This window comes from Streptomyces sp. NPDC092370, assembly GCF_044755265.1.
In the GTDB taxonomy this organism is placed as follows: domain Bacteria; phylum Actinomycetota; class Actinomycetes; order Streptomycetales; family Streptomycetaceae; genus Streptomyces.
In genome coordinates, this window is the sequence record NZ_JBIVQO010000011.1 from 96,193 (window position 1) to 153,302 (window position 57,110).

Below are 57,110 nucleotides of genomic sequence, written 5' to 3' on the forward strand. Positions count from 1 at the left end.
CCGTCGCGGGCCGGCCCCCCCCCCCCCCCCAATCCTAAATACGCCCCCCCCCCCCCCCCAACCCCCCCCCCCCCCCCCCCCCGGGGGGGGGGCGCCCCCCCCCGGCCGCCCCCCCCCCCCGCCACGTTCGTCTCAGCCGCCCCACGAACGCTCGCCGGGGCCGCCCCGGCATCGTCCGCTCGCGGGTTCCCCGCACGTTCCCTCCTCTTGACGTGTTGATTGCCGTCCTAAAACATTCGGGAAGCTCGATTGATTCTGCGCGGTTCTGTTCGCTCCCGAAGGGAATCCATGTCCAGCAGACATCGCCTCACCCGGACGGCACTGGCGGTCACCGTCCCCTTGGCTCTTGGCGCGAGCCTCGTGACCGTGCCTCCCGCCGCCGCTGCCGCGAACCCGCGGGCGAGCGCGGTCACGGTTCGGATCGACCCGTCCTACCGGCAGCAGGAGTTCGAGGGGTGGGGGACGAGCCTCGTCTGGTTCGCCAACATCACCGGCCGCTACCCCGAACCCATACGGCAGAAGCTCGCCGACATGCTGTTCGGCGAGGACGGCCTCCGCCTCAACATCGCCCGCTACAACATCGGCGGCGGCAACGCCCCCGACGTCCGCAAGAACTACATGAAGACCGGCGCGACGATGGACGGCTTCTGGAAGGCACCCGAGGGCACCACCAGAGAGGACACCGACTGGTGGAACCCGGACGACCCCGCGCACTGGGACTGGTCCGCCGACCCGGGCCAGCGCTGGTGGGTGGACCGCGTCAAGAACAAGGTCACCCGCTGGGAGGCGTTCAGCAACTCGCCGCCCTGGTTCCAGACCGTCAGCGGCTACGTCTCCGGAGGCTTCGACGCCAACACCGACCAGATACGGGCGGACCGCGTCGACGACTTCGCCACCTACCTGGTCAAGGTGGCCGAACACCTGGAGAAGAAGCACCGCATCGACTTCGACACCATCGCCCCGCTCAACGAGCCCAACACCAACTACTGGGGCACCCAGATCGGCCCCGACGGACAGCCCACCGGAGGCCGCCAGGAGGGCGCCCACGCCGGCCCGGAACTCCAGCAGAAGGTCGTCCTCGCGCTGCGACGCGCACTGGAGAAGGCAAGGACCCGCGCCAAGATCTCCGCGATGGACGAAACCAACCCCAGCACCTTCGTCCGCAACTGGAACGCCTACGACAGCTCCGCCCGTGCCGCCGTCGACCAGCTCAACGTGCACACCTACGGCACCGGCATGCGCACCAGCGCCCGGGACAGCGCCAAGGCCGCGGACAAACCGTTCTGGATGAGCGAGGTCGAGGGCACCTGGGGGACCGGCACCGACTTCACCGGCATGGAACCGGGACTCGGCATCGCCACCCGGGTCGTCGAGGACATCCGTGAACTGGAACCGTCCGCTTGGGTGTTGTGGCAGCCGATCGAGGATTCCATCCCCCAGGCACAGGCCGGCAAGAACTGGGGCAGCATCCACATCCCGTTCAACTGCACCGCCCAGGACACCTTGCGGACCTGCCCGATCAAGGCCAACACCAAGTTCCACACCCTGCGCAACTTCACCCACCACATCCGCCCCGGCGACCACTTCGTCACGTCCGACGACCCCTCCAGCGTCGCCGCCGTACGCAAGTCCGGCCGCGGAGCGACAGTGGTGCACGTCAACAACGGCACGACCCCGCGCGCGGTGACCCTGGACCTCACGAAGTTCCGGCGAGTCGCCCGCGGCGCCACCGTGACCCCGGTGGTGACCAGCGACGAAGGAGCGCTCGTCCGCGGCACGCCCGTGCGGGTCCAGGACGGCTCCGCCACCGTCACCGTCCCCGCCAAGTCCGTGACCAGCCTCCTCGTCGACGGTGTGTCCGGAACCGCGAAGGACGCCGCGCTCATCCAGCCCGGCCACGTCTACCGTCTCCAGGGCGCCCAGAGCGGCAAGTCCCTGGCACCGTCCGCCGAGGGCGACGGCGTCGTCGTGCGCACGGCCGACCCGGCCGCCACGTCCCAGCTCTGGTCCGTGAAGCGGCTGACGCGTGGCGACGGCAACCGCGAACGCTACGCCCTCGTCAACGCCGCCGACGGCAGGCGCCTCGCCGTACGCGACAACGAGGCCGTACTCGACGAGAGGGAGGACACCCCGGCGGCACAGTGGATCATGTCCACCACCGGGGACGGCAGCTGGACCTTCGTCAACGCCGCGACGGGCCGTCTTCTCGACGTCCTCGGCCAGTCGACGGCTGACGGCGCCCGGGTCTCGGCCTTCCTCCCGACCTCCAGCGCCAACCAGCGCTGGGGCGTGACCGACGAGACGGTGCTCCGCACGCAGCCGGCCACGGCGTTCACCGTCCCCGGGCGCGCCCCCGAGCTGCCCGGGACCGTGAGGCCCGTCTTCCGTGACGGCGCCAGGGGCGCGCTGCCGGTCGAGTGGACGCTGCCCTCCGCCTCACGCTGGCGCACCCCCGGAACGGTACGGGTGAAGGGCAGGGCCACCGACGCTCTCGGCCGCACCGTGCCGGCCGAGGCGGTGGTCACCGTGGACACCATCGCCTCCACCCTCCCGGCCCGCGCCAAGACCTGGACCGGAGGGCGGCCGGACCTGCCCGCCACCGTCACCGGCGTGGGACGGCACGGCGGAACCGCCGACCTCCCGGTCACCTGGGACCCCGCCGCCGAGGGCGCGTTCGACGACACCGGCGTGGTGACCCTGCGCGGCACCGCCCGGGTCCCCGGCGGGGCCACGGCCGCGGCGAGTGTACGCGTCCAGGTCACCACACCCCGGGAGACCAACTCCGCGCGCGACGAGGGCGTGACGGTCGGCGCGACCTACACCGAGAGCGGGTACTCCGCCGAGGGCCTGCGCAACGGCACCACGTCCGAGAAGGCCTGGTCGAACTGGCGGTCCGGCACGAAGAACCCCTCCGACACCATCACCTTCACCCTGCCGGAGGCACGCGACCTGACCCGGGTCGTCACCCACTTCCACCGCGACGGCACCAACGTCAGCTTCGCGGAGTCCCTCAAGGTGCAGGTGCGCGGCGCCGACGGCACCTGGTCCGACGCGAGCGACCGGGTGGCCGTCGGCAGCGAGGGCACACCCGTGGTCGACGTCCCGGTGCGTGCGACCGGCCCGGCGACGGGTGTGCGCGTGGTCATGACGGCCCGCCCGGGCGGCTACATCACCCTCGGGGAGATCGAGGTGCACGCCAAGGCGCCGGGCGCTTCCGCCGACGCTGCGGCGGCGTCGATCGAGGTGGACGGCACGTCTGTGAGCGGCTTCGACCCGGACCGGACGAGTTACCGGGTGGCGGTCGACCGTCCCGGCCGGGCCGAGATCACCGCCACGCCGCGTGATCCCTACGCGAAGGTGACGGTCGGCAAGGACGCGTCCGGAGGCCGGACGGTCCACATCGTCTCCGTGGCGAGCGAAGACGGTTCCCGCTCACGGGAGTACCGGATCGAACTGACCCGCCGGTGACACACGAAAGCGCGGGGCCCGCACGCCCCGCGCTTTCGTCTTCCGGGGTCAGACCGCCGGGGCCGGGTACGTCGGGTACTCCACGCCGGAGACGTGCTGCACGACGCGGATGACCTGGCACGAGTAGCCGAACTCGTTGTCGTACCACAGGTAGAGGATCGCGTTGTCGCCGTCGACCTTGGTGGCGCCGGCGTCGACGATCGAGGCGTGGCGCGAGCCGATGAAGTCGCTGGAGACCGCGTCGGGAGCCGTGGTGAAGTCGATCTGGCGCTTGAGCGGAGAGGTCAGGGAGACGTCGCGGAGGTGGTCGAGGACCTCCTCCCGGGTCGTCTCACGGCCGAGCCGCAGGCTGAGGATCGCGATGGAGACGTCCGGGACCGGGACGCGGATCGAACTGCCGGTGATCGGCGCCTTGAGGTCGGGCAGCGCCTTGGCGACGGCGGAGGCGGCTCCGGTCTCGGTGATGACCATGTTGAGCGGCGCGGACCGGCCGCGGCGGTCGGCCTTGTGGTAGTTGTCCAGCAGGTTCTGGTCGTTGGTGAACGAGTGGACGGTCTCCACGTGGCCGCGCTGGACTCCGAACTCGTCGTCCATCGCCTTCAGCGGCGGCACGATCGCGTTCGTGGTGCAGGACGCGCAGGACAGGATCTGCTCGTCCGGCTTGATCGTGTCGTGGTTGACACCGTGCACGATGTTGGGGACGTCGCCCTTGCCGGGCGCGGTCAGCACGACCTTGTCGATACCGGGGCGCAGGTGCTGGGACAGGCCCTCGCGGTCGCGCCACTTGCCGGTGTTGTCGATGAGGATGGCGTCCTTGATGCCGTACGCCGTGTAGTCGACCTCGGACGGGTCGTTGGCGTAGATCACCTTGATCGCGTTGCCGTTGGCGACGATCGTGCTGTTCGCCTCGTCGACGGTGATCGTGCCCTGGAACTGGCCGTGGATGGAGTCACGGCGCAGCAGCGAGGCGCGCTTGACGATGTCCTGCTCCCCGCCGCCGCGCACGACGATGGCCCGCAGCCGCAGGCCGTTGCCCGAGCCGGACTTCTCGATGAGCAGCCGGGCGACGAGCCGGCCGATGCGGCCGAAACCGTAGAGGACGACGTCCCGGCCCTCGCGGCGCTCGATCTTGTTGGCGCCCGTGGCACCGGCGACGGCCTCGGCGGTGAACTCCGCGACCGACAGACCGCGGTCATCCTCGCGGTACGTCGCGGCGAGCATGCCGATGTCGATCTGGGACGGCCCGAGGTCCAGCTCGGCGAGCGTCGTCAGGAACGGCAGCGTCTCGGTGACCGAGAGCTCCGCGCCCGCGATCTGCCGGGCGAACCGGTGGGTCTTGAGGATGCTGACCACCGACTTGTTCACCAGGGAGCGGCTGTGCAGCAGGACCGTCACGTCCCGCTCCCGGTGCAGCTTCCCGATGATCGGGATCATCGACTCCGCGATCTCCTCGCGGTTCTTCCAGTTGGTGAACGAGTCGTCGTTGACAGTCACGAGTCCATCTTTCGAGCTAGGCGGCGCTCATATGTTAAACCGTCGATTTCCTGATCTTGAACGGGGTGCCTCCGACGCCTTCCGTGGCCTCTCCGCGCGCCTCTCGGGGCAGGCCCTGAGAGGATCGAAAGCGGATCTTCCGTGCGAAAGGGGTGTTCATGGATTACGACTCCGTCGCCGACCAGCTGTACGCCCTGCGCCCGGAGGAGTTCACCGCCGCACGTGCCTCCGCCATGGCCTCCGCCCGCGGCGCCGGTGACCGGGAACTCGCCGAGCGGATCCGCGCATTGCGCAAGCCCAGTCTCGCCGCCTGGGTGAGCAACCTGCTGGTCCGCAGCAGCCCCGGGGAGGTCGAGCCCCTGCTGCGCCTGGGGGAGGGGCTGCGCCGGGCCCACCAGGACCTGGACGGCGCACAGCTGCGCGAGCTGAGCCGACGGCAGCACGCGCTCATCCGGGCCCTGTCCATGCAGGCCCGGCAGCTCGCCAAGGAGGCCGGACATCCGATCGGCGAGAGCGTGCAGCGCGAGGTCGAGAACACCCTGCACGCCGTCCTGGCCGACCCGGAGGCCGCGCAGGCCTGGGCGGGCGGCCGTCTGGCCAAGCCGCTCAGCGCGGCCGTCGGCTTCCCCGCCGTCGCCGAGGGCGCCCAGCCCGAAGGCCCCTCACCCGCCCCGGCTCCCTCCCGCCCGGGCAAGCAGGCCGGTACGCAGCAGCGGCGCCGGCTCGCCCGGGCCCGCGAGGACGCCGAAGCCGCCGAGCGCGAGCTGGGCAGGCTGCGGGACGAGGCGGCGGCCGTGGGCCAGGAGGCGGCAAAGGCGCACCAGCGGACGGAGGATCTCCAGCGGCGCGTGGAGGAGCTGACCGGGGAGCTGGAACGCGCCAGGAACGAACACCAGCAGGCCCGCTTCGCGGAGCGGACGGCCCGGGAACGGGCGCGCACAGCCGACCGCCGGGTCCGCGAGGCCGGCCGCAACGCCGCCACGGCCGCCGCCCGGCTGGAGCGCCTGACCTCATCCGACGCCTGATCCCGGACCGGCACGGCGATGCGCGACGCCCGGTGCTCGTCACAGCGCGAGCACGACCCCTGTGACCGAACTCACATCGGTCAGGTAAGCCATCCCGCAAGGCCTCACGTGCACGACACCAAAATTGAACCGTTCGTTTTCTTGAACCAATCGTGTTTGTGTGGCTAGGTTGGCCGCATGACCGCATCCGGGACCCCGACCACCGCCGAGGAGCTGCGCGGTGCCGGCCTGAGGGTGACGGCCGCTCGCGTCGCGCTGCTCGAGGCCGTGCGGGACGGTGACCACCTCGGCGCAGAGGCCATCGCCTCCGAGGTGCGCGGCCGCGTGGGCCACATCTCCGTCCAGGCCGTCTACGAGGGGCTGCACGCACTCACCGCGGCGGGACTCATACGCCGCCTCGACCCGCCCGGCAGCCCGGCCCTCTACGAGGGGCGCGTCGGCGACAACCACCACCACCTCGTGTGCCGGTCGTGCGGAGCCGTCGCCGACGTCGACTGCGCGGTCGGCCACGCCCCCTGTCTGACCGCGTCCGACGACCGCGGCTTCGCCGTGGACGAGGCCGAGGTCATCTACTGGGGCCTGTGCCCCACCTGCTCCACCGCCCGCAGTTCCTGAGCACGTGATCCACCCGAGCACCGTGATCCACCCGTCCGGAAGGATTTCCATGACTGAGAACCACGACGCGATCGTCACCGACCCGAAGTCGGAGGAGACGGGAGGCGGTTGCCCCGTGGCCCACGGCCGCGCTCTGCACCCGACCCAAGGGGGCGGCAACCGCCAGTGGTGGCCCGAGCGCCTCAACCTGAAGATCCTCGCCAAGAACCCCGAGGTGGCCAACCCCCTCGGTGAGGACTTCGACTACGCCGAGGCGTTCCAGGCCCTCGACCTCGCGGCCGTGAAACGCGACATCGCCGAGGTGCTCACCACCTCGCAGGACTGGTGGCCGGCCGACTTCGACAACTACGGCCCCCTGATGGTCCGTATGGCCTGGCACAGTGCCGGCACCTACCGCATCAGCGACGGCCGCGGCGGCGCCGGTGCCGGTCAGCAGCGCTTCGCCCCGCTCAACAGCTGGCCGGACAACGGCAACCTCGACAAGGCGCGTCGTCTGCTGTGGCCCGTGAAGAAGAAGTACGGCCAGAGCATCTCCTGGGCCGACCTCATGATCCTCACCGGCAACGTCGCCCTGGAGCAGATGGGCTTCGAGACCTTCGGCTTCGCCGGCGGCCGTGAGGACGTGTGGGAGTCCGAGGAGGACGTCTACTGGGGCCCCGAGACCACCTGGCTCGACGACAAGCGCTACACCGGCGACCGCGAGCTGGAGAACCCGCTCGGCGCCGTCCAGATGGGCCTCATCTACGTCAACCCCGAGGGCCCCAACGGCAACCCGGACCCGATCGCCGCGGCCCGCGACATCCGTGAGACGTTCCGCCGCATGGCGATGAACGACGAGGAGACCGTCGCCCTGATCGCCGGCGGTCACACCTTCGGCAAGACCCACGGGGCGGGTCCCGCCGACCACGTCGGCGCCGACCCCGAGGCCGCCTCCATGGAGGAGCAGGGTCTGGGCTGGCGCAGCACGTACGGCACCGGCAAGGGCGGTGACACCATCACCTCCGGCCTCGAAGTCACCTGGACCAGCACGCCCACCCAGTGGAGCAACGGCTTCTTCAAGAACCTCTTCGAGTTCGAGTACGAGCTGGAGCAGAGCCCGGCCGGCGCCAACCAGTGGGTGGCCAAGGACGCTCCGGAGATCGTGCCCGACGCGCACGACCCGTCGAAGAAGCACCGTCCGAAGATGCTCACCACCGACCTGGCGCTGCGCTTCGACCCGATCTACGAGCCCATCTCCCGCCGGTTCTACGAGAACCCCGACCAGTTCGCGGACGCCTTCGCCCGCGCCTGGTTCAAGCTGACCCACCGTGACATGGGCCCGAAGTCGCTGTACCTCGGCCCGGAGGTCCCGCAGGAGACCCTGCTGTGGCAGGACCCGCTGCCCGAGGCCGAGGGCGAGCCGATCGACGCGGAGGACATCAAGGTCCTCAAGACCAAGCTCCTGGAGTCGGGTCTGAGCGTCTCCCAGCTGGTGTCCACCGCGTGGGCCTCCGCCTCCACCTTCCGCGGCAGCGACAAGCGCGGCGGTGCCAACGGTGCCCGGATCCGTCTTGAGCCGCAGCGCGGCTGGGAGGTCAACGAGCCCGACGAGCTGGCCCAGGTCCTGCGTGTCCTGGAGGGCATCCAGCAGGACTTCAACGCCGGCTCCGGCGCCAAGAAGGTCTCCCTGGCCGACCTGATCGTCCTCGGTGGCTCCGCCGCCGTCGAGAAGGCCGCCAAGGAAGCCGGTTTCCAGGTGGAGGTCCCCTTCGCCGCGGGCCGTGTGGACGCGACGCAGGAGCACACCGACGCCGAGTCGTTCGAGGCGCTCGAGCCGACCGCCGACGGGTTCCGCAACTACCTCGGCAAGGGCAACCGCCTGCCGGCCGAGTACCTGCTGCTCGACAAGGCGAACCTGCTCACCCTGAGCGCCCCTGAGATGACCGTCCTGGTCGGCGGCCTGCGGGTGCTGGGCGCCAACCACCAGCAGAGCCAGCTCGGTGCGCTCACCACGACGCCCGGCTCGCTGACGAACGACTTCTTCGTCAACCTGCTCGACCTGGGCATCACCTGGAAGTCGACCTCCGAGGACCAGACCACGTTCGAGGGCCGCGACGCCGCCACGGGCGAGGTCAAGTGGGCCGGCTCGCGCGCCGACCTGGTCTTCGGCTCGAACTCCGAGCTGCGCGCGCTCGCCGAGGTCTACGCGAGCGACGACGCGAAGGAGAAGTTCGTGAACGACTTCGTCGCCGCGTGGGTCAAGGTCATGAACCTGGACCGGTTCGACCTGGTCTGAACCACCCCCGCATGACAGAACGCCCGGGCCGGAAGGCCCGGGCGTTTTGCCGGTTGCCTGAGAGAGCGTCAAAAAGCCTTCAAGGCAAGAACATCACTTACCCAACTCTCACCATGAAAACGGCAAGGACCGCGACCGTGCCGCGATCCGGGCGTACGTTCGGGCTGTGAACACAGATTCCGCTGCCCACAGAGGCGCCGGCCGTGCACCGCGCCCCTTCGCCGGTCCACGGCCCACCACCGGCGGCACCGGCCGTCGCACCCTTCTGCGCACCGCCCTGACCGGGGCCGCAGCCCTCGGCGCGGGCCTGAGTGTGGCCGGGCCGGCCACGGCCGCCGCCCCGGGCCGGGAAACACACACGCGGCCCGGCACCCCCGACGAAGCCTTGAACGAACTGGCCGCGGGCAACCGTCGCTGGCGCGCCTTCCGGGAACGTCACCCGCACGAGAACCCGGAGATACGACGGGAGTTGGCCACCGGCCAGCATCCCTTCGCGGTCGTGCTGGGCTGCATCGACTCGCGTGTGCCCCCGGAGCTGGTCTTCGACCAGGGCCTGGGGGACCTGATGACCGTGCGCACCGCCGGGGAGGTCCTGGACGAGGCCGTGCTCGGCAGCGTCGCCTACGGCGTCCTGGAACTCGGCATACCGCTGGTCGTCGTCCTCGGTCACCAGTCGTGCGGCGCGGTGCGAGCCGCTGTCGAGGCGGAGCAGTCGGGGGAGCACCTGCCCGCCCATATGCAGTACCTCGTCGATCAGATACGCCCGGCCATAGACCACGATCGGGCAGGCGACGCCCGGATCGACGCGACCGTGAGCGCCAACGTCCGGCTCGTGCGCTCCCGGCTGGCCGCGGAGCCCGAACTCGCCGCGAGGGTCGGCACCGGCAAGCTGGCGATCGTCGGCGCCCGCTACGAACTGACGAGCCAGGCCGTCCACCGCCTGGCCTGAGAGGCCGCCCGGTCCGCTGCACGCGCCGGCGGACCGGGCCGTCCGTCACGCCCGCAGCGGATTGAACCGAGCCGCCGCCATCAGGTACCAGGCAGTCGCCCCGGTGTGCCGGTAAGGGTAGTAGCCGAAGCCGAACCCGGTATCCAGCGGACTGCTCGCGGACACCACACCGGACTGCCCGGGGAGCGCCTTGCCTCCCACGGTCTGACCACCGCCCAGCAGTTCCTGCGCCTGCTCGGTCGAGGTGAGCAGACGCCGGGCACGTACCTCGTCAGCCCGCCCCCCGCGCTCACGCAGGGCGAGGGCGAGATGAGCCGTCCCCTCGAACCAGACGCCGTTGCGGTCGGGCCTGGGCTGGCCCTGTGCGATCGGCGCGTCCTCGTTCGCGAGCAGACTCGCCGAACTGAAGGTGACCCCCTCGTACGACTGCCCGGCGGGCACCGCGCTGTTCGGGCGCCCGGAGTGGTCGCGTACGGCCAGCTCGGCCGCGGCCCAGTCCAGCGAGCGGGAGTGGCCGCGGGCGCGCGGGCCCAGTGCGAGGTACGTCCAGGTCTGGGTGTCCTCGGGGATCGGGGACTTGTTGACCGTCACGCCGTCGTTGGTGCCGGTGTAGAAGAAGCCCCCGGACGGCTCCCACATCCGCTGCACGAAGGCCTGGGCCCGCGCACGCCGCTCCCGCCACACCCAGTCGCCGGTAAGCCTGGCGAGCCGGCCGAAGAGACAGATCAGATCGGTGTTGTGCTCGGTCGAGGTGAACGGCAGCTTCTGATTCGCCCCGTCGACGCCGAACTTGTAACCACCAAGAGGCTCCTCGGTCCGGCCGGTCCGCTCGATCCACTCGCCGATCCGCACGGCACCGGCGAGGAAGCGGCGCGCTCCGGTACGACGGGCCAGGGCGCTGAGCGCGATGCCCGCCCAGGCCATGTCACCGACGGCCGTGCCGGTGAAGCCGAAGTGCGTACCGACGTTGGCGGTGCCGTCCGCCCGCACGAAGCCGTCGGGCTGGAGCGAGCCGTCGTAGAAGGTGTACGGCCCGACGTTGTAGGCCTGCCGGAGCCTGCCGTCGTCGTGGGCCGGGTCGTGGTCCTGGGCGTAGAGCAGCGCGTCGCCCAGCGTCTCGGCCCTGGTCAGGCCGGCGGCGGTCCGGGCCGCGAGGTGGGCGAGGATCGCGAGGGCGTTGTCGTAGGTGAACGCGGTGCTGAACAGACCGGCCTGGTCGGTGTAGCTCTGCGTCAGGCGGATGCTCCCGTGGCCGGGATAGGCGTCCATGGCGGCGGCGAGAAAGGCGTGCCCCCGGGCCGGGCCCGAAGCGGGGCGCGTGCGGGGAGAGCCGGCCGCGAAGGCCTGTCCCGGGCCGGCGGCGACGAGCCCCGCGGCACTGATGCCGAGTCCGGCACCGATGAGCGAACGCCGGCTGAGCGCCGGGCCTTGTCTGCCAGTCATGGATCTCCCTTGAGAGCGCTCTCACCCAGTCGGCGCTCATTGTGCTGGCGCTCCCGGTCCGGGTCAACGCCTCGTTCACGAGGGAAAGTTGCGCAGGGCGGCGAACGAAGGGCGGATCACTCGCAGACGATCTCGTCACGCGGTGCGTAGTGCGTGCGGTACGGCTCCCGCTTCACTTCGCGGCCGTCGTCGTAGAAGACCCGCTCCACGGTGACGTCGAACCCCTCGAGTGGTGTCTGGGGCACGCATTCCTTGTCGTCGCTGACCTTCTTCCGCGGCTTCTTCACCTCGGTCCGCGGGCCCGTCACCGACGTGATCTCGTCGTACGCGCGGGTGCCGAGGAAGGAGACGGTCACGGAGGTGTCCGTGGACTCCGCCTGGATGTAGAGGGCCTTGCCGGAGTCGTTGGTGAACCGCAGGTCCAGGCTGCCCCAGGCGACCGTCGCCTCGCGGCCCTCCGGGTAACGCTCGATGTAGAAGGAGTGCGCTCCGTGCTCCACGGGCTTGACCCCGGCGAAGAACAGCGCGTTGTACACGGTCGTCGCCACGGAGGAGACGCCGCCGCCGGCCGCCTTGGTGAACCTGTCGTCGAGGATGATGATGCCGTCCATGAAGCCGTTGGCCTCGGTGCGCTCCCCGACGGTCCGGTTGAAACTCCACGTCTCGTCGGGCCCGACGACGGACCCGTTGATGAGCTCCACGGCCCGGCCGATGTTCTTGGTGCGGTACTCGGCCGGTTCGAAGTGGACGGTGAACGAGGACATCTTCTCCGTCAGCCCCAGCTCCGCGGCGTTCTCGCGGGTCACCTCCGGCTGAGTCCGGCGCACCTCCACCTCGCCGCTGCGGGCCGCGCCCGACTTGCCGAGCAGCGGTAGCACGGCCCTGCCCAGCGCCTTGTCGGTGACCGACCGGCCCACCGTGGCGTCCTCGGTCACCACGGCCTTGTCGCCCTCCGGTCGCAGTGTCGCGTTCTCGGCGGTCGTGGTGATGTCGTCCAGTGGTCTCGCCACGGAGGGCTCGGCGCGCAGCCCCTTCGCGTCGAGCTCCGGTCGCAGTTCACCGTCCGCGTCCGGCCGCATGGTCAGATGCTCGCCCAGCGTGTCCGGGCCGACCGCGAACCGCCTGCCCGCCGCGGTGAGCGTCACGGGGCCCGACATGGCCGGCTCCGCGAAGGCGCGCACCGCCCGCCGCACCTCGTCGGCCGTGACCTTAGGCCGGGTCTCACGGGTGGGCAGGGGAGTGGGCGCGCGGGTGCCGTCCAGGAAGGAGTCACGCAGCGGCTCGACCGAGGCGTTCACGTCCAGGGTGTATCCCGTGCGCGCCGCGACGGTCTTCACGCGCCCGTCGTCGAAGACGACGCCGCCGTCCCGGACCTTCTGGTCGAGGTCCTTCGCCAGCTGCCCGAGGGCCGACCGGGCCTTGCCCTCGTCGAGGCGGACGGCCGGCTCGATGTCGCCTCCCGAGCGGAAAAGGCCACCGAACACGCTGAGCGGATCGGCGCCGGTGCGCGCCGCCCGGTCGACGGTCTCCTGGACGTCGTAGGAGAGGCCCGCGTCCTCGGGGTCGACCGTGCCCGTGCGGTCGCCGACCGTCACGGGGAGGTCCCGTGCGCCGGCCGCGCGCAGGTCCCGTTCCAGCTTCCGCACCGCCTCCGCGCGGCTGAGCCCCCCGATCTCCACCCCGCGCACGGTCGTACCGGAGTCGACCTCCCCACCCGTGAGGAGGAGCCCTGCGAGATACAGACCGCCGGCCCCCACGGCCAGCGCGCCGCCGGCGAGGGCGAGCGACGAGAGGGAAGCGACGCGCGGGAGGGAGGCTGTGCGGGGGCGCATGGGTCTCCTGAAGATCGATATGAGGGTGCACCCGAAAACGCGAACGATGTGCGGGCAAACACATCAAGCTATCCACACATGGAGGGCAAAGGGGTATGGCCCAGACCACTCAAGTCCGAGATCATTCGGAACCGACCGCACCGGACCGGTCGCCGGGCATGGCCACAGAGTGATAACGACGAGCAACGGACCGGGCGTTGGCACGGTCTAGGCCACCATGAAGATCTCTTTCCTGCTTCACAACGCCTACGGAATCGGAGGCACGATCACCACCACGTTCAACCTGGCCGGGGCCCTGGCCGAGCGGCACGACGTGGAGATCGTCTCCGCGCTACGGCACCGCGAACACCCGAACCTCGTCCTCGATCCCCGGGTGCGGCTGCGGGCACTGGTCGACCTGCGCACGGAGGCGGACCATCCGCTGCATCAGAGACCGGCCAAAGTGTTCCCGGCCGCCGAGTACCGCCACCGCCAGTACAGCGAGCTGACCGACCAGCGCATCGGAGAGTGCCTCGAAGCCCTCGACACGGACGTCGTCATCGGCACCCGCCCGGGGCTCAACGTGCACATCGCCCGGCAGGCCCCACACCACGTCCTGCGCGTCGGCCAGGAGCACCTCACGCTCGACAACCACTCCCCGCGGCTGCGCACGGCCCTGCGCCGCGCCTACCGCCGCCTCGACGTGATCACCACGGTCACGGAAGCGGACGCCGCCGCCTACCGCCGCAAGATGTGGCTGCCCGGTGTCCATGTGGAGGCCCTCCCGAACAGCGTCCCCGACCCCGTCCTGCCGCCCGCCGACAGCACCGCCAAGGTGGTGATCGCCGCGGGCCGCCTGGTCCCCGTCAAGCGCTACGACCTCCTCATCGAGGCGTTCGCCCGTGTCGCCACCGCGCACCCGGACTGGCAGCTGCGCATCTACGGCAAGGGCGAGGAGCAGCCGAGGCTCCGGGAGCTCATCGAGCGGCTCCGGCTGTGGAACAACGTGTTCCTGATGGGCGCCGCCACTCCCATGGAGGCCGAGTGGGCCAAGGGCTCGATCGGCGCGGCCGCGTCCAACTTCGAGCCGTTCGGCATGACCATCGTCGAGGCCATGCGCTGTGGACTGCCCGTCGTCAGCACCGACTGCCCCTACGGCCCCGGCGAGATCATCAAGGACGGAACAGACGGCCGGCTCGTACCGGTCGGGGACCGCGACGCACTCGCCGCGGCCCTGCTCGAACTGGTGGGCGACGACGAGCGCCGCCGCCGCATGAGCCGGGCCGCACTGGACAACGCGCGCCGCTTCGCCCCCGGCCCCGTCGTCGCCCAGGCCGAACGCCTGCTGGAGACCGCCGCCGCGGCCAGGAGCACCGCCCGGACGGCCGCTCCGCGGGGCCACCGCACCCAGAGCGCTCTGGCCGGCCGGGGCCATGCCGCCCGTGACGCAGCCCACGCGGCTGCCACCGGGGTACTGCGCTCGATACGGAAGGGAAGCCGATGAACACGCCGGAAGACCGGACGACCCGCCCGCACGAGGACACCGTGCCGGGCATACCGCGCGAGGGCGCGATGGGGGAATCGCCGAGCCGGGGCGCTGGGCCGGGGACGTCGCCTCACGGCACGACGCCGGACGCGCGGCACGAGGGCGCGATGCGGGAATCGCCGAGCCGGGGCGCTGGGCCGCGTGAGAGCACCACACCGCGTACGCCGAAGAGCACGGCGGCAAGCCCGGCGCCTGACACCCTTGAGACGCAGCTGCGCGCCGACTGCGCGATCGACACGGACGGCCGGATCACCTTCCGCCTGCCGCCGATTCCGGCCGCGCACCCCCGGCTGCTTCTGCGGCTGCGGCCCGGGAAGGGGCGGCCCGAGACGACTCCTCACGTGCTCGACCTGGAACCCGACCGGGCCGACGGCCGTCGGCACGCCGTACTGGAACCGCACCCGGCCCTCGGCGAAGGCCGCTGGGACGTGTACCTCCTGCCCGAGCTGGGAGCCGAACGCCGACGGCTGCGCCCCGGTCTGCGGGATCTGCGCGCCCTCGTCGACGGGCATCTGCGCGACCGCCCCTCGCCGGTCGCGGTCAGGATCCCGTACGCCACGAAGGACGGCTTCCTCGCGATCAGGGTGTGGCGGCGCGCCGCCCACGCGGAGACCCGCACGATCGGCGTCACGGACCGGGCCGTGACGGTCACGGCCCGCCTCCACGGCGCCGATCTCCACGAGGACGCCACCGTGCGCCTGCGTCTGCGAGGCACCGACACGATACGGACCCTCCACCCCCGGATCGACGACGACGGCCGGGGCTTCTCCTTCACCGCCGGCCCCGGGGAGCTGACGGACGAGGGCGGGCCAGGGGCCCGGATCTGGGACGTCTTCGTACGGCCCACCTCCGAGGCGGCGCCGATCAGGGTCGGCCGGCTGCTCGACGACGTGGCGGACCGCAAGCACGTGCACGTCTACCCGGCGCTCGAGACGGACAGATCCAGTCTGCGTCCCTACTACACCGTCGACAACGACCTCGCGATAGAGGTGACCTAAGACCGATTCACCGATATGCCCGAAATGAAAATTCCTGGAGTTCCGGATGGTCGTTTCGGTGATGCGCCGCGACGGCCATGTGTGGATTTTGTGCAAAGCGGCGGGAAAAGAGGTCAGGGGCTCGTTCTCAACTGCCGCAAACCGGAAGGGGACTTGCGGCTATAACCAAAGTCAAGTACCTAGATGAATCATGAACCTGTTCAACCGCGTTGTGCCGTCCCGCCGGCAGGCACCGCTCCCCCCACAGCGCTCCGTCGGCGCATCGGCATCCCCCACCGCCGTGCTGCCGGACCCCAACCTGACGAATCTGTCCGGTGAATGGGTCGTCGACCCCGCGCACAGCAGGATCGGCTTCTCCGTCCGGCATGCCATGGTGACCACCGTGCGCGGTTGTTTCCTGGAGTACGAAAGCCGGCTGTACTTCGACGCGCACGACCCCACACGGTCACGGGCCGACATCACGCTGTTCACCTCCAGTGTCGACACCGGGGTGGAACAACGCGACGCGCACCTGGTCGGCCGTGACTTCCTCGACGCCATGACCTATCCGCGTATGCGCTTCACCAGCACGGCGGTGGAGCAGACGGGCGCCGACCTGTTCAGCATGTCGGGCGAACTGACCATCAAGGGCGTCACGCGGCCCGTCGTACTCGACATGACCTATATCGGAAGTGTCACCGACCCCTTCGGCTATGACCGGGTGGGTTTCGACGGCACCACGACCATCAACCGCTCGGACTGGGGCCTGACGTACAACAGCAGGCTGGCCGAGGGCGGTGCGATGGTGAGTGAGAAGGTACGTCTGCAGCTCGACATCGCTGCCATCCGGACACCCCCGACGGGCGGCTGACCGCTCCGGGGTGCTTCACGGCGCGGCGTCGGCCCCGGCCCCGGCCACGACCCGGAACGTGGCCGGGCCGAGCGTGAGCACCCCGTGGCTCAGGGGCGTGCACCGCACACCGCCCCGGCCGCGCAGGGCGCGCTGTGCGCCGGGGCCGATGGTCACGTCCATCCACGCGCAGGGCCGGGCGGGACACTTCACGGCGAAGAGCACCGGTCCGGTGCCGCAGTCGAGCGAGATCGTCGCACCGACGCAGGCGTCGATGTCGACACCCCTGAGCAGGATGTTCCGGCGGGTGTGCCGCAGGTCGGCGTCCGTGGGGAGGTTCTCCGAGGCCATGATGGTCACCGCCGCGTTCCGGTGGGCGGGGTGTGCGTAGTAGCGGTCGCCGACCAGTCCCAGCTCACGGCGTACCTCCACCCGGGTGACGCGCTCGTCGGGCGGACCGGGGGCCGGCCCGTCGGAAGGCCGCCCGGCCAGGCGGTGCGCGGGTGACACCAGCAGCTGCAGCACCTCCACCTCGGCCATGACGCCCACCCTACGTCCGGGTGGCCGCGCCTCCCGGTCCGTCACTCCTCCTGACGTCGCCCCGGCCCGCCGCCCTCCATGGGGGCCCGGCCGTCCGCGGTCTCGCCCGCGGTGAGGTGCTCCAGGACCTCGACCAGTTCCTGGCAGGCACGCTCCACGGAACGCCGCGTGTAGATCTGCTCGGTGATCACGGCCGACAGGATCAGGGCGGTGAGCGCCATCGCCCCGTTGAAGGCCTGCAGCTTCATCATCACCTCGACCCGGCTGAGCCGTTCGAACGGCCCGGCCTGGTCGGTCGCCGCCACCGTGGTCATGACCGAGGCGAACAGGGCGCACAACAGGCTGCCGGCCAGCTGGAACCGCAGTGCCGCCCAGATCAGCAGGGGGTAGACGAGGAACAGCAGACTGACCGAGCTCTGCGCGGCCAGCGGCACGAGGCAGCAGGCGATGACCGTGAGCCCCGCGGCCTCCTTCCAGCGCGCCAGGGGAAGCGGCAGGCGCACGCGGTACAGCAGGAGCAGGATGGGCGTGACGATCAGCACGCCCATCGCGTCGCCCACCCACCAGGCCAGCCACACCGCCCAGAAGCTCGGCCACTCGATCCTGCCCGTGGCGATCAGGATTCCGGCGCCGGTGGTCGAACTGATCAGCATGGCGGCGAGGGCGCCCAGGAACACCAGCGCGAGATCGTCCCGCAGCCGCGCGAGGTCGGTGCGGAAACCCGCCCGGCGCAGCAACAGGTACCCGGCGACCGGGGCGGCCGTGTTGCCCGCCAGGACGGCGAGAGTCGACGGCGTCGGGGAGGTGAGGGACAGGATGACGAAGAAGGCGCCCAGGGCGATCCCGGGCCAGCAGCGCAGCCCGAGGATGAGCAGGCAGGCGACCGAGACGCCGGTGGGGGGCCAGATGGGGGTGACGACCGCCCCCTCGACGACCAGTTCCCGAAGCAGCCCCAATTGGCCGGACACGTAGTAGCAGGCGGCGACGGCCAGCGTCTGCAGAGCGATGACGACCGGCGTACGCAGATCCTGGCTACCCACCACAGCAGCCATGAGACACCGGGGCCGCCGTCTCTGCGAGACGGGAGCGGGTCGCGTGCGGCCCTATGGCTGAGCGTCCGGCCCGTCGAGGCCGACCACGAGGACGGCCGCGTCGTCGTCGTGCCCCACGCGCTCGGCACCCTTGATCACGGCTGCCGCGAGCGCGTCCACGTCCATGCCCGCCACCGCGGCGGTGCTCGCGAGCCGCGTCACCTGGTCGAGTCCCTCCTCCAGCCGCATCGAGGGCCCCTCCACGACGCCGTCCGTGAGCAGCACGAACACACCGCCCGCCGCGAGCTCGTACCGGGTCACCGGATAGGGGGTCCCCGCCTGTACCCCGAGGGGCGGACCGCCCTCGTCCTCGGTGACGCCGGACTTCCCGTCCGGCGTGGCCCAGACGCACGGCAGATGCCCGGCCCGTGCGCTCTCCAGTACCCCGGCACACGGGTCCAGCCGCATGAAGGTGCAGGTGGCGAACAGGTCGGAGCCCAAGGAGAGCAGCAGCTCGTTGGTCCGCGCCAGCACCTCGCCCGGATCGCTGGTGACCGAGGCGAGTGCCCGCAGCCCGGCCCGCACCTGCCCCATGAAGGCCGCGGCCTCGATGTTGTGGCCCTGGACGTCGCCGATGGACAGACCGACCCGGCCGTCGCCCAGGGTGAAGGCGTCGTACCAGTCACCGCCCACGTTGAGGCCCTGGCAGGCGGGTGTGTACCGCACGGCCAGGTGCAGCCGGCGTGCGAGGGGCAGGTCCCGCGGCAGCATGCCGCGCTGCAGCGCGATCGCCAGTTCGACCCGGGACCGCTGCATCTCGGCCTGCGCACGTGCCTGCGCCGTCAGGGCCCCGAGCCGGGTCAGCAGCTCGTCGCCGTCGTCCGTCGTGCCGGTGCGGGACATTGATCACTCCGGCGAGGATGGCCACGGTGGGTGACGACCCGAGGAGGTAAATCACCCGATTTACATCCATAGGATGATACTCAGGCGGTGGCCTTCGCGACGACTTCACGACCTCCGGCTGCCCTCACCGCGCTTCCCGCCCACCTCGGAATCCGTGCGCCGTCCCACCGCCGCCAGCACGAACGTCACGCTGATGAGCAATGCCCAGGCCCCGAACTTCTCCACACCCACCGGCTCCCAGCCGTGCTGCTGATACGGGTAGCGCCACGCCCCGACCAAGGTGGCCAGGTTCTCCGCCACCCACAGGAAGAACCCGATCAGGACGAACGACAGCGCCAGTGGTATCCGCCGGCGCACCCCGCGCACCGTGAACCGCACCCGCGTCCCCATGGTCACGGCCACGAGCAGCCCGGCCAGTACCCAGCGCGCGTCGGGCAGCCAGTGGTGGCTGAAGAAGTTGACGTAGATGGCCGCGGCGACCACGGCCGTCGCACGCGGTCGATAGCGCTCCAGTCCCAGATGGAACAGATGCCAGGCCCGGCACACGTAGCTGCCCACGGCCGCGTACAGAAACCCGCCGTACAGCGGGACGCCGGCGAACTTCAGCACGGCCGGCTCCGGATAGCTCCAGGAGCCGAGTGACACCTTCACCAGCTCGAAGGCCAGACCGATCACATGGCAGACCGCGATGACGGCGACATCCTTCCCGTTCTCCCAGCCGCGCGCCCAGAACACCAGCGTGAGCAGCACGCCGTACACGACCAGCAGGTCGTATCGCGCCACGGGCAGGTCGGGCAGCAGCGCGGACACGGCCACACCGGACAGCAGGGCGATGGCGAACGCGCAGGCCCGCGTCTGCGTCCAGGCGAAAGCGAGCAGCTGACGAACCGGTGCGGCCAGCAGGCCGGTGATGCTTGCGGGGATCATGGTGCCCTGTAGGACGGCCCGGTTCGCCTACCGGTTGCAGTGGACCTCCCCGCTCGGCGCCCGCCCGCCCGCACGGCCCCGCGCCTGGGCGACGGCCTGGCGCAACAACAGGGACAGCCGGTCATCGGCGTCCGGCGCGGCGCACAGCACCCGAAGGGCATGCTCGAGGTGCCGACGCCCCGGCCCCCGCCACCACAGCAGATCGGCGACACGGCCCGCCGGGCCGGCGGCGGGAGCGCGGGCGAGTCGCTCCGTCCTGCGGCGGCACGCACGGCCATGCCGCGCCAGACGCCGCGATGCGGGACACACCCGGCGCGCCGCGTCCACGACCGTGCCGACGAGCAGCGGGCCGTAGCCGCGCTCCGCCGGGCGGGCGTCGGCGAGGTCGGCGGCCAGCGGCCACAAGGCGTGCCGGGCGCCGTCACTCACCGTGTCGTTGACCACCCGGGCCAGGGCCGCGAGCGCGGGATGCGTCCCGGCCGGAGTGTCGGTGAAACGGCCGGAGGCCAGCAGGGCGGCGGCCTCCATCAGGCACGCCCCGTCGGCGGGCTGCAGATGGGCGAAGCGCCCGGGCCCCGGAAGGCCGTCCGGGGCCCCGGCGGGGGACTCCGCGGACGCTCTGCGGCCGGGAAGAGCGGTCATGAACGCCTCCGGCGGTGATCACTGACCGGTGATGGCGTGCAGCAGGAGATAAAGCGCCGCGGCCGGGACCCCCGCGCCGGGAAACGTGAGGATCCAGGCGGTGCCGATCGAGCGTGCCACCTGCCAGCGTACGGCGGAGAAGCGTTTGGTGGAACCGGCACCGAGAATGGCGGCGGTGATCGTCTGGGTGGTGGAGATCGGCGCCTTCACCAGGAACGCGGTCGTGTAGAGGACGGCCGCGGCGGCGGTCTCGGCGGCGAACCCGCGCGGCGGATCGAGGTGCACGATGCGCCGCCCCAGGGTGGTGATGATGCGGCGCCCGCCCGTGTACGTCCCGGCCGCCATGGCGGCCGCCACGGCGGCGATCACCCACACCGGCACCGAGAAGTCGTCCTGCCAGCCTGCCGTGACCAGCGCCAGCACGATGACCCCCATGGTCTTCTGCGCGTCCTGCAAGCCGTGCCCCAGTCCCATGGCGGCGGCGGAGACGGTCTGCGCCAGACGGAACCGCCGCATGACGCGCCGGGGTGCCGAACGGCGGAACAGCCAGAGGACGACGGTGTGCAGCAGGTATCCGAGCACCACGCCGACCAGCGGGGACAGCAGCATCGGCAGGATGACCTTGTCCACGATGCCCGACCAGTGCACCGTGGCGGACGCGGCGAGCGCGGCGCCGACCAGCCCGCCGATCAGGGCGTGCGAGGACGAGGTGGGCAGCCCCCGCCACCAGGTGAACACGTTCCACCCGATGGCGCCGAGGAGCGCGCACAGGACCAGCAGCAGCCCCGAGGTCGCCTCGGGCGCTCCGATGATGCCGCTGCCGACGGTCTGCGCGACCTCGGTCCCGAGGAATGCGCCGCAGAAGTTCATCACCGCGGCCATGGCCAGTGCCACGCGCGGGGTCAGGGCCCTGGTGGAGATCGAGGTGGCGATCGCGTTCGCGGCGTCGTGGAAGCCGTTGGTGAAGTCGAACGTCAGGCCCACGATGATGATCAGCACCACGAGAGTGAGCTCCATTGCCGATCCCCTTCCGCCACGGGCCGCACGGTTCCATCGTGCGCTTCCCCCGGCCCGGCGTACGGTGCGACTACGCCACGCGGGGCGCACTCCAGGGAGGCACTCGGTGACGCGGATACACCGCTTTACGGTGTCCTGATGCGATCCGTTCCGATGTGGGCGCTGGTGTCGTCGGGGTGTGCACCGGTCTTCCTGGTCATGGGCTGGTTGGTGGCGGCGTCACTCCAGGGCCCCCCTTACGACCCGGCCGCCCAGACCATCAGCGTCCTGGCGGCTCCCGGAAACTCGGGTTCCTGGGTGATGACGGCGGCGTTCATCGCGCTGGGGTTCTGCCACCTGCTGACGGCCTGGGGGCTGCGTCCGGCCGCGACCGCGGGACGGATGGCGCTGGCGGCGGGGGGAGTGTCGGCGCTGGCGGTGGCGGTGGTCCCGGCGCCGAGCAGCGGCGGCTCACTGAGTCACGGTTCCGTGGCCGCCGTGGGCTTCGCCGTCCTCGCGGCATGGCCCGTCCTGGCCGCCAGGGCCGGTGCCGCCGCGCCGTGGGCCCTGCGCCCCTTCCCCTCCTTGGGGGCCACCGCCGTGATGGCGGCCGGGGCGGCCTGGTTCCTGATCGAGCTGCACCTGCACGGCGCGGCCGGTGTGGCCGAGCGCGTGGTGACGACCCTCCAGTCGGTCTGGCCCTTCGTGGTCGTCCTCTCCTGCCTGCGCGCCTCCCTGCGCGACGGCTCCCCGATCTGACCGCGCGCTCCGCAGCCATTGACAGGTACGGACCAAGACGGAACTCTGAGAGCGCTCTCAGAACTCACTATCGGCCAACTGTCGAACGGAGGCAGAGCGTGTTCCGAACTCTCAGACGCCGGGTCACGGCTGCGGGGCTGTCCCTCGCCACGGTCCTCGCCGGCTCACTGCTGGCGACCGGAGCGGGTGTGCCGGCCCACGCCGCAGTCCCGGCGACCATCCCCCTGAAGATCACCAACAACTCGGCCCGTGGCGAGCAGCTGTACATCTACAACCTCGGCACACAACTCTCGACCGGACGGCAGGGCTGGGCCGACGCGGGCGGCACCTTCCACCCCTGGCCGGCGGGCGGCAACCCCCCGACTCCCGCCCCCGACGCCTCGATCCCGGGCCCGGCGGCAGGACAGTCGGCGACCATCCGCATGCCGAAGTTCTCCGGCCGGGTGTACTTCTCCTACGGTCAGAAACTGGTCTTCAAGCTCACCACCGGAGGCCTGGTCCAACCCGCGGTGCAGAACCCGACCGACCCCAACCGGAACATCCTCTTCAACTGGTCGGAGTACACCCTCAACGACTCGGGTCTTTGGATCAACAGCACCCAGGTCGACATGTTCTCCGCCCCGTACGCGGTGGGAGTGCAGCGAGCCGACGGGAGCACCGTGAGCACCGGGCGGCTCAAGCCCGGCGGATACAACGGCTTCTTCAGCGCCCTCAGGGGGCAGCCCGGAGGCTGGGCCAACCTGATACAGACCCGCCCCGACGGGACCGTGCTGCGCGCCCTGTCGCCCCTGTACGGGCTGGAGACCGGCGCGCTGCCGGCCACCGTCATGGACGACTACATCAACCGCGTCTGGCAGAAGTACTCCACTTCGACTCTGACGGTGACCCCGTTCGCCGACCAGCCCGGCATCAAGTACTACGGCAGGGTCTCCGGCGGCGTCATGAACTTCACCAACAGCGCAGGGGCCGTGGTCACCACCTTCCAGAAGCCGGACGCCTCCTCGGTCTTCGGCTGTCACAGGAACCTCGACGCCCCGAACGACCAGGTACGCGGTCCGATCTCACGCACCTTGTGCGCCGGCTTCAATCGCTCCACCCTGCTGGTCAACGCCCATCAGCCCGATGCGAGCTCCGCCGACTTCTACAAGGACAACGTCACCAATCACTACGCGCGCAAGATCCACGCCCAGATGGTGGACGGAAAGGCGTACGCCTTCGCCTTCGATGACGTGGGCCACCATGAATCACTGGTGCACGACGGCAATCCGCGCCAGGCCTACCTCACGCTCGACCCACTCAACTGACGGATATCTGAACGTCGTTGAGGGCGTGCTTCCCCCTCCGTCTCCCCTCGCCGGCGGCGCCGCGAACTGGTCGCGGCGCTGCCGGCTTCACCGCACTCGCCCGTGGGTCGCGCCCGGCCGGGACTCCTTTGGCTATGAGTGGCTGTTCATCAATTCCGGAATCAATCACAACTTTGCCGACTCTTGGTGTAGCCGCGCTGTCGATTGCGTGAGCCTCATGGACATCGACCGGTGACCACAAGCCCTGCCGGAACAAGGGCACTTGTGGCCACTCTCCCCCCACGCACCGGTGAAAGGCACCAACGATGACCATGAACCACACCCTGCGGTACGGCAGCCGCACCCTCGCTCTGACGGCGACCGCACTCGGGGTGATCGCGACGGCCGTGCCGGCCGCGGCCGAGGAACAGCCCACCGCCGAGCAGATCATGGCCGACTGCGCTTCCGGAAAGGGCAAGTGCAGCTTCAACTCCCCACAACTCGGAAAGGCCTACCTCGGAGAACCCCGCCAGGTCTCCGAACTGCTCTTCAACTGCACCGACTCGCCCGCCTCCCAGTCGATGTCCTGGGCCGACACCGTGGGCTCCTCCCATTCGGTGGGAGGGTCGGTCACCGTGGGCGGTGGAATCGAGGGCATCATCACGGCCAGCGTGACCGCCACCTACAACTACACATGGCAGAGCTCGCACACGGAGACGAGTTCCTTCACCGTGACCGTGAAGCCGGGAGAAGTGGGCTGGATCTCCCGCGCCCAGGTGATGCGGCAGATATCCGGCACGTGGCAGACCCACTACGACGACCCTCAGTGGGGCCACTACTACTGGTTCGTGCCCGATACCGTCACCGGGCCGGCGCCGAACGGCACCGACGGCAAGCACAGCGCGGTCGTGGTCAAGTCTCGCAAGATGACGGCCGATGAGAAGAAGCTCTGCACCGGCGGCTCCACCCGGAACAAGGTCTTCACCCGCGGCAGCTGATCCGGCCCCGGTGATGGGGCTCGATCGGACGGAACCATCCCGCATCGTGTCCACCGGCACGCAAGCGCTGGACCGAGCGGCCTCGGCGTTCGGGGCGGAGGAGCCCGTGCCGAGTCACCGCCCGGGCCGGCGCGGGGGAGACGAGCGCAAGCAGCCCGAGGCCGATGTGGCCGGCTCTGTCGGGATGAGCGTGGTCGGGTAGGAGACAGTGTCCGCGGGCCTCACCTCTCGCCCGCAGGGGGAGATCGTTCGGCTGAAGCCCCGCAGGACCTTTCGCCGCGTAGGCGACCGCCCTTCACGACCACGCACGCCGATCGGTCCCGCCGGGTGCTTCCTGCCCGGCGGGGCCGACCGCTCGACGGCGCGGAGGGGACGCCGAGCCGTCAACGGCTCGCGGCGTCGGTCACCGTGGCGGGATCCACGCCGGTCAGTTCGACGATGCGGTGCGGAGCCACGCCGGCGGCCAGAGCGCGTCCGATCAGACCGTCCCGCCCGTCCGCACTGTCACGGTAGGCGAGTAGTTCCTCCTCCAGCCGGGCCAGCGGCTCCGGTGCCAGCTGGTGACGGAGGCGGTTGAGCTCCTCGTCGCTCAGCGGGACGGGCAGTCGTTCCGCCCCCTCGGGCACGGCCGCCGTCTCTTCCGGCGGGAGCAGACGCAGGTGTGGCGAGGTCGGCGTGCTGCCCTGGGCGTCGAGCCAGGCACGAACCGCGGGAGTCTCCATGCAGGCGAGTTCACCGACGGCGGCCGGTGCCACACCGAGCGGCGCGGACACGTCGTCAAGCAGGAACAAGTAGGCGTCGTCGGTCATCCGCGGCTCCTTCTCAACAGGTGGCTGATCGCCATCCCTCTACCCCGCCGAGCGCGGATTACCGCCACATCACCACGAACGGGTCAGGCCCTGCATGGGAGACGCGCTCACACGGGGGCGGTGAGCAGGCCACGGCCCCGGGCCGGGTCCACGATGGCGTCGAATCGGGGGATGTCCTCGGCCGCGCGGTCGCGGTACGGCACCACTGGTCCGTCCGCGCCACTGTCCGGGACCTGCTGCCACGGCACGCTCCCGCGCACCGCGAGCCACCGCTCGAGGTGGTCCGGCGGCGGTTCGGGAGGCGGCGCCTTGTCCTCCGGCCGCAGGGAGTGCGCGAGCCGCTCGGCGACATCGTCGACCAGCGCGTCGTCAGGGCCGGTCCAGCTCTCGAACCGCCCGCCGATGGCACGGTCGACCAGTTCTCGGCGACGTCGGATGCGACGGACCAACGGTCGAGGAACCAGCTGAGCACCTGGTGGCAGTGGCAGTGGCAGTGGCTGTGCCGGCCGCTGCCGCATCCGGTGCGGTCGGTCACCTGGATCAGGTTGCGGGCGGCCCGCTCCCACACGATCCGGTTGTCCTCGACGGTGTCCAGCTCCAGGGGGTACGCCTCGATCCGTCCGGCGAGGCCTTCGAGCCAGGCGCACCATTCGCACAGTGCCGCGACCACGCGGGGGAGCGTCCCCTCGGGGGTGGTGATCGAGTCCCGAGGGCAGCACACGTTCCCGACCGGCCCTCCCTCGAAGTCCCCTTCGTCGTGCGACCAGCGCCAGCCCGTGGTCCAGCGGCCGTAATGCCGCACCACGGCATGTGACATGGCATCGGCCCACCGGTCGGCCTCGTCCCGACTCCAGGCAGTCATCACCGGGTCGGCGAAGGCGACATCGGGCCGGACCGGCACACACCGGGGCGGCCCGAGCGAGTGGACCACCCGCGCCACCGACTCCGCGTCGAAGGGATGACGGGCGGGGTCCACGTCGTCCCAGTTCAGAAACGGGGGGGGCCGGCACAGGTTTCACGCCGCGAGCCTGTCACACCGCCCGGCACGCCTCAGTACTCGGCACCGGCTGTCTTCCACCCGGGTGCCTCGCCGCCCCGGGCGGTCTCCCAGGGCCGGGGGCCGGTGCCCTCGGTCCACGCCTCCAGGCCTCCCCTGTCGACGCAGACGATCCCGCACTGGTCGGCGTACTCAACCGCCGGGGCCGTGAAGTCGCTTGTGCAGACGAGCACGGCGATGTCGGCCTCGTGCACGGTGAAGCACGTGCCGCCGAAACGCTGAAGGTCCTGGGAGCCGACGCGATGGGAGGGGGCGTAGTGCTTGCACTGGATGACGACTCGGCGTCCGTCGGGTGTCGCGGCCATGACATCGGCGCCCAAGTCCCCGGCGCCTCCCACGACTTCGACTTCGGAGCAGCCGTCGCGTTCGCAGAGGGCGGCTATCGCCTCCTCGAACTCCTCGGGCGTCAGGGCGTCGTAGTCGACGGTGACCTCGACGGCCGCCCGCCGGCGGGGCACCGGGGGAGCCTCCAGCACATCGGCAGCCTCCCTCGCCGCCTCGTCGAGTGCTGCCGCGGCCCGGCGGGCCGCCCTCGCCACGTGCACCCGGCGCCGCAGGCCCAGGCATCCCGCGACACCCACCGCTATCAGTACGAACATCCAGGCAGGACGCCGCTCGACGGCATCCGCCACCACACGGGCGGCGAGCCCGAGGACGCACACGACCACGGCGAGGAACAGGAAGAACAGGGCGGTCGATCGAAGATCGAACCCATACCGGCCTTTCACGAACCGTGTACGGCGCACAGGCGCTGTCACGACATCCCCCCTCTTGGGACCGACGGCAAGATCACTCCCACCGTCTTCCCAAGATCGCCACCTTCACCGCTCACGACGTCCTAGGTGAGGCTTCCCCGCCGGGAGCGCTGAGTTCGGCCCGGAGGCGCCCAGCGTCTACGGAAAGCGCGGACCGTCACCGGACCTCCCGAGCTGCGTCGTCACCGTTCCCGGATGCGCCACCACCACCGGCGTCCCGCCGTCCACTCGCTCGCCCACCCCGGATCCGGGAGCGTACGGCGCTCGAACTCCGCGTCGATGCGCTCCACCAGACGACCCAGATCCGCCCGGGCTCCACTCGGCAGGTGTCGCAGGGCCACTTCCCATTCGTCTCGACCGTCCTCGATCTCGATGCCGGGACTCTCGTAAGGGCCGGTCAGGTATCGCCCCGGCTGGCGGAAAGCGCACTCGAACCGCCGAAGAGCATGGGCCACGGCGTCCGGCCACAGGTGCTCGGCCTCAACGCGCCGCACCGCGGCGCGAGTCCGAGCCGACACGGACGGGATCCGGAGCACCGGCACGTGCCTGCACGGCCGCCACCGCTCGGCGCGGACGGCCTGGGGACGCCTACGCGGCATCGGCCTTTCGGATCAGAACCATGCCGGAATCGTGGCACGGTCGATGCCCGGGGCGGAAGGTGCGGGCATACGACGGCCTGCGCCTGCGAAAGGGGCGGGATAGGGTGTCGCGCATGGGAAACGCACGTTCCACAGGACCGACCGGCTTCAGGTAACCCGCCAGGAGATACCTGGTGGTTGCTGCGAACGGAGTCCCGTGGCTCGCACCGCCCGCCATCTTCCCCCTTCACCGAGCCGGAGCGACGATGACCGCTCGTCAGGAACATCCTGGCATTCGGTGGTTCTGTACGACCTCCGGTACAGCGCACGCAGCCTCACCGATGCGGCAAGACAGTCCAGAAGGCCCCGCCCTCGCAGGATCCGGCGCACGGTGGAGGTCTACTCGTTCGCTCGGTACCAGCGGGACCGCTCCGTCGCCGAGTGGTCCGCAGTGCAGGAACGCCGGGAGCGGCAGCGTCTGCGCCTCCAAGCGGAAACCGTGGTGAAGCTGGTGAATTCCGCCGGAGACCGACTCGCTCTCGATGCCGCGGACTCGGTGGACATCCCGCCGACGCGTCATCGGCGCGGCTCCCTCTGGCTCGCTTAGTCAAGCCCTCCCGTACCCGCTGGTTGTGTGGCACGTCGGGATACTTGGACCGGTCGCCGGGCAGGTGCTCCGTCGGCTTCGCCCACGGACCGCCCGCGTTGATGCTCCTACAGCCGATCGGTCTCCGTGCCGGAGGTGGCGTCGGCCCGGTGGCTCGGACAGAACGGTGAAGGGGCTTTTGGCCAAGCTCCTGTCAGGCCATGGTCCGCCCGGCCGGAGCCATGAGAACCAGGCTCCGGCGGTCGGGCAGAACAACGCGAAGACAGCCCAGCGGGGCGCCAGGCAGTGGCAGAGCCACGACCGCCGGAGCCCCCGTACGAGTACCGATGTCAGTGGTGGCTGGAAGGCTGGACTCATGAACGGAGATGAGCAGCTGCTGCGCGGCCGGGTCTACGGCCATGACCACGACGACCCCGACCCGGGCCCCCGCCCGGGGCAGACGTACGTCCACCTCATCGGCGGGCCGCTGGACGGACTGCTGCTGGACGTCACGGGGTGGACGCCGGACGACATGGACTCGGGAGCCGCGCTGCCCACCGAACTCGGGCAGTTCCCCGGCGGTCGCGCGCTGTACGGTCCCGGCCCCGACGAGCCGCGCATACCGGGCCCCGGCGTGACATGCCGCTTCTACCACTGCGGGGACAGCCCCTGACCGCCCACGATCGGGTCGGCGGGCGGATGTCACCACCGACAACGGGACCAGCTCACCACCCTCACCACAGGGAAGAGACCGCATGCCATCCGCCGACGAACTCATCGGCCGCGACACCGTTGAGAGCCTCATCCGCGCCGTTCAGAGCGCCGCTCCGGACGCCGACCTCACGTCACTGCGCGCAGCCCCGCACCAGATCGCCCCGCTGTCCCTCAGGGAACGAGCCGACCTGCTGCGAGACGCTCTGCTGACAGACCTGCCCGGCGACTACAGGGCACTGGCCCGCACCATTCGTTCCGCCCGGGACAACGCCCCGCACTTCTCGGGATGGCTGATCTGGCCGGTCACCAGCGCTCTCGCCACCCGCGCGCTCCAGGACGGCAGCGACCCCGCCTTCGACGACGCGATGACGCTGCTCGCCGACCTCACCGGGCGTTTCACCTCGGAGTTCGCCATCAGAACACTGTTGCGGCACGACCTGGACCGGGCTCTCGGCATCATCAGCGGCTGGACGGGCTCGGCCGACGCCGACGTACGCAGGCTCGCCTCCGAAGGAACCCGTCCCTACCTGCCCTGGTCGGTGCGGGTGCCGGACATCCTGGCTCGGCCCGGAACAACCGTCCCCATCCTGGACGCCCTCTACCGGGACGAGAGCGACGCCGTGCGCCGCTCGGTCGCCAACCACCTCAACGACCTCAGCCGCGACCACCCCGACCTCGTCATCACCACCGCCCGCCGCTGGCTGGACGATCCCGACGCGGCCACGGAACGCCTCGTGCGCCGCGGACTGCGCACCCTCGTCAAGCGCGGCCACCCCGAAGCACTGGAACTGCTCGGCTTCGCCCCCGCGGCGCTGGAGGTCGACGGACCCCATCTGGACCACCGAACCGTCCCGTTCGGCGGCAGCGTCCGCTTCACCGCTTCGATCCACAACACCGGCGACACCCAGGCGCGGCTCACGATCGACTACATCGTGTACCACCGCAAGGCCGACGGCGGCCGGACGGGCAAGACGTTCAAGCTGACCACCCGCACCCTCGCGCCCGGGGAACGCGTCCAAGTAGGCCGCGAGCACTCCTTCCGGCCGATCACGACCCGCCGTTACCACCCCGGGCGACACGCGATCTCCTTGCAGATCAATGGAGTCGAGTCAGCCCGCGCCGACTTCGAACTGACCGACCAGGACACATCCTGACCTGCGCATGGGCTTCTACGACGAGTACCACGCCACCCCGGAACTGCTGGACTGGCTCCTCACCGACATACGCGACCGCACCGACGACGTACGACTCGACGAGCCCTACCTCCTCGAACGCCACCGGTGACCGTCGGCGTTGCCCGGGTCATCCTGATCAGCTCGCACAGTGAAGGTCGCGGCCGGTCAGTCCTCGCCGGATGCCGGCTGGTCGCCTCGGCCACCCCGGTGCGGGGTGGGCAGGTGGTCCTCGCCGCCGTCGGGCAGAGCGGTCACACACCGCGTCGAACAGGCGTTGACCAGGAGAGGAAGCACATCGAATACCGGGCCGGTCTGCCACGGTGGTGAGGGCCGCTCCGAGCGGAAATGGCCAGGCGCCGCCAGATGTGCACCTGAGGGGAAGGGGCGGCCGCAGCTCATGGGTGCCGAACAGCGCGCGCGTGCTCACCGTGCTTCGGGCCAGCCCTGCGCGAAGGGACGCGCCCAAGGTTGATAGGGATCGTGGATCGGGGGTACCTGCGTCGGCATGGCCTCGGAAAATGATCACGCTGAATCCGTACGAGCCCTGCGGCAGCTGCGCAGGATGCGCACCTTCTACGCCGGGGGTGCGGTCTTGTGGGCCGCCACGGCTGCTTCGGCGGGGTGGGACGCCCCCGGAAGCCGGCAGATGTGGGTCTCGGTGGTGTTGCTGGTGGTCTTCGCCGCCCTGCTGGCCATGACGTCGCTCTGGCTGTGGCGTCGGCAGGCTCACCGCCTGGATGAGCCGGTGCACCATGCCGCTCCGCGGAGGACGACCTGGCGTCGCCACGCCAACGCCTGAGCACGGGCACCCGGCCCTCACCTACGGGCTCTCGGCGTCGCCCACCCCGCGTGCCGACTGCGATCGGTCCTCTTCTTCCGAGCCCGGCTCGAAGTCGCCCGGGCGGTCATGACGGAGTTCCTCGTAGCGCTGCACGTAGGCGTCGAGTGCCTGATGAACCGTGCAGCCCCACCTCTCGCGGATCGTCGCGATCGCGGCGATGCTCCGGTGCGCCAGGATGTCGTGGTCCACACTCGCGGGCAGTTGGTCCATGGCGTGAGGCTACCGGGACGAGGAGATCAGTCTCCGCCGAACGGCCAACGCCCGTGCACACGACGGCCGTTCGCCGACACCGTCGGCGGACCGGACCCTGTCGGCGCCCGCCCTGCACGCATCGGCAGGGCGGGCGCTGTCGTGTCCGGTCAGCCGACGGAGGGCCGGCGGCCGGCCCAGGGGAGTGCCCGCTCGATCACATGCGCCACCTGGAGCAGGAGATCCTCGCGCCAGGGCGCCGCGACGATCTGGACGCCGACGGGAAGACCGGTGGCGGGATCATGGTGGACAGGGACGGAGATCGCCGGTTGGCCCGTGACGTTGAACAGCGACGTGAACACCCCCATCGGGTAGCTGTTCCTCAGGGCCGCCGACGGATCCTCCTCGGTGCCCGCCCGCCAGGCGCCGATCGGCGGCGGCAGGCACGCCATCGTGGGAGTGACCAGGAGGTCGAAGCCGGCGAGGAAGCCTTCGACGACGCGCCGCGACAACCGCTGGGTCCTCAGCACCGCTTCCGCGTAGGTCCAGGAGTCGACCGAGCGTGCCGCGTCACGCAGAGCGCGGTTGTGTGGCTCGACACGGTCCGGATCCGCCAGCGGGATCCCCGCGCCGCCGACGTTCCACAGTGTGGTGAACGCCCCGACCAGTTCGTCCGTCGAGGGCAGCGGAAGACGGGTGTCGACGACGCGGTGGCCGCTTCGAGCGTGCGGAGGGTGAGGTCCACGGCAGTCGTGCAGGCCGGGTCCACCGCGATGCCCGCGACGGGCGAGTCGGTGAGCACCCCGACGCGCAGTCCGGCGGGCGCTTCCGCCGCCAGCGCGTCTGCGAAGGACTCGCGCCGGGCCGGGGGCGACCACCACGCTGCCGGATCGTGACTCGCGAGCACGTCGAGGGCGGCCGCGGTGTCTGACACACAGTGAGTGAGCACACCGCTGGTGGCCAGGCCTTCCACCATGACGGTCGCATGGGGAACCAGGCCGCGGGTCGGTTTCAGACCGACCAGACCATTGCACGAGGCGGGGATCCGTATCGACCCGCCGCCATCCTGGGCGTGCGCGAGGGGCGCCATCCCCGCGGCGACGGCCACACCCGCGCCGCTGGAGGAACCACCAGGCGTGCGCCGCGGGTCCCAGGGGTTGCGCGAAACACCCAGCGCCTCGTTCTCGGTGAAGGGCAGCGCGCCGAACTCGGAGGTGGTGGTCTTGCCGAGCAGCACGAACCCCGCGTCCGTGAAACGCCGCACGACCGGGTCCGACGCCGGGGCCGGTGTCCGGTCGGCACCGGCGGAGCCGTGCGTGGTGGGCCAACCCGCGACGTCGACCAGATCCTTGACCGGTAGCGGGACGCCGTGGAACGGCGGGAGATCGTCGGGTGAGGCGGCTCGTGCCACGGCATCGGCGGCATCGGCCGCGGCTTTGCGGACGTCGTCATCGGCCCGATGGCAGAAGGCGTTCAGCCGGGGGTCGAGCTCGTCGATCCGACGCAGGTAGCAGTCGGCCACGTCGACCGGGCTCACCTCCTTGCGGCGAATGGCCGCGGCCAGTTCGACGGCCGGGGTGAAGGGGTCGATCGGCGAGGACATCACAAGCGATCCTTTCGGCTCCGGGACAGTGTCTTGGCCGTCAGCGTCGTCGCGGCCGCGGGTCGGCGTCTTGGACGAATGTCGCGCCCGGTTCGCGCGTACTCTGGCCGCATGCGATCCGCCGAGCCGGCTCTTGACGCTGCCGCGGTATGGGACATCGCCACCCCGACGCGGCCCCCTGTACTGCGCGGAATCAGCATGGCCGGATTCCGCGCCCGCACCGGTGACCTCGTCGACCTGAACGTGGTCCCGTACCCGGCCGTCACGGTGGCCATAGACCTCGGCGACCGTCCGCTCGCCGCCGAGGACGAAGACGGCGGGCGGCAGGAGGGCAGTGTCGTCGTCGGACTCGCCCCCAACGGCGTCCATGGCCGCGGCCATGGAATCGAGTGTCTGCAACTGCGCATGTCGCCGCTGGTCGCGCATGCGGCACTGAGCGGGGCGGGGGACGTGGGCCGTACGGTCGTTCCGCTGCGCGACCTGTGGGGCCCCGAGGCCGAGCGCACTCAGGAGCGGCTACGCCTCGCCGGCTCGTGGCAGGACCGATTCGCGATCGCAGAGGCCGTGCTCGCCCGCCGGTGCGAAGCGGGGCGACGGGTCGACCCGGAGGTGGCATTCGCCTGGGGACAACTCGTCGCGTACCGGGGGCGGATTCGGATCGAGCGGCTGGCCGCCGAGACCGGATGGAGCCGCAAACGGCTGTGGTCCCGATTCCGCTCCCAGATCGGCCTCAACCCCAAGCGTGCCGCTCAGCTCGTCCGCTTCGACGACGCGGCCCACCGTCTCGCCGCGGGGCTCAGCGCCGCACAGGTGGCCGCGGAGGCCGGTTACGCCGACCAGTCGCATCTCCACCGTGATGTCAGGTCCTTCGCCGGGGCGACGCCCACAGCCGTCGCCGGTGCACCGTGGCTCGCGGTCGACGACATCGCATGGGCCGCTCCCGCGTACCTCACCCCGATGTGACGCGACGTCAATAAGCCGGAGGAGGGCAGGGCGCCCGATGGAGCCGGGCTGTGGAAGCGGCGGCACTGATCGCAGCGGCCAGGCGGCTGCCTGAGAGGACGCGCCCGCGCCGTCTCCGGCCGGACGGCTCCCCGGAAAAAGCCGAAGGCAAGGAGAGAGATCTCCTTGCCTCTCCCAAGGTATAGCGCATCGGGGGGCTTGCGGCAAGGCCCCGGTCAGGGCGCAGAATCGTCGGCCAAGGCCACAACCTGCGAAAACGGGGATACGAGGTGCGTGTGTTGAATATGAGGACCTGCTCGACCAGCGGTTCGGCGGCGCTGGAGGCGCTGCTGATCCGAACCGCAGGTGCAGGACGACGGAGCACGGCCGCCTCGGAGGTGTCGCGATGACCGAGCAGCTCGTGCGGGACCTCCACGAGGTCGACGAGACGCAGATCGCGGCCGTCGGCGGCAAGGGCGCGCACCTGGGCACGCTGTCTCGGATCGAAGGCGTGAGCGTGCCGGACGGGTTCTGTGTGACGACGGACGCCTTCCGGCGGATCATGGCGGAAGCGCCGTCGATCGGGGACCGACTCGAGCAGCTGGCGCGCCTGGACCCGGACGACCGGGAGGCGACCCGAAGCCTCAGCGCGCAGATCCGCAGCACCATCGAAGGGATCACCATCCCGGGCGATCTCGTGGGGGCGATCACCCGCGCGCTCGCCCGGCTCGGCGAACAGGCCGCCTGCGCCGTCCGGTCCAGCGCGACGGCGGAGGACCTGCCGACGGCGTCCTTCGCCGGCCAGCAGGACACGTACCTGAACGTCGTGGGGCCGGAGGCGATCCTCCGGCACGTCAGCCGCTGCTGGGCCTCACTGTTCACCGAGCGGGCCGTGACCTACGGTCGGCGCAACGGCATCGATCACCGCACGGTGAACATGGCTGTGGTCGTACAGCAGATGGTGTTCGCCGAGGCGGCCGGCATCCTGTTCACGGCCGATCCGGTCACGGGTAACCGGAAGGTCGCCACCGTGGACGCCGGCTTCGGGCTGGGGGAGGCCCTGGTCTCCGGCCTGGTGAACCCGGATGTCTTCAAGGTGCGGGACGGCCAGGTCCTCGCCAGGACGATCGTCGCCAAGGAGCGTGCCGTGCACGCCCTGCCGGAAGGCGGCACGCAGACAAGGGCGGTCGACGCGCGGCAGCAGGAGCAGCCGACGCTGACGGATGCACAGGTCGTACGGCTGGTACAGCTCGGGCGCCGGATCGAGGCGCACTTCGGCAGCCCGCAGGACATCGAATGGTGCCTGGCCGATGACGGCTTCCGGATCGTGCAGAGCCGGCCCATCACGACGCTGTTCCCCATCCCCGAGACCGACGACCCGGAGAATCACGTCTATGTCTCCGTCGGCCATCAGCAGATGATGACCGACCCCATGAAGCCCCTGGGGCTCTCCCTGTGGAAGCTGACGGCCATGGCGCCGATGTGCGACGCCGGCGGGAGGCTCTTCGTCGACGCCACCCGCGCGCTGTCCTCGCCCGCGAGCCGCGCCAACCTCATGGATCTGGTGGGGAGGTCCGATCCGTTGACCAGGGACGCCCTGGAGACGGTCCTCGACCGGGACGACTTCGTCCCCTCACTCCCGGCCCCGGACCCGGACCCGGACCCGGACCCGGACCCGGACCCGGACCCGGACCCGGACCCGGACCCGGACCCGGACCCGGACCCGGGGCCCGGCGGCCGCCCGGCCGGCGGCGCGCCCGCCCCGATCGGGACCGATCCGGCTGTCGTCACCCGGCTGATCGAGCGCAGCGAGAAGTCCGTCGCCGCGCTGCGGCGTGACATCGCCGCGAAGAGCGGACCGGCGCTGTTCGACTTCCTGCGGGAGGCCTTCGAGGAGCACAAGCGGGTCCTCACCGATCCGCTGAGTTTCCAGGCGATCATGGCGGGGATGGAGTCCACGTGGTGGCTCAACGACAAACTGCACGAGTGGCTGGGCGAGAAGAACGCGGCTGACACGCTCACGCTGTCCGCCCCCGACAACATCACCTCGGAGATGGGACTGGAGCTGCTCGACGTCGCGGACGTGATCCGCCCCCATCCGGAGGTGGTGGCGTTCCTGCAGACCGTCGAGGACGACGGCTTCCTCGACGAGCTGGCGAAGCTCGCGGGTGGGCCCGAGGCACGCGACGCCATCGAGGCCTACCTCGACCGGTACGGCATGCGCTGCGTCGGAGAGATCGACATCACGCGGCCCCGCTGGCGCGAACGCCCCAGCACGCTCCTGCCGGCGATCCTCGACAACGTCAGGAACTTCGATCCGGGCGCGGCCGGGCGGCGCTTCGAGGAAGGCAGGCAGAGGGCGCTGAACAAGGAACAGGACGTGCTGACCCGACTGCGGGCCCTGCCCGACGGGGAGAGCAAAGCGGACGAGACCAAGAAGATGATCGACCGGGTCCGGACCTTCATCGGATACCGGGAGTACCCCAAGTACGGCATCATCAGCCGCTACTTCGTCTACAAGCAGGCCTTGATGGCGGAGGCCGAGCGCCTCGTGCGGGCCGGCGTGCTCCGCGACAAGGAGGACATCTTCTACCTCACGTTCCAGGAGCTTCACGACGTCGTGCGTTCGAAGCGGGTGGACGACCAGCTCATCCAGCAGCGCAAGGAGGCGTTCCGGTCGTACCACGTGCTCACCCCGCCCCGCGTCCTCACCTCGGAGGGCGAGACCGTCAACGGCGCCTACCGACGCGACGACGTGCCGGCCGGCGCCCTGGTCGGCCTGCCGGTTTCCGGCGGGACCATCGAGGGACGGGCCCGCGTCATCCTGGACATGGCGCAAGCCGATCTCGAGCCGGGCGACGTCCTGGTCACGGCCTACACGGACCCCAGTTGGTCACCCCTGTTCGTCGGCATCGCGGGCTTGGTGACGGAGGTGGGCGGTCTGATGACCCACGGCGCGGTGATCGCCCGGGAGTACGGCTTGCCGGCCGTCGTAGGTGTGGAGCAGGCCACCCGCCTGATCCGGGACGGCCAGCGGATCCGCGTCCACGGAACCGACGGGTACATCGAGATCCTGCCTTGACCGGCTCCGCCGGGAAGACGCTTCCGCAGCGCGAACACGTGGTCGATCCAAACCTTGAGCGTGGACGGGATCGAGTAGTCGTACACCGGTGCGCTCAACAGGATCACGTTCCGCCGCCTCGGCTTCCTCGATCAGCTGGGCCGCAGGGGTGAAGGCGGCCCACTCTTCGGAGGACCGGTCGGCGGGGGCGGTGTAGCCGGCGTAGTAGGCGTCGGCCCGCAGGTGGGGGATCGGGTCGGCGTCGAGATCCCGGTAGATCACCGAGCGGCGAGGGCTCTCGTTCTCCCATGCCCGGCGGAACGCGGCGGTCACCTGCGGGAGTGGGAGTTCTCGCCATTGAGGGAGGTGTCGATGTGCAGCAGCTTGGCCATGACCGTACTCCTCAGGACTGCGGGGCCGCTCCTGCGCGGCATGCCCCGTGATGTCCGACCGCCTGCTTCCTCAGGCGCAGTCGAGGCCCATCCCACGTGATCCAGATCATCGACCGGAGCGCGCGGAGGCCACCAGGCTGCCGGGAGGGACGGCCCTCGCATGGACGGTGTGCCCAGGGGCACCAGGACTGCGACGTCCAGGACCGGGAGGCTACGTGTTCGACGGCTTTGAGCTGACGCGGTGCGAGGGGGACGGCGTCCACCTGAGGGTGCGTCACGTGGGGAGTGGCCCAGCGGTGCTGTTGCTCCATGGGCATCCACGTACGCATGCGACCTGGCACCGCGTCGCTCCGTTGCTGGCCAGGGCAGGTCTCACCGTGGTCTGCCCAGATCTGCGCGGCTACGGGGAGTCCGGCAAACCCGCCTCCGACCCGGAACACCGTCCGTACTCCAAGCGCGCCATGGCCGGCGATTGCCTGGCGGTCATGCGCCGCCTGGGGCACGACCGGTTCGCCGTGGTGGGGCACGACCGGGGTGCGTACGTGGCCACCCGTCTCGCTCTGGACCACCCGCAGGCCGTGTCCACCGCCAGTGTGCTGGACGCCGTTCCGATCGGGGAAGCCCTGCGGCGCTGCGACGCGGGGTTCGCTGCGAGCTGGTGGCACTGGTTCTTCCTGGGGCAGACCGACAAGCCCGCCGAACGCATCATCAACGCCGACCCCGACGCCTGGTACCGCGCCACGAGCGAGGAGATGGGCGCCGAGGCGTACGAGGACTTCCGACGTGCGATCCATGATCCGGCCACCGTGCACGCCATGTGTGAGGACTACCGCGCCGGCCTCGGCGTCGACCGCGAGCACGACGACGCCGACCAGCGGGCCGGGCGGCGCATCACCTGTCCTCTACAGGTGCTGTGGGCCACCCATGACGACATGGTCGATCTCTACGGCGACGTGCTGGAAGTCTGGCGCGACTGGGTGGGCGACCGACTCGAAGGAGGCCCGATCGACTCCGGCCATCACATGGCCGAAGAAGCCCCCGAGGCCCTCGCGGCGGCCCTGCTCGGCTTCTGGCGGAGTACCGGTTGGCATGACGACCGAGCGGAACACGACTGACTCGTTCGACGACGCCTGTCGGACCGGAAGGAAATGCGCGTTTCTTCTGTCGACGACCGGACCTCGGGTAAGGGTCCAGCCGGCCGTCGCACGGGCCTGTCCCTCGGCTGAGTGGCAGGGCGCCGGCCACCGCTGTGGCCCGACCGCCGCCCGGCAGCTCATGGAGGGAGCCGGGCGGCGATCCTGGCCCGCGGCCCGCGGCCCGCGGCCCGCGTGACGCCGCCGCCCAGAGCCCACGGCACGCGGTTCAGGCGCTCAGGGCCTGCTCAGTGGTGTCGTGGCAGGGGATGAGGGTGTCGACGCCGACCAGCTGCAGCACACGCAGGACGGAGTGCTGGGCCCCGGCGATGCGCATCCACCCGTTCGCGCCGCTCACCTGCTGGTGCGCGGTGACGAAGACGTTGATGCCGCTGGAGTCCATGAACGTCACGCCGCTGAGATCCGCGACGATCCGCGGCGGCACCGCCCCGTCGTCGATGAGCAGGGCTGCGCTGAGCACGTCCTGGACGTCGTGGTCGATCTCGCCCCGCAGCGTCACGACACGGATGTCTCCCGCCATGCGGTGTTCGGCGTGGAGCCGGCCCGGCCGGTCCGCTTCCTCGATGTGGGTCACCGTCTCCTCAAATGTGCTTAGGCTTGCCCGGTCAGAACGTGCGCGGATGATTCTGCCCCACCGCCCCGGCCCGATGCACCTGAGCGGCTGTGCCGAACAACACCTTCGCGGCATGCGGGGTGGCGAAACGGGGTACCGGCGCGCGTGAACGGGGAGTGAGGGCGAGGCCAGTGGGACCTGATGTCGACGGTGACGGCTGTACAGCGCCGCAGGAGTACCTCATGCGTGCCGCGTATGCGCTGGGGGGAGACGACAGCTGCATCGCGGACGCCCGACATCACGCCGTCGCCTTCCTCGATCAGGCGAGTGACGGCCATCACCTGCCCGTCTCCGCCCGAGCGAGGGATCTCACCCAGCTGGTCGTCAGCGAGCTGGTGACCAACACGCGGAAGTACGCTCCCGGGCCCGTCCTGCTGGAACTGCGCGTCACCGCCCGCAGCGTGGAAGTCATCGTCTGGGACAGTGACCCGACGGTCCCCACAGCCCGGGCCGCCGACCCCAGCAGGATCGGCCAGCACGGCCTGGAGATCGTGAAGGCCGTGGTCGAGGACTTCGAGATACAGCGCGAGCCGGTGGGCAAACGCATCACCGCCCGCATCGCTCTCGCAGACAGCCCCGGCGGCGCCCCACGGGGCGAGGTGGCGGCAGACCGCGACGGGGTGGCCGGACCCTAGCCGGGCGATGCGACAGGCCGGTTCCGTCACCTTCTGAGCCGCTCTCGCCGAGTGGGGTGATCGTGATGGAGGCCTTGTCTGCGCAGGAGCCGAGTCGCCGCGTCCGGGCGGACCGACCGTCTCGAGGGGCAGGGCCCGGGGGGTCCCGCGCGGCTGTCAGGGCGTGCCGAGGCACCGTAGCAAGGTGTCGACCACGACGTTCGCCGCCTGTGCGGGGCTCGGTTCCGGCATCTGCCGGCACACCGGATGCATGAGCTGGGGCACCAGAGCGTTCGGACCGCGCCGAGCGAACGAGGCCGCTATCGGGCGGGCCTCTTCGGCCCGGTCCACGGCGTCGCCGGCAATCACCGGCCCGCACGGTCGGCATTCGCTCCTCCATCGTCGAGAAGACCGCCCGGCTGCCTGATCCGCCGAACAGCGGGCCTCGGTCCGGCCGGCGTCCTCACGGGCGCCGGCCGACGGTCGTTCTCCGGACGGTGAGTGGGCTCCCGGGGTGCCGGCGGACCGGGCGCGGGCGGCCCGCTCGATCACATCGGCGACGAGGTGGGGAGGGGAGTGGCGACCGAGTGGGAGACGGCGGCCTCGGTGACGTGCGGGTAGGCACGCTCGGTGATCAAGCGCTGGACGGTGGCGTGGGTGTTGCGGTCGCGGGTGGTGACGATGTCCCAGATCGGCTTGGTCTTCCACGCGGCGCTGGTGGCATTCTCGGGGGTGGTGGTCGAGGACGCTGCGGAGCGCGGCGGCGTCAAGGGCGGAGCCGCGCAGCGCGGGCTGGCGGGGGCGACGACCGGAAGAACAGGACCGGCCGTGCGTGCCGAGACCGCACCGGTCGCCAGTCGCTCGCGTCCACCGTTGTCGCTCAGCACGACCAACCCCTTTTCAGGCGTTCCGACGATGAGCGGACCGGACGCCCCGTCGTCGCCGTCCGTAGCGAAATGGTCGGATCGATTCGTCACCTGTCAAGATGGTGATTACAGGGGACGGTTGATGTGCGAGGCTGGTGCCGCGTGGGCGAACACGGACAAGAAAGGTGAGCGCCATGAGCGATGTCGAAGAGAGGGCGCTGCTGGCCGGCGGCTGCTTCTGGGGCGTGCAGGAGCTGATCAGGTCGCTTCCCGGGGTGATCCGCACCCGGGTCGGTTACAGCGGTGACGATGGCAAGCCCAACCCCACCTACCGTGACCACGGAAAGCATGCGGAGTCGATCGAAATCGTGTTCGATCCGACCGCCACCGACTATCGCGCGATCCTGGAGTACTTCTTCCAGATTCACGACCCGACCACGAGGAACAGGCAGGGCAACGACATCGGCATGAGCTACCGCTCCGCCATCTTCTACCTCGACGACGAGCAGCGGCGCGTCGCGCAGGACACCATCGCCGATGTCGAGGCGTCCGGACTGTGGCCGGGCCCCGTGGTGACCGAGGTCGTGCCGGCCGGTGCGTTCTGGGAGGCCGAGCCGGAGCACCAGGACTACCTCCAGCGGTACCCGGAGGGCTACACCTGCCACTTCCCGCGCCCGAACTGGCGGCTCCCCAGGCGCGGTTAGCGCGGAGCGCCGACGTGGCCGGGAAGGGTGTTCGCCCTTCCCGGCCACGCGTCGTTTCCACTCCGTTCCGGTGAGGTCTTCTTCCGTGCGCGATACGCCGCTGCCTTGATCTTGTTGCCGCACGACTCCATGCCGCACCACTGCCGCCGCATGCCGCGGGAGCGATCGATGTAGACGCGCGTGCACTCGGGGTTGCCGCACTCCTTCAGCAGGGGGACGTCCGGGCCGCTGAGCAGTTCGACCGCCCGCCGGGCCACCGTGGCCAGGGCCTGTTCGGGCGTCGCGTCGGTGTGCCGGCCGGTCAGGGTGAGCTGCGGTGTCGGGGGCGTCTTGCGCGCTGCCGCGTTCAGCACGGCGAGCGCCTCGCGGTCGAAGTCCTCACCCAGGCGACGGTTCGTGACGAGTCGGTAGATCACCTCGCGCACGGTGGTCGCTTCCCGGACGTCCTCCTCTTTGCCGGGTGTGATCGTGTCCACGAGCCCGGACTCCAGGTACCAGGCGTTCAGGCGTTCCGGCGTCACGAGCATCTCGAACCGTGTCGAGCGCCGGGCACGCAGAGTGGCCACGAAGTCGAGGGCGGGGTGTCCGCAGACGAAAACGTGATCAAGTTGCACGTCACCATTTTGACAAGTGACTCCCCTGTGAGGCAAGAAGCGTCACCGCTTCGGGTGGTGCCCTCGGGACGCCGAAGAGCCGCCGGCCGGGCACCCCGTCTGCGGCCAGGCGCAGGGCGCCCCGCGGGACGACATGCGTGCGACCGCCCTCGCGCCGCACCGAGCATCCGATCCCCTTCCGGCCCTCGCCTCCCACGGGCCGAGCCACCCTGTCGTAGCCGACGGCCGGTTCACCGGACATCGGCGTGAGGGTCGCCGGTGGCTTCGTCTTCGCTCCGGTCTCCGTCCGGTCGCGCGCGGCGGTGCCGGCGGCTCGCGCCGGCTGGCCGCCTGCCGACACCACCCTCGTCACCAGCGCCCCGGCCACCACAGCGGCCGGTGCTGCCGTTCTCGCGCGTGCCGTGGAGCTCCCTCGCGTTCCCCCCGCCGCCGTGTGCTCCGCTACCTCGCGCGAGGACCCCGTTCGGTTCTCGGCGGTGCTCGGCAGTCGTAGTCACGTCAGCAAGGGCTCCGCCACACCCCGAGTTCCGGCTTCTTCACCATCGACGACAGCCTCAGCCGTCGGGACTCGGCACAGAAACCGCTCCGCGGCTCCGTGTACTCCACGTGGAACACCGCCTTGCCGGCCGCGATGAACGGGGAGAGCTCGCCGCACTCGTCGTACTGGGCGCACTCCTCGTTGACCGCGAAGTCGAAGTGGGCCACGAGCTGCGGGATTTGGGGAAGGTCGTTCTTCAGGCCCACGGACAGTCCTCGCTCGTGCGCGATGGCCGCGATCATGCGGTTGTATCTCAGTTGGTCGCCTGCGGTGAGGGGGAAACCGGTGTCGTTGCCGTAGCCCTCCACCAGGTCGGGCTCCACGGCGTCGAATCCCTTGTCGCGACACATGCCGAAGCGGCGTTCCATGATCGGTCGCAGGACGGTCAGCTGCCGGATGTCCAGCCATCGTTCGCCCGCCCATCCGTTGGGCTCGCCGAGCACCGAGTGCGGGAAGGCACCCCGGTCAGGGCGGAAGTCCTCCCACGCGCCGACGTTGATGTAACAGATGACTTTCCTCCCCGCGCGGTGCAGCCGGGCCACGTCCGCCGCGGAGTTCTCGAATCCGTCGATGTCGTAGACCGGCACGTCGGCGGAGGCGTCGACCTTGCCGTCGAGCTGCCACTGCCAGGAGAGGCCCGGGCGGGGTTTCCACACGGCTGTGGAGGGTGCGGGGGAGGTGGACGGCCGCGACGCGGAAGGGGAGTGGCTCGGCGAGGTCGCCGGTCCTTCCGGCTCGGGTGCCGGCGGCCGGGAGGGGGTTGCCGTGCGCGGTGCGGCCGGCATCGTGCCGTGCGCGTCGGCGGGTCGCTCCGCGCTGCCGGAGCAGCCCGTCAGCCCCGCGGCCGCCAGCGCGGTCAGCAGGGCCACGCAGGACAGACGCCTCCTCCTCATCGCTCCGCTCCGGTGAGAGCGGGAGTCAACTGCGCCCAGGGGTTGGGTGGTTCACCCGTGACGGGGCCGCAGACCGCCGCTCCCCGCTCGTGTGCGGTGCGCACGGCGAGGGGAACGAGTGCCTCGGGTACGCCGTAGACGAGGTGGCACAGCCGGTCGGGTGCGTGCCGCGCGGTCCACGCAGGCCGGCTGAAGGCGGAGACGTACGTCGACCAGTGGCCCTCGAAGGTGACGGTCAGGTCGGCGAGGCGGGCGTACCCCGGGGCGGGGTGGACCCCGGGGTTGAGGACGACCGTGCTCACACCCAGGCGGCGCAGTGTCCGCACCAGGCGGCGGCATCCCGGCAGCCCGTCGGCGGTCGCCGTCACCCGGTCGAGGAAGCAGCCGTCCGCCGCGTACCACTCCCGGTGCCGGCGCGCGTCCTCGGTGATGTCGGCGGGGTCGCGCACCCCGTAGTCGGTGTCGACGTAGCCCAGCAGACGCGCTCCCGCGGCCCGCAGCGCACCGGCCGCAGCGGTGAACGCCGGGTCGGGGGTCTCGCCCGGGCCGCTCGCCGGGTTGAGGACGACCCCGTACGTGCGGGGCGCGGCGGTGATCAGCCGGTGCCAGGCACCCGGGTCCTCGGCCGGATGGACGTACAGCGGAATCAGCAGGTTCACGGTGTGCGGCAGCCTTCCCACAGCGTGGCCAGCGCGTCGTCGAGGGTGTGGGCGGGGCGCCAGCCCAGGGCCCGCCCGGCGGCGGTGATGTCCGAACACTGCCACGACACCCGCGCGGAACGGGCCGAGCCGGCCGAGCTCGCCGTGGTCTCCTCGATCCAGCCGCGGAACCCGGCCAGGCCGGCCAGCCCCCGCACCAGGTCGCGCACCGGCACGGCCCGGCCCCCGCCGATGTTGAGCACGGGCGGCAGCGGGTCCGGAGCCGTGGCCGCGAGCACCGCCGCCCGCGTCACGTCGCGTACGTCGACGAAGTCGCGGTAGGCCGACAGGTCACCGAGCCGCAGCACCGCCTCCGGGCCGGGGCCGGCCTCGCGCAGCAGACCGGCGATCCGCCCGGGCAGCCCGGTGGGCGGCGCTCCGGGACCCACCGGATTGCCCACCCGCAGCACCACCGCATCCAGGCCGGAGGCGGTCACCGCGACCGTGCCCGCGAGCTTGGTCGCGCCGTAGGGGCCGACCGGGCGGGTGGCCGCCGACTCCGTCACCGGGTCGTCCGGGGTGCCGGGGCCGTATTCGGCGGCCGAGCCCAGGTGCACCAGGCGGGCCGCGGGGGCCGCCTCGCGCAGTGCGGCACACAACACCGCCGGGCCGCGGGCGTTGACCTCGGCGAGGGTGACGGCGTCACCGCCGGTGGCGCCCGCGCAGTTGACGACGATGTCGGGTGCGGCCGTCGTGAGCGTCTTCGCCAGCTGTTCCGGACGGACCCGGGCCAGATCGACGTCGAGGTCGGCGGAGGGCGACCGGCCACCGCCGAGGACCAGCGCGCCCGGCAGGTCGCGCAGCCGCTCGGTGACGTGAACGCCGAGATAGCCGGTGAAGCCCAGGACGAGAATGCGCATGACGTGCTCAGGCTCCCTTGAGCAGCAGCGACTTGCGGCTGGTGAACTCGGCGTTGGCCCGGTCGTAGTCGTCCGGGCGGCCGATGTCGAGCCAGTACCCGTCGAAGTCGTAGGCGTGCGGCTGGTTGTCGGTCCTGAGCAGGTCGAGCACCAACTCGTCGAAACCGAGCGGGAGTCCGGGCGTGTAGCCGTCGAGGGTGGCGCGGGACAGGCCGTAGACGCCCATGGAGACGCGGTAGTCCATGCTCGGCTTCTCGGTGAACGCGACGACCTTGCTGGCGTCGGTGGTCAGCACCCCGAAGTCGATGTGCACCGTGCGGGCGTACGTGGCGATGGTCAGCGGGGCGCCGGACGCGCGGTGCCGGCGCAGGACGTCGGCGTAGTCGAGGTCGGTCAGGACATCGCCGTTCATCACCAGGAACGTCTCCGGCAGGCGGTCGCGCAGGGTGAGCAGCGGGCCCATGGTGCCCAGCGGGTTCTCCTCGGTGGCGTAGTCGACGGCCAGGCCCCACTGGGAGCCGTCGCCGACGTAGGCGCGGATGATCTCGCCGAGGTGGCCGATCGCTATGGTGCAACTGGTGAAGCCGGCCGCGGAAAGCTGGCGCAGCACGATCTCCAGAATGGCGTGCTGGTCGCCGATGGGGACGAGCGGCTTGGGCAGCGCCGTGGTGTAGGGCCGCAGCCGGACGCCCTTGCCTCCCGCCAGGATCACTGCGTGCATGGGGCTCCTCCTTCGTGAACGCTTCGTGGACGTGCGCAGACGTGACGGACGAGATCCGCTGTGAGGTGTCAGATGTTGTAGATGCCGGTCTTGTAGCGGGCGAGGTTGGCCGGGTCGCGGAAGAACTCCACGGTGTGCGCGAGGCCTTCCTCCAGGGTGTGGGCGGGCTGCCAGCCGGTCGCGTCGGCGAGCCGGCTCGCGTCGGCGACCAGGCGCATCACCTCGGAGTTGGCGGGGCGGATGCGGGCCTCGTCCTCGCGCACGTCGAGCGCGGTGTCCATCACCTTGCCGATCAGCCCGACCAGGTCGCCGACCGAGATCTCCCCGCCGGTACCGGCGTTGAAGGTGCGGCCCACGACCTGGTCGGCGGGCGCGGTGCCCACGGCGAGGAAGGCCTGCGCGGTGTCCCTGACGAAGGTGAAGTCCCGGGTGGGGCGCAGGTCGCCGAGGGTGATCGTGCGTTCTCCCGCGGCGACCTGCCCGATGACGGTGGGGATGACGGCGCGCATGGACTGACGCGGACCGAAGGTGTTGAAGGGCCGCAGTGTGACGACCGGGGTGTCGAAACTGGCATGGTAGCTGTCGGCCAGCCGATCCCCGCCCGCCTTCGAAGCTGCGTACGGCGACTGGGTGTTGATGGGGTGGTCCTCGGTGATGGGCACGGTCTGCGCGGTGCCGTACGTCTCGCTGGTGGAGGTGTGCACCAGCCGGGGCGTGCCGAGGGCGCGCACGGCTTCCAGCACGTTGAGGGTGCCGGTGACGTTGGTGTCCACGTAGCTGTGCGGGGCCTGGTAGGAGTACGGGATCGCGATCAGAGCGGCCAGGTGGTAGGCCGTGTCGGCGCCTTCGAGGAGACCGCGGACGGAACCGGGGTCCCGGACGTCGCCGAGGACGATCTCCACCTGGTCCAGGACGTCCGGACGCAGCGTCTCCAGCCATCCGTACGAGGAGAAGGAGTTGTACTGGGCCATGGCCCTGACCCGGTGTCCGGAGGCCACCAGGGCCTCGGTGAGGTGAGAGCCGATGAAGCCCTCGGCTCCGGTGACGGCGGCGAGCGGTGCGGAGGTCAACTGGGTGGTCCCTTCGAGGAGAGGCGGGCAGGGTCAGGCGTGCGGGGCGGGCCGGCCGAGCAGCCACAACGCACACGCCGACAGGCACAGGGCGGCGGCGCCGCAGCTGAGGGGCAGCGCCAGGGCCGTGCCCGGTGGCAGCCGGAACAGGACGACCGCTCCGGCCCCGCCGGCTGCCGCGAGGCAGATCCCCGCCGACGACCAGGCCGCTCCGAATGCCTGGAGCAGCAGCGCGGTCCACAGGACGGCGGCGAGCAGCAGCAGGGCGACGGGGTCGGCGCCGGTGAGCAGGGCCGCGGGCAGCAACGGTGCGAGGTAGGCGATCAGGCAGAGGCCGAGGATGCCGGCCGAGCGCAGCAGGAACCCGGCGGGCGTGGCGGTGGCGCGCAGCGCGGCGACCGACAGTCCGCGGTAGCGGTACAGCAGCCATTCCGCCGGCCCCATGCTCAGCGTCAGCACGATCACCGCGTACGGTTCCTCGCGCCCCTCCAGTAGCACCAGCACCCCGGCGGCCAGCCCGAACAGGCCGTACGGCAGTGACCACAACAGGCGTGGCCGGGTCGCACCGGCGGAGGCCGGGAGGGCGAGGGCATCGCGCAGGACCCAGCCGGTGACGGTGAGCGTGGCCAGCAGCGCCAGCAGCGGCAGCCCGGTCCGGAGAGCGGGGCCGGGCTCCCACCACGGCAGGACGCAAGCACCGGCGAGCAGCGGGCTGAGCGCGGCCAGCAGCAGCCGTTCCCGCCCCAGCACCAACAGAACACCGGCGGCCGCCAGGTACGCGGACTGCGCGGCGGCCACCAGGGTCACCGGTCCGCCGTCCGCGGGCAGCGCGGCCACCGCCGTGGCCACCACCGCTCCCGCGGGCGCGCCGGCCAGGAGGGTTCGGCCCGCCTCCCGGCGTCCGGTCGCCATCCGCAGGTGCGCGCGGTGACCGAGTGCCTGCCCCCACGCCCAGGACACGAGTCCGGCCACGATGAGGGCGGGGGCGTGCCCGCCGGCGTTCCACAACGGGGCCGTCAGCAGGTAGGCGAGGCCCGGCAGGGCGAACAACACGCCCCGCAGCAGACAGCGCAGGGTGTCGGGGCGCCAGGGGTCGGGCCCGGGGGCGGGCTCGGGGAAGGTGCGCGGCACCCGTTCGTACAGCGCGGAGGCGAGGGAGAACAGGTTCGGGTGTCCGTACCGTTCGTTGATCAGCGAGGCGGACAGTCCCTCCGCCTCCAGCAGCGCGGCCACCTCGTAGGGGTGGACGGCGGGACCTATGCGGTCGGCGAGTTCCGCGGCGAGTTCACTGACCGCCTCCTCGCCGGAGCCGCGCCGGGGCAGCCTGATGGCGAGCGTGGTGTCGTCGAGCGCCCAGGGCGGCCGACGGCGTGGCGAGCGGGTGGTGCCGGCCAGGCGGATCGCCAGGGTGTCCTGTTCGGACCCCCCGGGTTCCAGGGATATCGGCCCGCTCACAGGGCGAGGCTTCCCGTGCCGTGGACGGCCGGGAGCGACGTCCTGACCGTCGTGGGCATCACCGTCGACTCCTGCGCTGGCCGGGCGAGTTCCAGATAGACGGACCGAAACGTGTCGATGGTCTGCCGGAGGGTGAACTGCTCGATGACCCGTAGCCGGGCCGCCTCGCCCATCGCTCTGCGCCGTCCTGGATCGCCCAGCAACTCCAGCGCGGCCGTGCCCATCGCCACGGGATCGCGCGGAGGCACCACGAGCCCGGTGTCGCCGACGGCCTCGCGGACACCGCCCACGTCGGTGGAGACGGTCGCCCGTCCGCAGGACATGGCCTCGATCAATGTGAAGGGGAAGCCCTCGCTGATGCTGGAGAGCATCACGACGTTTCCGGCGGCGTAGGCGTCCTTGATGTCGTCGACGCGCCCTTCGAAGGTGACGGCGTCGGCGTGTCCGAGCTCGGCGGCCAGGGCCTCGCAGCGTTCCCGGTAGGCCTCTCCGCCTCGCGGTGTCCCGCCGAACAGCCGTAGCCGCGCGTGCGGGAGCCGGTCGCGGACGACGGCGAAGGCCCGGATGAGGGTCTCCAGATCCTTGATGGGGTCGACGCGGCCGGCCCAGCTGAGGGTGGGTATGTCCGGTTCGGGCCCGGCCGCCGGGAACGCGGCGGGGTCGACGCCGTTGTAGACCGTGCGGATCGACTCCGGGTCGGCGCCGCCCTCCTCCTCCCACAGCCGGTTGTAACGGTTGCCGGGTGTGATCAGGGCGGCGCGTCGGTAGCTCTCCTGGGCGAGCAGCCGGAAGAACCCGAGGATCACGGCCTTCACGGGCCAGCGGTAGGGAGCGGTGCGGTAGCCGAGGTAGCGCTCACGCAGATAGACCCCGTGCTCGGTCAACAGCAGCGGAACGCCGTGGCGTTGGAGGGCGGCGAGGCCCGGCAGGACGGCGACCCCGCCGCTGACCGCGTGGGCGACCCCGCTCTCGGGCGCAGGCGCGGCCAGCGGACGCAGGGCGTGCTCCAGCAGGGAGGTCGCGGTGAGCGCGTCGTGCAGCGTGGGCTGCGCCTCGCGCACGGCGAGACCGGGGCGGTTCCACAGCGCGGCGAGGATCGCGATCGCCCGGTCGCCGCGCAGGAAAGGGCTCAGCGTCCCCTCCGTCGCCACCCGTGCCAGCGCGTACAGGGCGGGCGCGAACTCGTCCTCGGCGCGCGGGTCGAGCAGGGCGGTGAGGAACCGCTCGTATGCGGCCACCAGTTGGTTACGGGACCGACCCCGGGGCGGGCGGCCCTCGGGCGGGGCGCCCCACATGGGTACGGACCGCACGCTGGAGACGTGTGCGGGCAGGTCCCATACGACCGGCTCACGTCCGGTGCCCGTGACGGCGATGACGTCGAAGGCGAGGTCCGGCATGCCATGGACGAGCTGGTCGCACCAGACGCTGACGCCGCCGTGGCTGTGCGGGTAGGTGCCTTCGGTGAGCAGGGTGACGCGCGTCGCTCCGGTATGTCGCGCGCCCTGGGGAACGGGCATCGATGTGCTCCACGGCCGAGGTGTGGGGTGGTTCGGAACGGTCCCGGCCGCCGGGGGCGGCCAGGACCTCAGGTCGGTCTTGGGCGGGTGCGCCGTTCAGTCGTCCGCGGGGTGGGCCACCGGGTCGGCGACACCTGCGGGGACCCGGGTCCGGGGGGCGGGGCCGGTGGCCCGGGTGGGCTTCGAGGCGTCGGCGGCCGGAGCCGTCGCGGACGCCGGCAGTGCCAGAGCGAGCGGGGAACCCGTGGAGCGCGTCCAGCCGGACACCGCCCCCGCGTACGCCTCGCCGAACGCGGCGCCGGCCAGTGTGGTGCCGGTGGGCAGGGTCGCGGTGACGGCCAGCCCGGCCGGTGCGTCGACGGTCACCGTGTCGCCGACGCGGTAGGCGGTGACCTGTCCGGCCCGGAGCGCGGCCTGCCAGTCGGCCCGGCGCTTCAGTTCGGCGCCGATGTCCTGCATCCGCGGGTTCACCACGGGCGTGTCCTCGGCGAACAGTGCCTCGTAGCCGTCCAGGACGCCGTCGAGCACGGGGTAGGCGATGCGGTCCTCGGCCAGGTTCGACTGGTGGATGAAGTGCGGCTTGGGGTCGTTGGCCAGGACGTGCCCCAGGGCGATCCGCGTCTCCAGCGGGACGATGTGGTCGGCGTAGCCGGTGGTGACGTCCAGTGGCGCCGCCAGACAGGTGGTGGTGGCCGGGTTGTCGTCACAGATGCCGCTGCCGCCCTGGGCGCGGCTGGTGTAGATCCAGTTGTACTCGTCGACCTGCTCGGCCGCCCGGCCGGCGTTGTAGAAGACGTTCATCGGGTAGCGGGGGACGGTGGTGGCCGGACCGACCTGCCGCTGGGCGGGCTCACGGGAGTTGTCCGAGCCGAGCCAGGTGATGTCGTTGTCGTCGAGGGCGAGCGCCAGGTTGGGGTTGTCCACGGGCTGCTGCGGCAGCACCTTCATGCCGGAGTGCTCACCGGTGACCAACTCGCCGTGCACCAGCGGCAGTCCGGCTCTCGCACCCCAGACCCGGTTGGTGGCGATCTCGTCGGAGATGTCGTTGCGGCTCATCCACCGGGTGCTGCCGTCGGCGTTGGTCGCGCACTTCCAGGGCACCACGGTCGTGTCCTGCACGCAGCCGAGGAAGGGATGCGAGTAGGTGTGGTTGATCCAGCGGAACTCGCCCCGTCGGGCGATCAGCCGGTCGGCCAGCGGGTCGGCGCCGTTGTGGTCCTCGCGATGGTCGGCGCTGCCGGCACCGTTGTAGGCGAAGTCGAGGGTGAAGTCCTTGTCGTTCTGCCAGTCGACGGCGTGGTCGACGTCGCCGGGCGTCATCCGGATCGGGTCGGGCGTCGCGTCGGGGTCTGCGCAGTCGACGTCGCCGGGCGTGCAGTTGAGCTGACTGTTCCAGCGGTCGTCGGCGGCGAACACATCGTCGACGTGGACGGAGAAGTAGTTCCGTGAGGCGCCCAGGTGCACACCACCGGTCATCCACTCGACGATGCCGCGGGCCAGGAGGCGGAACTGCTGCTGGTACTGGTTGTAGACGAAGGTGACGACCAGTTCGCGCCGTCCGTCGTGCCGGTACTCGCCCACCAGCGTGCCCTTGGCGGACTGGCCGGGGATCACCGCTTCCACGTACGGGGTGAAGGCGGCGCCCGCCACGGGCTTCGACAGGTAGGCGTAACTCTCGCCGACGGCCGGGTCGTTGTCTTCGAAGGGCACCGGCCCGTCGAGATAGCCGAAGGGGCCCGACTTGCCTGCGGCGGTCACCTCCGCCCGCCTGCCGTCGATGCTGCCGGAGTAGCCCCCGTTGACCGGGTACTGCAGGCCGGCTTCGGGACGGGCGTAGGTGTAGGCGTCGACCTGGGGAACGTCGTAGGTCTGCTCGTACGCCGCCAGTGCCGCCATCTCGGATGAGCCGGCCGGGAAGGGGTTGTCGTTGGGCAGTACGACGGCCTGGAACTTGGCGCGCGGCCGGCCGTCGGCGGTGTCCGCGAGGAAGTCCGCGTCGATCAGGGTCCGGCCGGACTCCGTGAGGTCGATCCGGGTGTACGGCGTACCGGCCGCGGTCAGTTCGGCGGCTATCGCGTCGGTGGACGGGCCGCCGTCGCTCACCACCAGCACCCGCAGGTCGATACGGGGCGTGGTGTCGGCGTGTGCCGTACCCGCCTGCAGGCCCAGTGCGGCGATCAGCGCGCCCACCGTGAGCACAGTGGTGCCAAAGGTCCGCTTCATGCGGTGACGTCCCCTCCCCGGGCAGGGGTGAGCACGGCCCCGTGGAGCGGACGCACCCCCTTGCGTGCCGCCGGCGTCCCCCTCAGAAGCCAGTTCGTCACGCATCCGTTCGTGTCACATAGTGATGTCTCTGTGGAGATTTAGCGGTCATGTTGCGGAACATGACGGAAAAGCGCAGGCGACGAAATGGGCACTCTCGGACGCGAAACGTGCCGTCCCCGGTGGTCGGGAGAAACCGGGCCCGGTGGGTGTGCATGCCCGGCGCGCAGGTCCGGGGCTGGTCCGGGCCCTGCGCGGCGCACCGGCGGGCCTGGAGGGCCCGCCGGTCGGAGTGCCGGTGGTTCAGACCAGGGCGGGGGTCTGGACACGAGGGCTTTCAAGTCACGAGCGCCGCGGTTCGGACGGAGAGTCAGGAGCAGAGCACTCGCGTGACGGGCGTGTAGACCGGGCCGCCGCTGACGTTCGTCGAGTCGCTGAACTCGGCGTAGAAGTACGAGTAGAAGCCGATGTTGCCGTTGCAGCCGGAGTCGGCGGCGACGTTCAGCGACAGGGTGACCGTACGGCTCTGGCCGGGCGGGATGGTGGCGCCGTAGTTGGAGCCGAGATTGGCCGGGCCGGTCCCGGAGCAGGGGGTGGAGCCGTTCGCGGTGGCCAGGCTGCACCCGGTGAAGCTGTACTTCAGATCGGGGCGCTGCGTGGTCAGCCACGTCGGTTCGATCGTCTGGTACACGAACCAGACGTCGTAGGTGTTGTGGTTGGTGATGGTCATCGACAGGTTCACCGTGCCGCCGGGTGTGGTGGTGGCGCTGTCGGTGGCGAACGTCAGCTCTGCCGGCGCCGGGTCGGCGGCGCTCGCGCTGGGGGCCAGGCCGAACACGGCGAGCGCGAGGGCGAGAACGGCACCGAGGCCGAAACGTCTCATCAGGGGTGATCGCATGGCCTGGGAGGCTAGGCAGGGCCTCGGCGCAGCGTCTGCCCCACGGGGAGGGTGCGGTCGGCCACCCGGCTGGAAGAGCTCATCACGTGGATGCCGTGTGATGAAAATGAGGAGGTTCCGCTGGAGTCCGTTTGCCCAGGCAGTCGGCGCGGGCGGGCGCGATGGTGTGGGCCGGGTGCCGCTGACGGCCTCCAGGGGCGAGAAGACGACATTGGCGCGTAACCACCCCGGCGGACTTCCGCCTCACCCGTGATCCCCCTGGGCTTCTCGGCCATCCGCCGGTTTCCGGCCCGCAGCACCTCACCCTTCGCACAGCCGGCGGCCTCACCTTCTGACGGCCTCCGCGATCTGCAGGGCGGTCCCGGAGGGGGTGAGATGCGTGGTGTCGATGACCTCGGCCTCGCGGCGCAGCCAGGTGCGGGCCGCCTCGGCGTAGGGCTCGAGGCGAGACAGGAGGAACGAGGAGGGACCGAGAACCGTGTCCCGTTCGATGCGCTCGCGGAGGGTGTCCTGATCGGCATGGAGGACGAAGTGCCGTACCGGATTGCCATGTTCGGCCAGGCCCGCGCTGATCTCACGCCAGTACTGCTCGACCAGAACGGTCATCGGCATCACCAGAGTGCCACCGGCGTAGTCGAGTACATGCCGGGCGGTCTCGACCACGAGCGGACGCCACGGCGGCCAGTGCTGGAAGTCGCCCGTCCAGGGCAACGCCGGCTTGATGTCCATGAGCGTCTCGCCGACCTTCTCGGCGTCGAACACCCATGAGTCCGGGATCAGTTGCTGCACGAGGACACTCGTGGTCGTCTTGCCTGCGCCGTGGGTTCCGTCGAGCCATACGATCACGGCCTCACGCCAGCGCCGCGCCGGCCACCGGGACGGGCGCGAGAAGAATCCGGTACGGCTTCGGCGCCGCAGGGACAGTTCGGGCCCTGCACGGGTCCGTCGAGGCTTCCCGGCCCGGCAGAATCGCGTGGCCGACCTCCGCGCACGGGGGATACGATCACCGGCAAGGCGGGGTCGTAGCACAGAGGTAATGCGCCGCGACAGCATCTCGGAGGACGTCGGTTCGAATCCGACCGCCCCGCCCCCTCTTCGCATACGCAGGACCGGCGACGGGCCGGTACCGGGGCTACTCCGCCCCGGACTCGAAGTCCTCCACGAGGTAGCTGTCGTACCGGATGCGAAACCGCTTGAGATCCCCGCCACCGCGCTGCGCCATCTCGGCCGGGGGTGTTCCAGGTACGACATGGTGCGCCCCTCTCGGCGGGTTCACCAGCAGGGTGGCCGTCGTTCCGGGATGCGGCTCCGGGCGCGCGGATGACCTTGGTGCGGCCTGGGCCGAGGGCTGGAGACCCGCGGCGGGCATCGGAGGCCGGCCACGGGCGGCTCGCCGGCCGTCTCCACCGTCGCGAGAGCCGTAGGGGCCGCCGCACGGGTGACGCGGGCGTGGGCACGAACACCCGGCCGGTGACGGCCGGCACGGTCGGACGTCGCGCGCGACTCACCGTGGGGCGCGTCATGCCTGGCCGACCTCGGTGAGCGGGACCGGGACGGCGTCCGTCATGAGCCGTCGGTGTGTGGAAGGGTGGAAGTGAAGTGATGACCGACCCAGTGATCCGAGTGCGGTGTGGATCTGTGCTGGTCGCCCGGGCTGTCCCTTTCGGCCGGGGCACGGGGTTTCCCTCGGCGCGTCTCCTGGCCGTCAGCAGGTCGCGTGGCGCATCGTGAACGGGTTGCTGACCTGCAAGGAGACCGCCGTTCGTGTCTGCTGACGCAGGCGGATGCGCCGGTGAGACAGGTCTGAGGGGCGAATGTGATGAGCCGAGCGAATCAGCATTCGGTGCCGGCGGGTGATCCGGACGAGGCCGTATCCGGTCCCAGCGGGCTGATGGACCTGCTGGGCGTCGCCGCGGTGCTGGTGGAGGCCGACGGCCGGATCGACATGTGGAGCCCGCAGGCCGAGGAACTGTTCGGCTACACCGGCGACGAGGCGGCCGGGCAGTACGCGGCCGCCCTGCTTCTCCATCCCGAACACCGGGAGGCGGGCATCAGGCTCTTCGCCGAGCTGATGGTCACGGGCCGAGGCTGGGCCGGGTCGTTCCCCGTCCGGCACAAGGACGGCAGCACCCGGATCGTCGAGTTCCGCAATATGCGGCTGACGGACAACCTCGGCGACCACTACGCGCTGGGGCTGGCCACCGACCGGGCCACGGTGCGGCAGGTGGAGCGCGAGGTGGCCCTGTCCAGCCAGCTGGTCACCCAGGCGCCGATCGGGCTGTCCGTCCTGGACACCGAGCTGCGGTACGTGGCCGTCAACGGGGCGCTGGCCTCGATGCACGGCGTCCCCGAGGCCGACCACATGGGCCGCTCGTTCCGGGAGATCCTGCCCGGCGCGCCGTTCACCACCACGGAGAACCAGATGCGGGAGGTCCTGCGGACCGGTCTGCCGTTGGTGGACAAGCAGGTGGTGGGCCGTACCCGCGCCGATCCGGACAACGACCACGCCTGGGCCGTGTCGCTCTACAGGCTGGAGGACCAGAGCGGACACGTGCTGGGGATCGCCAGCGTGGTGGTGGACGTCACCGACCGGTACGAAGCAGCCAGGCAGGCCGACCGGGCCCAGCAGCGGCTGCGCCTGATGGCCGACGGCTCGGCCCGCATCGGAACCACCCTGGAGGTGGAGCGGACCGCCCAGGAACTGGCGGACGTCCTGGTGCCCGACCTCGCCGACATGATCGCGGTGGACATCCTGGCCTCCGTCCTGCGGACGGGCCGCCCCGACCCCGGTGAGGGCCCGGCACTCTTCCGCGCACTGGCGGTGAAGACCGCCTACACCACCGACGCCTCGGAGGCGATCATCGCGCCCGGGCACCTCACCACCTACCACGCGGACCATCCGGCAGCCCACTGCCTGCGCACCCGCAAGCCCCTGCTGCTCACCCACCTCGACAGCGGCGACCTCATCCGCATCGCGGCCGACGACGTCGCCGCGGGCCTGCTCGCCCAAGCCGGTGTCCACAGCGACATGGCCGTCCCTCTCATCGCACGCGGACAGATCATCGGCGTCATGGGCCTGGCCCGCGCCCGCAACCCGCAGCCCTTCGACGAGGACGACCTCACCCTCGCCTGCGAGCTGGCCTCGTCCGCCGCGCTGAGCATCGACAACGCCATCCTTCACCAGCACATCCGCAGCGCCGCCGAGACCCTGCAACGCAGCCTGCTGCCCCAGCCCTCGCCTCGACGCCCGGGCCTGCAGATCGCCGCACGGTACCGGCCCGCGCAGGCGTTCAGCGAGGTCGGAGGCGACTGGTACGACATCATCGCCCTCAGCGACGACCGAACCGCCCTGGCGGTGGGCGACGTCATGGGCAGCGGTATCCCGGCCGCCACCGCCATGGGCCGGCTGCGTACCGCCACCTCCACCCTCGCCGACCTCGACCTCGCCCCGAGCCGGATCCTCACCCACCTCGACAAGATCACAGAGGGCCTCGACCCCTACCTGGCCACCTGCCTCTACGCGGTCTACGACCCGCGGCACCGCCGCTTGCAGGTGGCCTGTGCCGGCCATCTGCCCCCGGTCCTGGTGCGGGCCGGCCAACCAGCGGAACTGCTGGACCTGCCCACCGGCACCCCGCTGGGAGTGGGCAGTGGCCTCTTCGAGACCTCCGCGCTCGCCATGAACCCCGGTGATCAACTCGTCCTGTACACCGACGGACTGGTGGAGACCCGCGACGACCCCATCGACAAGCGTCTGGACGATCTCCTGCGCCTGCTGTCCCCGCCGTGCCGCTCCGCGGAGGAGACCTGCGACCGCCTGCTCGAACAGCTCCGGAAGCCCGCCGACCACGACGACGTCGCACTGCTCATCGCCCACGCGCAGCCGCTGGGATGAGCCACGCGTGATCGAGCGGAGGCGTCGGACCGGTGCCGGTGCGGCAAGGAGAGAATGAGGCGGCGATGATCGGCACGGTCTACCCGCGCGCGACCTCTGCCGAGAGCGGGCGAGCGTTGTAGGTGGCCCTTGGTTGGCCTGCTCTCGGCTTGTGTCGGGACACCCGGTCGCGCGAGAGTGCGGTGGACCGGGGTCGGCTCTTGACGGCGGGAGGGGGGCAGACGGGTGTGCAGGATGGATGTGGCCGCCAAAGAGGCGTCGATCGATCGGTTCCTCCACGAGTATCCGCAGGCAGCCGAGGCTCGCCGTGAGCATCCCGCCCTCTACGGATGTGAGGAGATCCGCTGGGCGGAGTTCCCCGGGTGCCCGGCCGGGATCCCGGTCCTGTTGCACGGTCTGCTTGATCAGGCAGCCGCGGCCGAGGCCAGCGTGTCCTCACCAACTCCATGTTCGGCATTGCCGAGATGAACCCCGCGATGCCGGAACTGCTGCCGTTCCTGCTCC

Annotated in this window: 50 protein-coding genes and 1 tRNA gene (1 of these 51 running past the window's edge); 22 read left to right on the forward strand and 29 right to left on the reverse strand. The window is 70.9% G+C overall.

What is annotated here, in order from left to right; translation table 11 throughout:
• The first annotated feature begins 288 nt into the window (after positions 1 to 288).
• A complete protein-coding gene (locus ACIQHQ_RS28705) occupies positions 289 to 3,468 on the forward strand; it encodes an RICIN domain-containing protein (protein WP_402616993.1) in 3,180 nt (1,059 codons plus the stop codon).
• 48 nt (positions 3,469 to 3,516) lie between these two features.
• Here the strand turns inward: ACIQHQ_RS28705 and ACIQHQ_RS28710 are convergent, their stop codons facing one another.
• Positions 3,517 to 4,962 (reverse strand): glyceraldehyde-3-phosphate dehydrogenase, encoded by a 1,446-nt coding sequence (locus ACIQHQ_RS28710; protein ID WP_402616996.1) that lies wholly within the window; start codon positions 4,960 to 4,962, stop codon positions 3,517 to 3,519.
• A gap of 158 nt (positions 4,963 to 5,120) precedes the next feature.
• On the opposite strand from ACIQHQ_RS28710, the gene ACIQHQ_RS28715 reads away from it, so the two are divergent.
• The 4 genes from ACIQHQ_RS28715 to ACIQHQ_RS28730 all read left to right on the forward strand — a co-directional run bounded on the left by ACIQHQ_RS28715 (position 5,121) and on the right by ACIQHQ_RS28730 (position 9,826).
• Positions 5,121 to 5,987 carry a hypothetical protein gene (locus tag ACIQHQ_RS28715; RefSeq protein ID WP_402616999.1) on the forward strand — a complete coding sequence of 289 codons (867 nt, stop codon included), beginning with the start codon at positions 5,121 to 5,123 and terminating at the stop codon, positions 5,985 to 5,987.
• 177 nt (positions 5,988 to 6,164) lie between these two features.
• Entirely contained in the window at positions 6,165 to 6,602 is a 438-nt protein-coding gene (locus ACIQHQ_RS28720; RefSeq protein ID WP_402617002.1) for a Fur family transcriptional regulator, read from the forward strand.
• A 49-nt stretch (positions 6,603 to 6,651) separates the two neighbouring features.
• The gene (katG, locus tag ACIQHQ_RS28725) at positions 6,652 to 8,877 is read left to right on the forward strand and encodes a catalase/peroxidase HPI (RefSeq protein WP_402617005.1); all 2,226 of its coding nucleotides are present in this window, start codon (positions 6,652 to 6,654) and stop codon (positions 8,875 to 8,877) included.
• A 166-nt stretch (positions 8,878 to 9,043) separates the two neighbouring features.
• Positions 9,044 to 9,826, forward strand: coding sequence for a carbonic anhydrase (locus ACIQHQ_RS28730; protein WP_402617008.1), 783 nt, complete (start codon positions 9,044 to 9,046; stop codon positions 9,824 to 9,826).
• Between the two features lie 45 nt (positions 9,827 to 9,871).
• On the opposite strand, the gene ACIQHQ_RS28735 is transcribed toward ACIQHQ_RS28730, so the two are convergent.
• Entirely contained in the window at positions 9,872 to 11,269 is a 1,398-nt protein-coding gene (locus ACIQHQ_RS28735) for a Tat pathway signal sequence domain protein (RefSeq protein WP_402617011.1), read from the reverse strand.
• A 116-nt stretch (positions 11,270 to 11,385) separates the two neighbouring features.
• Positions 11,386 to 13,101 (reverse strand): VanW family protein, encoded by a 1,716-nt coding sequence (locus ACIQHQ_RS28740; protein ID WP_402617014.1) that lies wholly within the window; start codon positions 13,099 to 13,101, stop codon positions 11,386 to 11,388.
• Between the two features lie 217 nt (positions 13,102 to 13,318).
• Between ACIQHQ_RS28740 and ACIQHQ_RS28745 the strand changes: the two genes are divergently transcribed.
• The 3 genes from ACIQHQ_RS28745 to ACIQHQ_RS28755 all read left to right on the forward strand — a co-directional run bounded on the left by ACIQHQ_RS28745 (position 13,319) and on the right by ACIQHQ_RS28755 (position 16,474).
• On the forward strand, positions 13,319 to 14,584 hold the full coding sequence (locus ACIQHQ_RS28745) for a glycosyltransferase family 4 protein (RefSeq protein WP_402617017.1): 1,266 nt from the start codon (positions 13,319 to 13,321) through the stop codon (positions 14,582 to 14,584).
• Complete coding sequence (locus ACIQHQ_RS28750) at positions 14,581 to 15,624, forward strand: transferase (RefSeq protein WP_402617020.1); 1,044 nt, start codon at positions 14,581 to 14,583, stop codon at positions 15,622 to 15,624. The genes ACIQHQ_RS28745 and ACIQHQ_RS28750 overlap by 4 nt, the downstream gene beginning before the upstream one ends.
• A 190-nt stretch (positions 15,625 to 15,814) precedes the next feature.
• A complete protein-coding gene (locus ACIQHQ_RS28755; RefSeq protein WP_402617023.1) occupies positions 15,815 to 16,474 on the forward strand; it encodes a YceI family protein in 660 nt (219 codons plus the stop codon).
• Between the two features lie 15 nt (positions 16,475 to 16,489).
• Here the strand turns inward: ACIQHQ_RS28755 and ACIQHQ_RS28760 are convergent, their stop codons facing one another.
• The 6 genes from ACIQHQ_RS28760 to ACIQHQ_RS28785 all read right to left on the reverse strand — a co-directional run bounded on the left by ACIQHQ_RS28760 (position 16,490) and on the right by ACIQHQ_RS28785 (position 21,513).
• Positions 16,490 to 16,993 carry a molybdenum cofactor biosysynthesis protein gene (locus ACIQHQ_RS28760; RefSeq protein ID WP_402617026.1) on the reverse strand — a complete coding sequence of 168 codons (504 nt, stop codon included), beginning with the start codon at positions 16,991 to 16,993 and terminating at the stop codon, positions 16,490 to 16,492.
• 41 nt (positions 16,994 to 17,034) lie between these two features.
• Complete coding sequence (locus ACIQHQ_RS28765) at positions 17,035 to 18,036, reverse strand: MASE1 domain-containing protein (RefSeq protein ID WP_402617028.1); 1,002 nt, start codon at positions 18,034 to 18,036, stop codon at positions 17,035 to 17,037.
• A gap of 60 nt (positions 18,037 to 18,096) precedes the next feature.
• Positions 18,097 to 18,927, reverse strand: coding sequence for a PP2C family protein-serine/threonine phosphatase (locus ACIQHQ_RS28770; protein ID WP_402617031.1), 831 nt, complete (start codon positions 18,925 to 18,927; stop codon positions 18,097 to 18,099).
• Positions 18,928 to 19,032: 105 nt separating this feature from the next.
• Positions 19,033 to 19,854, reverse strand: coding sequence for a DUF817 domain-containing protein (locus ACIQHQ_RS28775; protein ID WP_402617034.1), 822 nt, complete (start codon positions 19,852 to 19,854; stop codon positions 19,033 to 19,035).
• A gap of 27 nt (positions 19,855 to 19,881) precedes the next feature.
• Complete coding sequence (locus tag ACIQHQ_RS28780; RefSeq protein ID WP_402617037.1) at positions 19,882 to 20,496, reverse strand: hypothetical protein; 615 nt, start codon at positions 20,494 to 20,496, stop codon at positions 19,882 to 19,884.
• A gap of 18 nt (positions 20,497 to 20,514) precedes the next feature.
• Complete coding sequence (locus ACIQHQ_RS28785; RefSeq protein WP_402617039.1) at positions 20,515 to 21,513, reverse strand: anion permease; 999 nt, start codon at positions 21,511 to 21,513, stop codon at positions 20,515 to 20,517.
• A 138-nt stretch (positions 21,514 to 21,651) separates the two neighbouring features.
• Here ACIQHQ_RS28785 and ACIQHQ_RS28790 point away from each other — a divergent pair, with 138 nt between their 5' ends.
• The 3 genes from ACIQHQ_RS28790 (at position 21,652) to ACIQHQ_RS28800 (ending at position 24,532) form a co-directional block, all read left to right on the forward strand.
• Positions 21,652 to 22,251 (forward strand): DUF998 domain-containing protein, encoded by a 600-nt coding sequence (locus ACIQHQ_RS28790; RefSeq protein ID WP_402617042.1) that lies wholly within the window; start codon positions 21,652 to 21,654, stop codon positions 22,249 to 22,251.
• A 98-nt stretch (positions 22,252 to 22,349) separates the two neighbouring features.
• Positions 22,350 to 23,555 (forward strand): glycoside hydrolase family 64 protein, encoded by a 1,206-nt coding sequence (locus ACIQHQ_RS28795; protein ID WP_402617045.1) that lies wholly within the window; start codon positions 22,350 to 22,352, stop codon positions 23,553 to 23,555.
• Positions 23,556 to 23,860: 305 nt separating this feature from the next.
• The gene (locus ACIQHQ_RS28800; RefSeq protein ID WP_402617048.1) at positions 23,861 to 24,532 is read left to right on the forward strand and encodes a hypothetical protein; all 672 of its coding nucleotides are present in this window, start codon (positions 23,861 to 23,863) and stop codon (positions 24,530 to 24,532) included.
• Positions 24,533 to 24,915: 383 nt separating this feature from the next.
• On the opposite strand, the gene ACIQHQ_RS28805 is transcribed toward ACIQHQ_RS28800, so the two are convergent.
• The 3 genes from ACIQHQ_RS28805 to ACIQHQ_RS28815 form a co-directional block, all read right to left on the reverse strand.
• Complete coding sequence (locus ACIQHQ_RS28805; protein WP_402617051.1) at positions 24,916 to 25,341, reverse strand: DUF6003 family protein; 426 nt, start codon at positions 25,339 to 25,341, stop codon at positions 24,916 to 24,918.
• Between the two features lie 107 nt (positions 25,342 to 25,448).
• The gene (locus tag ACIQHQ_RS28810) at positions 25,449 to 25,790 is read right to left on the reverse strand and encodes a hypothetical protein (protein ID WP_402617054.1); all 342 of its coding nucleotides are present in this window, start codon (positions 25,788 to 25,790) and stop codon (positions 25,449 to 25,451) included.
• A 601-nt stretch (positions 25,791 to 26,391) separates the two neighbouring features.
• Entirely contained in the window at positions 26,392 to 27,156 is a 765-nt protein-coding gene (locus ACIQHQ_RS28815; protein WP_402617057.1) for a restriction endonuclease, read from the reverse strand.
• A 1,537-nt stretch (positions 27,157 to 28,693) separates the two neighbouring features.
• On the opposite strand from ACIQHQ_RS28815, the gene ACIQHQ_RS28820 reads away from it, so the two are divergent.
• From ACIQHQ_RS28820 to ACIQHQ_RS28830, 3 genes are all read left to right on the forward strand, one after another.
• Positions 28,694 to 28,990 (forward strand): hypothetical protein, encoded by a 297-nt coding sequence (locus ACIQHQ_RS28820; protein ID WP_402617060.1) that lies wholly within the window; start codon positions 28,694 to 28,696, stop codon positions 28,988 to 28,990.
• An 82-nt stretch (positions 28,991 to 29,072) separates the two neighbouring features.
• Complete coding sequence (locus tag ACIQHQ_RS28825) at positions 29,073 to 30,185, forward strand: DNA alkylation repair protein (protein ID WP_402617062.1); 1,113 nt, start codon at positions 29,073 to 29,075, stop codon at positions 30,183 to 30,185.
• A gap of 7 nt (positions 30,186 to 30,192) precedes the next feature.
• Positions 30,193 to 30,315, forward strand: a complete 123-nt coding sequence (locus ACIQHQ_RS28830) for a hypothetical protein (RefSeq protein ID WP_402617065.1) — start codon at positions 30,193 to 30,195, stop codon at positions 30,313 to 30,315.
• Positions 30,316 to 30,779: 464 nt separating this feature from the next.
• Here ACIQHQ_RS28830 and ACIQHQ_RS28835 read toward each other — a convergent pair whose 3' ends face one another.
• The 4 genes from ACIQHQ_RS28835 to ACIQHQ_RS28850 form a co-directional block, all read right to left on the reverse strand.
• Positions 30,780 to 30,902, reverse strand: coding sequence for a hypothetical protein (locus ACIQHQ_RS28835; RefSeq protein ID WP_402617067.1), 123 nt, complete (start codon positions 30,900 to 30,902; stop codon positions 30,780 to 30,782).
• A gap of 124 nt (positions 30,903 to 31,026) precedes the next feature.
• A complete protein-coding gene (locus ACIQHQ_RS28840; protein WP_402617070.1) occupies positions 31,027 to 31,257 on the reverse strand; it encodes a hypothetical protein in 231 nt (76 codons plus the stop codon).
• A gap of 149 nt (positions 31,258 to 31,406) precedes the next feature.
• Positions 31,407 to 31,766 carry an amidase family protein gene (locus ACIQHQ_RS28845; RefSeq protein WP_402617072.1) on the reverse strand — a complete coding sequence of 120 codons (360 nt, stop codon included), beginning with the start codon at positions 31,764 to 31,766 and terminating at the stop codon, positions 31,407 to 31,409.
• Positions 31,760 to 32,839 (reverse strand): amidase, encoded by a 1,080-nt coding sequence (locus ACIQHQ_RS28850; RefSeq protein ID WP_402617075.1) that lies wholly within the window; start codon positions 32,837 to 32,839, stop codon positions 31,760 to 31,762. The genes ACIQHQ_RS28845 and ACIQHQ_RS28850 overlap by 7 nt, the downstream gene beginning before the upstream one ends.
• Before the next feature lie 111 nt (positions 32,840 to 32,950).
• Here ACIQHQ_RS28850 and ACIQHQ_RS28855 point away from each other — a divergent pair, with 111 nt between their 5' ends.
• The 3 genes from ACIQHQ_RS28855 to ACIQHQ_RS28865 all read left to right on the forward strand — a co-directional run bounded on the left by ACIQHQ_RS28855 (position 32,951) and on the right by ACIQHQ_RS28865 (position 38,349).
• On the forward strand, positions 32,951 to 33,802 hold the full coding sequence (locus ACIQHQ_RS28855) for a helix-turn-helix domain-containing protein (RefSeq protein WP_402617078.1): 852 nt from the start codon (positions 32,951 to 32,953) through the stop codon (positions 33,800 to 33,802).
• A gap of 385 nt (positions 33,803 to 34,187) precedes the next feature.
• Positions 34,188 to 36,863 (forward strand): rifamycin-inactivating phosphotransferase, encoded by a 2,676-nt coding sequence (rph, locus tag ACIQHQ_RS28860; RefSeq protein ID WP_402617081.1) that lies wholly within the window; start codon positions 34,188 to 34,190, stop codon positions 36,861 to 36,863.
• Positions 36,864 to 37,449: 586 nt separating this feature from the next.
• Positions 37,450 to 38,349: an alpha/beta hydrolase gene (locus tag ACIQHQ_RS28865; protein WP_402617084.1), complete on the forward strand. Its 900-nt coding sequence runs from the start codon at positions 37,450 to 37,452 to the stop codon at positions 38,347 to 38,349.
• A gap of 247 nt (positions 38,350 to 38,596) precedes the next feature.
• Here the strand turns inward: ACIQHQ_RS28865 and ACIQHQ_RS28870 are convergent, their stop codons facing one another.
• Positions 38,597 to 38,962, reverse strand: coding sequence for an STAS domain-containing protein (locus tag ACIQHQ_RS28870; protein ID WP_352114909.1), 366 nt, complete (start codon positions 38,960 to 38,962; stop codon positions 38,597 to 38,599).
• Between the two features lie 221 nt (positions 38,963 to 39,183).
• Between ACIQHQ_RS28870 and ACIQHQ_RS28875 the strand changes: the two genes are divergently transcribed.
• Entirely contained in the window at positions 39,184 to 39,636 is a 453-nt protein-coding gene (locus ACIQHQ_RS28875) for an ATP-binding protein (protein WP_402617088.1), read from the forward strand.
• Between the two features lie 527 nt (positions 39,637 to 40,163).
• Here ACIQHQ_RS28875 and ACIQHQ_RS28880 read toward each other — a convergent pair.
• Positions 40,164 to 40,502 (reverse strand): hypothetical protein, encoded by a 339-nt coding sequence (locus tag ACIQHQ_RS28880; protein WP_402617090.1) that lies wholly within the window; start codon positions 40,500 to 40,502, stop codon positions 40,164 to 40,166.
• Positions 40,503 to 40,675: 173 nt separating this feature from the next.
• Between ACIQHQ_RS28880 and msrA the strand changes: the two genes are divergently transcribed.
• The gene (gene msrA / locus ACIQHQ_RS28885; protein WP_402617093.1) at positions 40,676 to 41,185 is read left to right on the forward strand and encodes a peptide-methionine (S)-S-oxide reductase MsrA; all 510 of its coding nucleotides are present in this window, start codon (positions 40,676 to 40,678) and stop codon (positions 41,183 to 41,185) included.
• Here msrA and ACIQHQ_RS28890 read toward each other — a convergent pair.
• From ACIQHQ_RS28890 to ACIQHQ_RS28940, 11 genes are all read right to left on the reverse strand, one after another.
• Positions 41,182 to 41,799 (reverse strand): CGNR zinc finger domain-containing protein, encoded by a 618-nt coding sequence (locus tag ACIQHQ_RS28890; RefSeq protein ID WP_402617095.1) that lies wholly within the window; start codon positions 41,797 to 41,799, stop codon positions 41,182 to 41,184. The two genes, msrA and ACIQHQ_RS28890, sit on opposite strands and share 4 nt — an antisense overlap.
• 498 nt (positions 41,800 to 42,297) lie before the next feature.
• A complete protein-coding gene (locus ACIQHQ_RS28895; RefSeq protein WP_402617098.1) occupies positions 42,298 to 43,230 on the reverse strand; it encodes an endo alpha-1,4 polygalactosaminidase in 933 nt (310 codons plus the stop codon).
• Positions 43,227 to 43,889 carry a spherulation-specific family 4 protein gene (locus tag ACIQHQ_RS28900; protein WP_402617101.1) on the reverse strand — a complete coding sequence of 221 codons (663 nt, stop codon included), beginning with the start codon at positions 43,887 to 43,889 and terminating at the stop codon, positions 43,227 to 43,229. The genes ACIQHQ_RS28895 and ACIQHQ_RS28900 overlap by 4 nt, the downstream gene beginning before the upstream one ends.
• Entirely contained in the window at positions 43,886 to 44,788 is a 903-nt protein-coding gene (locus tag ACIQHQ_RS28905) for an NAD-dependent epimerase/dehydratase family protein (RefSeq protein WP_402617104.1), read from the reverse strand. The genes ACIQHQ_RS28900 and ACIQHQ_RS28905 overlap by 4 nt, the downstream gene beginning before the upstream one ends.
• 7 nt (positions 44,789 to 44,795) lie before the next feature.
• On the reverse strand, positions 44,796 to 45,509 hold the full coding sequence (locus tag ACIQHQ_RS28910) for an NDP-sugar synthase (RefSeq protein ID WP_402617106.1): 714 nt from the start codon (positions 45,507 to 45,509) through the stop codon (positions 44,796 to 44,798).
• Positions 45,510 to 45,577: 68 nt separating this feature from the next.
• Positions 45,578 to 46,579: a GDP-mannose 4,6-dehydratase gene (locus ACIQHQ_RS28915; protein ID WP_402617109.1), complete on the reverse strand. Its 1,002-nt coding sequence runs from the start codon at positions 46,577 to 46,579 to the stop codon at positions 45,578 to 45,580.
• 33 nt (positions 46,580 to 46,612) lie between these two features.
• A complete protein-coding gene (locus tag ACIQHQ_RS28920) occupies positions 46,613 to 48,034 on the reverse strand; it encodes a hypothetical protein (RefSeq protein WP_402617112.1) in 1,422 nt (473 codons plus the stop codon).
• On the reverse strand, positions 48,031 to 49,551 hold the full coding sequence (pelF, locus tag ACIQHQ_RS28925; protein WP_402617115.1) for a GT4 family glycosyltransferase PelF: 1,521 nt from the start codon (positions 49,549 to 49,551) through the stop codon (positions 48,031 to 48,033). Before pelF ends, ACIQHQ_RS28920 begins: the two co-directional genes overlap by 4 nt.
• Positions 49,552 to 49,647: 96 nt before the next feature.
• Entirely contained in the window at positions 49,648 to 51,774 is a 2,127-nt protein-coding gene (locus ACIQHQ_RS28930) for a hypothetical protein (RefSeq protein WP_402617118.1), read from the reverse strand.
• Positions 51,775 to 52,183: 409 nt separating this feature from the next.
• The gene (locus ACIQHQ_RS28935) at positions 52,184 to 52,711 is read right to left on the reverse strand and encodes a hypothetical protein (RefSeq protein WP_402617120.1); all 528 of its coding nucleotides are present in this window, start codon (positions 52,709 to 52,711) and stop codon (positions 52,184 to 52,186) included.
• Positions 52,712 to 53,035: 324 nt separating this feature from the next.
• Entirely contained in the window at positions 53,036 to 53,557 is a 522-nt protein-coding gene (locus ACIQHQ_RS28940; protein ID WP_402617122.1) for an ATP-binding protein, read from the reverse strand.
• Positions 53,558 to 53,725: 168 nt separating this feature from the next.
• Here ACIQHQ_RS28940 and ACIQHQ_RS28945 point away from each other — a divergent pair.
• From ACIQHQ_RS28945 to ACIQHQ_RS28955, 3 genes are all read left to right on the forward strand, one after another.
• A tRNA-Leu gene (locus ACIQHQ_RS28945) sits at positions 53,726 to 53,800 on the forward strand.
• A 730-nt stretch (positions 53,801 to 54,530) separates the two neighbouring features.
• A complete protein-coding gene (locus ACIQHQ_RS28950) occupies positions 54,531 to 56,606 on the forward strand; it encodes a SpoIIE family protein phosphatase (RefSeq protein WP_402617125.1) in 2,076 nt (691 codons plus the stop codon).
• Between the two features lie 446 nt (positions 56,607 to 57,052).
• Positions 57,053 to 57,110: the 5' end (the start) of a hypothetical protein gene (locus tag ACIQHQ_RS28955; RefSeq protein WP_402617129.1), read on the forward strand. The gene runs 257 nt beyond the window's last position; only the first 58 of its 315 coding nucleotides appear in the window; the start codon lies at positions 57,053 to 57,055; the stop codon falls past the right edge of the window.

Coding starts and splice junctions, on each gene's coding strand:
- ACIQHQ_RS28705 (WP_402616993.1), top strand. CDS start 289: ATGTCCAGCAGACATCGCCTCACCCGGACGGCACTGGCGGTCACCGTC.
- ACIQHQ_RS28715 (WP_402616999.1), top strand. CDS start 5,121: ATGGATTACGACTCCGTCGCCGACCAGCTGTACGCCCTGCGCCCGGAG.
- ACIQHQ_RS28720 (WP_402617002.1), top strand. CDS start 6,165: ATGACCGCATCCGGGACCCCGACCACCGCCGAGGAGCTGCGCGGTGCC.
- katG (WP_402617005.1), top strand. CDS start 6,652: ATGACTGAGAACCACGACGCGATCGTCACCGACCCGAAGTCGGAGGAG.
- ACIQHQ_RS28735 (WP_402617011.1), bottom strand. CDS start 11,269: ATGACTGGCAGACAAGGCCCGGCGCTCAGCCGGCGTTCGCTCATCGGT.
- ACIQHQ_RS28740 (WP_402617014.1), bottom strand. CDS start 13,101: ATGCGCCCCCGCACAGCCTCCCTCCCGCGCGTCGCTTCCCTCTCGTCG.
- ACIQHQ_RS28745 (WP_402617017.1), top strand. CDS start 13,319: ATGAAGATCTCTTTCCTGCTTCACAACGCCTACGGAATCGGAGGCACG.
- ACIQHQ_RS28750 (WP_402617020.1), top strand. CDS start 14,581: ATGAACACGCCGGAAGACCGGACGACCCGCCCGCACGAGGACACCGTG.
- ACIQHQ_RS28755 (WP_402617023.1), top strand. CDS start 15,815: ATGAACCTGTTCAACCGCGTTGTGCCGTCCCGCCGGCAGGCACCGCTC.
- ACIQHQ_RS28760 (WP_402617026.1), bottom strand. CDS start 16,993: ATGGCCGAGGTGGAGGTGCTGCAGCTGCTGGTGTCACCCGCGCACCGC.
- ACIQHQ_RS28770 (WP_402617031.1), bottom strand. CDS start 18,927: ATGTCCCGCACCGGCACGACGGACGACGGCGACGAGCTGCTGACCCGG.
- ACIQHQ_RS28775 (WP_402617034.1), bottom strand. CDS start 19,854: ATGATCCCCGCAAGCATCACCGGCCTGCTGGCCGCACCGGTTCGTCAG.
- ACIQHQ_RS28780 (WP_402617037.1), bottom strand. CDS start 20,496: ATGACCGCTCTTCCCGGCCGCAGAGCGTCCGCGGAGTCCCCCGCCGGG.
- ACIQHQ_RS28785 (WP_402617039.1), bottom strand. CDS start 21,513: ATGGAGCTCACTCTCGTGGTGCTGATCATCATCGTGGGCCTGACGTTC.
- ACIQHQ_RS28790 (WP_402617042.1), top strand. CDS start 21,652: ATGCGATCCGTTCCGATGTGGGCGCTGGTGTCGTCGGGGTGTGCACCG.
- ACIQHQ_RS28800 (WP_402617048.1), top strand. CDS start 23,861: ATGACCATGAACCACACCCTGCGGTACGGCAGCCGCACCCTCGCTCTG.
- ACIQHQ_RS28805 (WP_402617051.1), bottom strand. CDS start 25,341: ATGACCGACGACGCCTACTTGTTCCTGCTTGACGACGTGTCCGCGCCG.
- ACIQHQ_RS28820 (WP_402617060.1), top strand. CDS start 28,694: ATGAACGGAGATGAGCAGCTGCTGCGCGGCCGGGTCTACGGCCATGAC.
- ACIQHQ_RS28825 (WP_402617062.1), top strand. CDS start 29,073: ATGCCATCCGCCGACGAACTCATCGGCCGCGACACCGTTGAGAGCCTC.
- ACIQHQ_RS28830 (WP_402617065.1), top strand. CDS start 30,193: ATGGGCTTCTACGACGAGTACCACGCCACCCCGGAACTGCTGGACTGG.
- ACIQHQ_RS28835 (WP_402617067.1), bottom strand. CDS start 30,902: ATGGCCAGCAGGGCGGCGAAGACCACCAGCAACACCACCGAGACCCAC.
- ACIQHQ_RS28840 (WP_402617070.1), bottom strand. CDS start 31,257: ATGGACCAACTGCCCGCGAGTGTGGACCACGACATCCTGGCGCACCGG.
- ACIQHQ_RS28850 (WP_402617075.1), bottom strand. CDS start 32,839: ATGTCCTCGCCGATCGACCCCTTCACCCCGGCCGTCGAACTGGCCGCG.
- ACIQHQ_RS28855 (WP_402617078.1), top strand. CDS start 32,951: ATGCGATCCGCCGAGCCGGCTCTTGACGCTGCCGCGGTATGGGACATC.
- rph (WP_402617081.1), top strand. CDS start 34,188: ATGACCGAGCAGCTCGTGCGGGACCTCCACGAGGTCGACGAGACGCAG.
- ACIQHQ_RS28875 (WP_402617088.1), top strand. CDS start 39,184: ATGCGTGCCGCGTATGCGCTGGGGGGAGACGACAGCTGCATCGCGGAC.
- msrA (WP_402617093.1), top strand. CDS start 40,676: ATGAGCGATGTCGAAGAGAGGGCGCTGCTGGCCGGCGGCTGCTTCTGG.
- ACIQHQ_RS28895 (WP_402617098.1), bottom strand. CDS start 43,230: ATGAGGAGGAGGCGTCTGTCCTGCGTGGCCCTGCTGACCGCGCTGGCG.
- ACIQHQ_RS28905 (WP_402617104.1), bottom strand. CDS start 44,788: ATGCGCATTCTCGTCCTGGGCTTCACCGGCTATCTCGGCGTTCACGTC.
- ACIQHQ_RS28910 (WP_402617106.1), bottom strand. CDS start 45,509: ATGCACGCAGTGATCCTGGCGGGAGGCAAGGGCGTCCGGCTGCGGCCC.
- pelF (WP_402617115.1), bottom strand. CDS start 49,551: ATGCCCGTTCCCCAGGGCGCGCGACATACCGGAGCGACGCGCGTCACC.
- ACIQHQ_RS28930 (WP_402617118.1), bottom strand. CDS start 51,774: ATGAAGCGGACCTTTGGCACCACTGTGCTCACGGTGGGCGCGCTGATC.
- ACIQHQ_RS28935 (WP_402617120.1), bottom strand. CDS start 52,711: ATGCGATCACCCCTGATGAGACGTTTCGGCCTCGGTGCCGTTCTCGCC.
- ACIQHQ_RS28950 (WP_402617125.1), top strand. CDS start 54,531: ATGAGCCGAGCGAATCAGCATTCGGTGCCGGCGGGTGATCCGGACGAG.